Source organism: Paucibacter sp. Y2R2-4 (genome assembly GCF_025717535.1).
In the GTDB taxonomy this organism is placed as follows: Bacteria; Pseudomonadota; Gammaproteobacteria; order Burkholderiales; family Burkholderiaceae_C; genus Paucibacter_A.
The window spans coordinates 168,372-225,729 of sequence record NZ_JAJIRO010000006.1 but is presented as its reverse complement, the minus strand read 5'-3'; the positions used below and the strand labels follow the sequence as shown (position 1 = coordinate 225,729).

Annotated in this window: 48 protein-coding genes and 1 riboswitch (2 of these 49 only partly in view); of the genes, 21 read left to right on the top strand and 27 right to left on the bottom strand. The window is 63.8% G+C overall.

Going from position 1 to position 57,358, the window contains the following annotated elements:
- The 11 genes from LNV06_RS21985 to LNV06_RS21935 all read right to left on the bottom strand — a co-directional run.
- A protein-coding gene (locus tag LNV06_RS21985) for a hydroxymethylglutaryl-CoA lyase (protein ID WP_263540453.1) crosses the window boundary here: on the bottom strand, positions 1-66 show its 5' end (the start). Its footprint begins 849 nt before the window's first position; 66 of the gene's 915 nt are visible here — the first part of the coding sequence; the start codon lies at positions 64-66; its stop codon lies beyond the left edge, outside the window.
- A gap of 25 nt (positions 67-91) precedes the next feature.
- Complete coding sequence (locus LNV06_RS21980) at positions 92-2,092, bottom strand: acetyl/propionyl/methylcrotonyl-CoA carboxylase subunit alpha (RefSeq protein ID WP_263540452.1); 2,001 nt, start codon at positions 2,090-2,092, stop codon at positions 92-94.
- A 404-nt stretch (positions 2,093-2,496) separates the two neighbouring features.
- Complete coding sequence (locus LNV06_RS21975) at positions 2,497-2,880, bottom strand: hypothetical protein (RefSeq protein ID WP_263540451.1); 384 nt, start codon at positions 2,878-2,880, stop codon at positions 2,497-2,499.
- Positions 2,881-3,428: 548 nt separating this feature from the next.
- Positions 3,429-4,505: a biotin synthase BioB gene (gene bioB / locus LNV06_RS21970; protein WP_263540450.1), complete on the bottom strand. Its 1,077-nt coding sequence runs from the start codon at positions 4,503-4,505 to the stop codon at positions 3,429-3,431.
- 44 nt (positions 4,506-4,549) lie between these two features.
- The gene (gene bioD, locus LNV06_RS21965; protein WP_263540449.1) at positions 4,550-5,236 is read right to left on the bottom strand and encodes a dethiobiotin synthase; all 687 of its coding nucleotides are present in this window, start codon (positions 5,234-5,236) and stop codon (positions 4,550-4,552) included.
- Entirely contained in the window at positions 5,233-6,471 is a 1,239-nt protein-coding gene (bioF, locus tag LNV06_RS21960) for an 8-amino-7-oxononanoate synthase (RefSeq protein ID WP_263540448.1), read from the bottom strand. The genes bioD and bioF overlap by 4 nt, the downstream gene beginning before the upstream one ends.
- The gene (gene bioA, locus LNV06_RS21955; RefSeq protein WP_263540447.1) at positions 6,461-7,831 is read right to left on the bottom strand and encodes an adenosylmethionine--8-amino-7-oxononanoate transaminase; all 1,371 of its coding nucleotides are present in this window, start codon (positions 7,829-7,831) and stop codon (positions 6,461-6,463) included. The genes bioF and bioA overlap by 11 nt, the downstream gene beginning before the upstream one ends.
- 22 nt (positions 7,832-7,853) lie before the next feature.
- Positions 7,854-8,642, bottom strand: a complete 789-nt coding sequence (locus LNV06_RS21950; protein WP_263540446.1) for an enoyl-CoA hydratase/isomerase family protein — start codon at positions 8,640-8,642, stop codon at positions 7,854-7,856.
- 9 nt (positions 8,643-8,651) lie between these two features.
- On the bottom strand, positions 8,652-9,530 hold the full coding sequence (locus LNV06_RS21945; RefSeq protein WP_263540445.1) for a dienelactone hydrolase family protein: 879 nt from the start codon (positions 9,528-9,530) through the stop codon (positions 8,652-8,654).
- A complete protein-coding gene (locus LNV06_RS21940; RefSeq protein WP_263540444.1) occupies positions 9,527-10,075 on the bottom strand; it encodes a GNAT family N-acetyltransferase in 549 nt (182 codons plus the stop codon). The genes LNV06_RS21945 and LNV06_RS21940 overlap by 4 nt, the downstream gene beginning before the upstream one ends.
- Before the next feature lie 16 nt (positions 10,076-10,091).
- On the bottom strand, positions 10,092-11,699 hold the full coding sequence (locus LNV06_RS21935; RefSeq protein WP_263540443.1) for a carboxyl transferase domain-containing protein: 1,608 nt from the start codon (positions 11,697-11,699) through the stop codon (positions 10,092-10,094).
- Positions 11,700-11,895: 196 nt separating this feature from the next.
- Here LNV06_RS21935 and LNV06_RS21930 point away from each other — a divergent pair, with 196 nt between their 5' ends.
- Positions 11,896-12,585 carry a TetR/AcrR family transcriptional regulator gene (locus tag LNV06_RS21930; RefSeq protein ID WP_263540550.1) on the top strand — a complete coding sequence of 230 codons (690 nt, stop codon included), beginning with the start codon at positions 11,896-11,898 and terminating at the stop codon, positions 12,583-12,585.
- 30 nt (positions 12,586-12,615) lie between these two features.
- On the opposite strand, the gene LNV06_RS21925 is transcribed toward LNV06_RS21930, so the two are convergent.
- A complete protein-coding gene (locus tag LNV06_RS21925; RefSeq protein ID WP_263540442.1) occupies positions 12,616-12,900 on the bottom strand; it encodes a hypothetical protein in 285 nt (94 codons plus the stop codon).
- Positions 12,901-13,054: 154 nt separating this feature from the next.
- On the opposite strand from LNV06_RS21925, the gene LNV06_RS21920 reads away from it, so the two are divergent.
- Positions 13,055-14,743, top strand: coding sequence for a DUF8189 domain-containing protein (locus LNV06_RS21920; RefSeq protein ID WP_263540441.1), 1,689 nt, complete (start codon positions 13,055-13,057; stop codon positions 14,741-14,743).
- An 18-nt stretch (positions 14,744-14,761) separates the two neighbouring features.
- Entirely contained in the window at positions 14,762-15,040 is a 279-nt protein-coding gene (locus LNV06_RS21915; RefSeq protein ID WP_263540440.1) for a protease inhibitor I42 family protein, read from the top strand.
- A 15-nt stretch (positions 15,041-15,055) separates the two neighbouring features.
- Here the strand turns inward: LNV06_RS21915 and LNV06_RS21910 are convergent, their stop codons facing one another.
- Together LNV06_RS21910 and LNV06_RS21905 are read right to left on the bottom strand one after the other, a co-directional pair.
- Positions 15,056-17,353 carry an ATP-dependent DNA helicase gene (locus LNV06_RS21910; protein ID WP_263540439.1) on the bottom strand — a complete coding sequence of 766 codons (2,298 nt, stop codon included), beginning with the start codon at positions 17,351-17,353 and terminating at the stop codon, positions 15,056-15,058.
- Entirely contained in the window at positions 17,350-18,249 is a 900-nt protein-coding gene (locus tag LNV06_RS21905) for a hypothetical protein (protein WP_263540438.1), read from the bottom strand. Before LNV06_RS21905 ends, LNV06_RS21910 begins: the two co-directional genes overlap by 4 nt.
- A gap of 117 nt (positions 18,250-18,366) precedes the next feature.
- Here LNV06_RS21905 and LNV06_RS21900 point away from each other — a divergent pair, with 117 nt between their 5' ends.
- The 3 genes from LNV06_RS21900 (at position 18,367) to LNV06_RS21890 (ending at position 25,667) form a co-directional block, all read left to right on the top strand.
- A complete protein-coding gene (locus LNV06_RS21900; RefSeq protein ID WP_263540437.1) occupies positions 18,367-21,276 on the top strand; it encodes a DUF349 domain-containing protein in 2,910 nt (969 codons plus the stop codon).
- Positions 21,277-21,570: 294 nt separating this feature from the next.
- Positions 21,571-24,654 (top strand): TonB-dependent receptor, encoded by a 3,084-nt coding sequence (locus tag LNV06_RS21895; protein WP_263540436.1) that lies wholly within the window; start codon positions 21,571-21,573, stop codon positions 24,652-24,654.
- Positions 24,655-25,145: 491 nt separating this feature from the next.
- On the top strand, positions 25,146-25,667 hold the full coding sequence (locus LNV06_RS21890; protein ID WP_263540435.1) for a hypothetical protein: 522 nt from the start codon (positions 25,146-25,148) through the stop codon (positions 25,665-25,667).
- 328 nt (positions 25,668-25,995) lie between these two features.
- On the opposite strand, the gene LNV06_RS21885 is transcribed toward LNV06_RS21890, so the two are convergent.
- From LNV06_RS21885 to LNV06_RS21875, 3 genes are all read right to left on the bottom strand, one after another.
- Positions 25,996-27,246, bottom strand: coding sequence for an MFS transporter (locus LNV06_RS21885; protein WP_263540434.1), 1,251 nt, complete (start codon positions 27,244-27,246; stop codon positions 25,996-25,998).
- Positions 27,247-27,399: 153 nt separating this feature from the next.
- Complete coding sequence (locus LNV06_RS21880) at positions 27,400-28,242, bottom strand: LytR/AlgR family response regulator transcription factor (RefSeq protein WP_263540433.1); 843 nt, start codon at positions 28,240-28,242, stop codon at positions 27,400-27,402.
- Complete coding sequence (locus LNV06_RS21875; RefSeq protein ID WP_263540432.1) at positions 28,211-29,407, bottom strand: sensor histidine kinase; 1,197 nt, start codon at positions 29,405-29,407, stop codon at positions 28,211-28,213. Before LNV06_RS21875 ends, LNV06_RS21880 begins: the two co-directional genes overlap by 32 nt.
- 231 nt (positions 29,408-29,638) lie before the next feature.
- On the opposite strand from LNV06_RS21875, the gene LNV06_RS21870 reads away from it, so the two are divergent.
- From LNV06_RS21870 to LNV06_RS21860, 3 genes are all read left to right on the top strand, one after another.
- Complete coding sequence (locus tag LNV06_RS21870) at positions 29,639-30,214, top strand: nuclear transport factor 2 family protein (RefSeq protein ID WP_263540431.1); 576 nt, start codon at positions 29,639-29,641, stop codon at positions 30,212-30,214.
- Between the two features lie 108 nt (positions 30,215-30,322).
- A complete protein-coding gene (locus LNV06_RS21865) occupies positions 30,323-30,790 on the top strand; it encodes a (2Fe-2S)-binding protein (protein ID WP_263540430.1) in 468 nt (155 codons plus the stop codon).
- Positions 30,791-30,792: 2 nt separating this feature from the next.
- Positions 30,793-32,943: a xanthine dehydrogenase family protein molybdopterin-binding subunit gene (locus tag LNV06_RS21860; protein ID WP_263540429.1), complete on the top strand. Its 2,151-nt coding sequence runs from the start codon at positions 30,793-30,795 to the stop codon at positions 32,941-32,943.
- A 4-nt stretch (positions 32,944-32,947) separates the two neighbouring features.
- Here the strand turns inward: LNV06_RS21860 and LNV06_RS21855 are convergent, their stop codons facing one another.
- Positions 32,948-33,139, bottom strand: a complete 192-nt coding sequence (locus LNV06_RS21855) for a heavy-metal-associated domain-containing protein (protein WP_263540428.1) — start codon at positions 33,137-33,139, stop codon at positions 32,948-32,950.
- A gap of 199 nt (positions 33,140-33,338) precedes the next feature.
- On the opposite strand from LNV06_RS21855, the gene LNV06_RS21850 reads away from it, so the two are divergent.
- The 4 genes from LNV06_RS21850 (at position 33,339) to LNV06_RS21835 (ending at position 40,930) form a co-directional block, all read left to right on the top strand.
- Positions 33,339-35,786, top strand: a complete 2,448-nt coding sequence (locus tag LNV06_RS21850) for a heavy metal translocating P-type ATPase (RefSeq protein ID WP_318013549.1) — start codon at positions 33,339-33,341, stop codon at positions 35,784-35,786.
- A complete protein-coding gene (cueR, locus tag LNV06_RS21845; RefSeq protein WP_263540427.1) occupies positions 35,783-36,217 on the top strand; it encodes a Cu(I)-responsive transcriptional regulator in 435 nt (144 codons plus the stop codon). The genes LNV06_RS21850 and cueR overlap by 4 nt, the downstream gene beginning before the upstream one ends.
- A gap of 203 nt (positions 36,218-36,420) precedes the next feature.
- Positions 36,421-39,237, top strand: coding sequence for a methyl-accepting chemotaxis protein (locus LNV06_RS21840; RefSeq protein WP_263540426.1), 2,817 nt, complete (start codon positions 36,421-36,423; stop codon positions 39,235-39,237).
- 52 nt (positions 39,238-39,289) lie between these two features.
- A complete protein-coding gene (locus tag LNV06_RS21835; protein WP_263540425.1) occupies positions 39,290-40,930 on the top strand; it encodes a chemotaxis protein CheW in 1,641 nt (546 codons plus the stop codon).
- A gap of 30 nt (positions 40,931-40,960) precedes the next feature.
- Here LNV06_RS21835 and LNV06_RS21830 read toward each other — a convergent pair whose 3' ends face one another.
- From LNV06_RS21830 to LNV06_RS21815, 4 genes are all read right to left on the bottom strand, one after another.
- Entirely contained in the window at positions 40,961-41,668 is a 708-nt protein-coding gene (locus LNV06_RS21830; RefSeq protein ID WP_263540424.1) for a substrate-binding periplasmic protein, read from the bottom strand.
- A 204-nt stretch (positions 41,669-41,872) separates the two neighbouring features.
- Positions 41,873-42,739, bottom strand: coding sequence for a pirin family protein (locus LNV06_RS21825; RefSeq protein ID WP_263540423.1), 867 nt, complete (start codon positions 42,737-42,739; stop codon positions 41,873-41,875).
- 20 nt (positions 42,740-42,759) lie between these two features.
- Positions 42,760-43,149, bottom strand: coding sequence for a DoxX family protein (locus LNV06_RS21820; protein ID WP_263540422.1), 390 nt, complete (start codon positions 43,147-43,149; stop codon positions 42,760-42,762).
- A 41-nt stretch (positions 43,150-43,190) separates the two neighbouring features.
- Complete coding sequence (locus LNV06_RS21815; RefSeq protein WP_263540421.1) at positions 43,191-43,817, bottom strand: FMN-dependent NADH-azoreductase; 627 nt, start codon at positions 43,815-43,817, stop codon at positions 43,191-43,193.
- 140 nt (positions 43,818-43,957) lie between these two features.
- Between LNV06_RS21815 and LNV06_RS21810 the strand changes: the two genes are divergently transcribed.
- Both LNV06_RS21810 and LNV06_RS21805 read left to right on the top strand, forming a co-directional pair.
- The gene (locus LNV06_RS21810) at positions 43,958-44,884 is read left to right on the top strand and encodes a LysR family transcriptional regulator (RefSeq protein ID WP_263540420.1); all 927 of its coding nucleotides are present in this window, start codon (positions 43,958-43,960) and stop codon (positions 44,882-44,884) included.
- A gap of 166 nt (positions 44,885-45,050) precedes the next feature.
- A complete protein-coding gene (locus tag LNV06_RS21805) occupies positions 45,051-45,707 on the top strand; it encodes a PEP-CTERM sorting domain-containing protein (RefSeq protein ID WP_263540419.1) in 657 nt (218 codons plus the stop codon).
- A 19-nt stretch (positions 45,708-45,726) separates the two neighbouring features.
- Here the strand turns inward: LNV06_RS21805 and LNV06_RS21800 are convergent, their stop codons facing one another.
- The 3 genes from LNV06_RS21800 to LNV06_RS21790 all read right to left on the bottom strand — a co-directional run bounded on the left by LNV06_RS21800 (position 45,727) and on the right by LNV06_RS21790 (position 47,429).
- On the bottom strand, positions 45,727-45,975 hold the full coding sequence (locus tag LNV06_RS21800) for a hypothetical protein (RefSeq protein ID WP_263540418.1): 249 nt from the start codon (positions 45,973-45,975) through the stop codon (positions 45,727-45,729).
- 154 nt (positions 45,976-46,129) lie between these two features.
- Positions 46,130-46,468, bottom strand: coding sequence for an ArsR/SmtB family transcription factor (locus LNV06_RS21795; RefSeq protein WP_263540417.1), 339 nt, complete (start codon positions 46,466-46,468; stop codon positions 46,130-46,132).
- Positions 46,469-46,661: 193 nt separating this feature from the next.
- The gene (locus tag LNV06_RS21790) at positions 46,662-47,429 is read right to left on the bottom strand and encodes a TonB family protein (protein ID WP_263540416.1); all 768 of its coding nucleotides are present in this window, start codon (positions 47,427-47,429) and stop codon (positions 46,662-46,664) included.
- Between the two features lie 152 nt (positions 47,430-47,581).
- Positions 47,582-47,724: riboswitch (TPP riboswitch) on the top strand.
- 237 nt (positions 47,725-47,961) lie between these two features.
- On the opposite strand from LNV06_RS21790, the gene thiC reads away from it, so the two are divergent.
- Genes thiC through LNV06_RS21765 form a run of 5 tightly spaced genes read left to right on the top strand, consistent with a single transcriptional unit; the run spans position 47,962 to position 53,537 of the window.
- The gene (thiC, locus tag LNV06_RS21785; protein ID WP_318013548.1) at positions 47,962-49,845 is read left to right on the top strand and encodes a phosphomethylpyrimidine synthase ThiC; all 1,884 of its coding nucleotides are present in this window, start codon (positions 47,962-47,964) and stop codon (positions 49,843-49,845) included.
- A 5-nt stretch (positions 49,846-49,850) separates the two neighbouring features.
- Positions 49,851-50,897: an FAD-dependent oxidoreductase gene (locus LNV06_RS21780; RefSeq protein WP_263540415.1), complete on the top strand. Its 1,047-nt coding sequence runs from the start codon at positions 49,851-49,853 to the stop codon at positions 50,895-50,897.
- A gap of 10 nt (positions 50,898-50,907) precedes the next feature.
- Positions 50,908-51,132 (top strand): sulfur carrier protein ThiS, encoded by a 225-nt coding sequence (gene thiS, locus LNV06_RS21775; RefSeq protein WP_263540414.1) that lies wholly within the window; start codon positions 50,908-50,910, stop codon positions 51,130-51,132.
- 6 nt (positions 51,133-51,138) lie between these two features.
- The gene (locus LNV06_RS21770) at positions 51,139-51,951 is read left to right on the top strand and encodes a thiazole synthase (protein WP_263540413.1); all 813 of its coding nucleotides are present in this window, start codon (positions 51,139-51,141) and stop codon (positions 51,949-51,951) included.
- On the top strand, positions 51,948-53,537 hold the full coding sequence (locus tag LNV06_RS21765) for a bifunctional hydroxymethylpyrimidine kinase/phosphomethylpyrimidine kinase (RefSeq protein ID WP_263540412.1): 1,590 nt from the start codon (positions 51,948-51,950) through the stop codon (positions 53,535-53,537). Before LNV06_RS21770 ends, LNV06_RS21765 begins: the two co-directional genes overlap by 4 nt.
- Here the strand turns inward: LNV06_RS21765 and LNV06_RS21760 are convergent.
- The gene (locus LNV06_RS21760; protein ID WP_263540411.1) at positions 53,534-54,811 is read right to left on the bottom strand and encodes a sensor histidine kinase; all 1,278 of its coding nucleotides are present in this window, start codon (positions 54,809-54,811) and stop codon (positions 53,534-53,536) included. The genes LNV06_RS21765 and LNV06_RS21760 overlap by 4 nt on opposite strands.
- Entirely contained in the window at positions 54,801-56,159 is a 1,359-nt protein-coding gene (locus tag LNV06_RS21755; protein ID WP_263540410.1) for a sigma-54-dependent transcriptional regulator, read from the bottom strand. Before LNV06_RS21755 ends, LNV06_RS21760 begins: the two co-directional genes overlap by 11 nt.
- A gap of 189 nt (positions 56,160-56,348) precedes the next feature.
- On the opposite strand from LNV06_RS21755, the gene LNV06_RS21750 reads away from it, so the two are divergent.
- Positions 56,349-57,358, top strand: partial view of an efflux RND transporter periplasmic adaptor subunit gene (locus LNV06_RS21750; protein WP_263540409.1) — the 5' portion only. 280 nt of this gene lie beyond the right edge of the window; only the first 1,010 of its 1,290 coding nucleotides appear in the window; its start codon is at positions 56,349-56,351; the stop codon falls past the right edge of the window.

Below are 57,358 nucleotides of genomic sequence, written 5' to 3'. Positions count from 1 at the left end.
CTCGTTTTGCAGGCCGTCACGCGGGCCTACATCGACCAGAGTGACACGGCTGGGCAAGTGATTCATCGGGGGTCTCCTTGTTTCGGCCTGATCAAGCCGCAGCTTGCAAACGCAACAGCTCCGCGCCATCGGCGATTTGGTCGCCCACGGCAAACAACAACTCGGCCACCACACCATCACGCGGCGCGCTGATGGTGTGCTCCATCTTCATGGCCTCCATCACCGCAAGCGGCTGGCCCTTGGTGACCGTATCGCCCACCTGCGCCAAAAAGCTGACCAGCTTGCCCGGCATGGGCGCGGTCAAACGGCCACCTTCAGCGGGGCCGTCACCCGCGCGGGCGATCACATCAATCTCGGTCACCAAGCTGCTGCCCTGGGCGCTGAACACCGCGACCACCTCGCCATCGGCATAAGTGCTAACGGTGACGCGCTGCTGCGCCAGGCCTTCGCACAAGAGCAACTCATGCGACTCCAAGCTGCGCGAGTTGACGGCAAAAGCGATAGGCTCACCCGCCACCGTGATCTGCATGCCGCCTTGGTGGTGGCGCGAGAGCAAGACCTCGTGGTGCACGCCCGCAATCTCCAGATCGAAGCGACGCGCCGAGGCGCCATACATGCGCCAGCCGTCGCGGCGGCTCCAGGGATCATTGCTCTGCAGCGTGGCCTCAGCCGCCAGCGTGTGCGCCACCACGGCGGCGGCGCTGATGGTCAAAGGCAGACCGGGCTGCTCGAACAGCGCAGCACGCTCGCGCTCGATCAGGGCCGTGTCCAGATCGGCATTGGCAAAAGAGGCCGTAGCCGCGCATCGGCGCAAGAAGGCCACATTGGTTTGCAGGCCGACGATGTGGGTGTCGCGCAGCGCTGCATCCAAGCGCGCCAGGGCCTGAGCCCGGTCTTCACCCCAAACAATCAGCTTGGCCACCATCGAATCGTAGAAGGGGCTGATGGCATCGCCCTCGCCCACGCCCGCGTCGATGCGCACCGCGCCCCGCTCAAACTGCACATGCTCAGGCCAGCGCGCCACATTCAGCGCGCCGGTGGCGGGCAGGAAGCCGGCGTCCGGGTTCTCGGCGCAGATACGCGCCTCGATGGCATGGCCATGCATGCGCAGTTCATCCTGCTTCAAGGGCAAGGGCTCGCCCGATGCCACGCGCAACTGCCACTCGACCAGGTCTTGCCCAGTGATGGCCTCGGTGACCGGATGCTCCACCTGCAAGCGGGTGTTCATCTCCATGAAGTAGAAACGCCCGTCCTGCTCACAAATGAACTCGACGGTACCGGCGCCGCTGTAGCCCACCGCCTTGGCTGCCGCCACCGCCGCGCCGCCCATCTGGGCACGGCGCTCTTCCGTCATGCCGGGGGCCGGCGCTTCTTCCAACACCTTTTGGTGGCGGCGTTGCACCGAGCAATCGCGCTCGAACAGGTACACGCAATCACCAAAATTGTCGCCAAAGACTTGGATTTCGATATGGCGCGGGCGCTGCACATAACGCTCGATCAGCACTGCATCATCACCAAAGCTATTGATGGCCTCGCGCTTGCAAGAAGCCAGCGCCGCATCAAATTCCTCGGCGGCAAACACCGCCCGCATGCCCTTGCCGCCGCCGCCAGCGCTGGCCTTGATCAACACCGGGTAACCGATGCGATCGGCCTCAGCGCGCAAGAGCGCCGGATCTTGGTCCGCGCCGTGATAGCCTGGCACCAGCGGCACACCGGCCGCTTCCATCAGGCGCTTGGACTCGGCCTTCAAGCCCATGGCCTGAATCGCGCTGGCCGGCGGGCCGATGAAGACCAAGCCGTTGGCCGCGCAAGCCTGTGCAAATTCTTCGTTCTCGCTCAAGAAGCCATAACCCGGGTGCACCGCTTCGGCGCCGGTCGCCTTGGCCGCATCGATGATGCGCTGCCATTGCAAGTAAGAGTCACGTGGCGCTGAGCCACCGATCAAGACCGCCTCATCGCAAGCCTGCACATGCTTGGCTTTGGCGTCGGCTTCGGAATAGACGGCGACGGTTTTGACGCCGATGCGTTTTGCCGTTGCGGCAACGCGGCAGGCGATTTCGCCGCGGTTGGCGATGAGGATTTTCTTGAACATTCTGTTTGTCTCCTACTTCACTCGGATATCGATCCGGGTTGATCTTCATTCATGCCCTGGATAGCGCCGGGGCTTCGCTGACACATCGCCAACCATCAAAGACCGTGCCGGGATTTGCCTTCGGCGAAACCTCCGGTTTTCGCCCCGGCGGGCGACCTTCTTTCTTGGTCGGCCAAGAAAGAAGGTAAAGAAACCGACCCTGCCGCATGGCCCTTCGGGTCCGCTGTGGTGCTCAAGTTCGCAGGGCCGCGCCCAACTCACTGCGCTACGCTGCGTTCAAACAAGGGGCGCGAAGCCAGTGCTTGAAGGCGCTTCGCGCCGCCCGCCAAACCCTGCGCTCCTCACCCAGGCACCACGGAAAACGCAAGACACAAACACACCCCACTTCGAATCAAGCTAAGCAACTAAGCATCAGTGGTATACGGGCCAATAACCGCCGAGAAACGACTCTCGATTACAGCCTTTTCATGCGAGGTCACATGAACAAAATCAGGTTGGGTTTCGCCATTTTGAACGCCATCCCAGCGCATAAAGAACGCCTGCCTAAATCGCTTATCGGCTATTGGATCGACGTACTCGATACCAAGGAGGACAAAGTGCGGGGGAGCTTCTCGTGGCAAAACAAGGGAATCGTTGTACCAGGGCGTTGGGCTATTCGCCGGGATTGGATTGGCTACCGAAAACCGATGATCCAACAATGGCGCCGCGGTAGCATCCACCGGGGTCATGTATATCCGGCCTTCAAGTTGCATTGCTGGGCGCACACCCGCATTACTCAAGGGCAGCATGACCCGAAATGGTGGAGACTGAGGGAGCGGCTTTATGCCTGGCGCTTCGAGAAGAAAATAGGGGCGCTGCCCCTCCCGGGACTCTCGAAAAGTCAATCTAGACTGCCAAACTACAGCTAGTGCGCCAAAGGCAGAGACGGCTCCGCCTATCGCAGAAACTGCCGCCCAAAGGTTCGGGTTTTCTAGAAAACTAGGCATACAGATAGCTGTTAAGGGTGCAGGCAAAGGCAGAAGCCCACCCCCACTACTCAAGAAAGCCGGTATTCCGGGATTCCCCTTCTGCATGGGCGAGGAACGCAGGTTTTGACGGGCGTCGCGAAGCGACTTCAAGGACTGACTTCGTGCCCCTTGTCTGAACGGAGCGTAGCGAAGTGAGTTGGGCGCGGCCCGTCAAAACCGAGTACCGCAGCAAACCCCGAAGGGGCCATGCAGTAGGGGCGGCTTCTTTGCCTACTTTCTTGGGCGCCCAAGAAAGTAGGTCGCCCGCGGGGGCGAAATCCCCGCTGGGCCTTTGCAAAGTAAGCACACCCACGAATCAAATCCTAAGCTCAGTGCGAGTGGCAACTTACCTTGCCGCAACCATCCTCAGCCGCTGCCTGCGGCACCAAATTCGCCTCACTCGCACAACGCATGCCCAGCCGCTCCAACAGCGCCCGGTCCTTCTCCGCCTGCGGATTCGTCGTCGTCAGCAGCTTGTCGCCATAGAACATCGAGTTCGCGCCGGCCAGGAAGCACAAGGCTTGCATGCTTTCGGGCATCTCTTCGCGGCCGGCCGACAAACGCACCATCGCGCGCGGCATGGTGATACGCGCCACGGCGATCGAGCGGATGAACTCAAACGGGTCCAAGGCCTCGGTGTTTTTGTCGGCCAAGGGCGTGCCCTCCACCTTCACCAAGTTGTTGATCGGCACGGACTCGGGGTAAGGGTTCAGATTGGCCAATTGCACGATCAAGCCGGCGCGCTGGCCACGGCTTTCGCCCATGCCGACGATGCCGCCGGAGCAAACCTTCAGGCCGACATTGCGCACGCGGTCCAGCGTATCCAAGCGGTCTTGGTAGGTGCGGGTGGTGATGATCTGGCCGTAGAACTCGGGCGAGGTGTCGAGGTTGTGGTTGTAATAGTCGAGCCCGGCTTCGGCCAGTTGCTCGGCCTGGCCGTCACCCAACATGCCGGCGGTCAAGCAGGTTTCCAGGCCCATGGCCTTGACCTCTTTGACCATCTCGCCAATCGCTTCCAAGTGGCGCTCTTTCGGCGAGCGCCAGGCGGCGCCCATGCAAAAGCGCGTGGCGCCATTGGCCTTGGCGGCGCGGGCGGCTTCCAGCACTTCTTGCAGCGGGATCAGCTTCTCGGCCTTCAGTCCCGTGTCAAAGTGAGCCGACTGCGGGCAGTAAGCGCAATCCTCTTCGCAGCCGCCGGTCTTGATGGACAAGAGCGTGGACAGCTGCACCGCATTGGCATCGAAGTTCTCGCGGTGCACCTGCTGGGCGCGGAAGATCAAATCGTTGAAAGGCAGGTTGTACAGGGCCACCACTTCGGCCACCGTCCAGGTCTTGCTGTTGCGGCGCTCCGCGTCGGTGGTGGGCGTCAGCGATTGGATTTGGTTGACGGTTTGCGAGTGGCTCATAGCGATTCCAAAAAGCGATTCGAAAAGAAAAGAGGAGGCGAGGTTTAGACCAGCTGCGCAAGCAACTGCTCCCGATTCAAACAGGCGGCCACGGCCGCTGCGCTGGGTACGGGCAGCCGAGGCACATGGCCCCAGCAAGGCGCGCCCAGGCCGGCCTCCAGCGCCCCCAGATTGTCCTTCACATGCGGCATGTCGGCGTCCACCTGGTTGGCCACCCAGCCCACCAGCTGCAGGCCCCGGGCACGGATGGCCTCGGCGCTCAGCAACGCATGGTTGATGCAGCCCAGGCGCAAGCCCACGACCAAGACCACCGGCAGGGCCAGATCCACAGCCAAATCAGCTGTGTCATAGCCCGGATTCAAGGGCACGCGAAAACCGCCCACACCTTCCACCAGCGCCAGCTCGCCCAAGGCGGCACTGGCGCGGATGGCGGCCAGCAACGGATCGCGCTCAATGGTCTTGCCCTCCAGCGCTGCAGCGATATGCGGCGCGCAAGCGGCGCGAAACTGCAGCGGACCGACCTGCTCCGGGCTCATGCCAATGCTTTGCGCCGCATGCAGCTGCTGCACATCTTCATTGACCCAGAGGCCATTAACGAAGTCTTGTCCGGCCGCCAGCGGCTTGATCGGCGCCGCCCGCAGGCCCAGGGCCGTGAAGGCATGGGTCAGGCCGGCGGTGACGCAGGTCTTGCCGATCTCGGTGTCGGTGCCGGTGATGAAAAAGCCCTTCATGCTTTTGCGCTTTCTTTCTGGTCCATCTCAGCTGCTGCCGCGCTCAAGGCGGCCAGCAGCTGGGCCACATCGGCCTCGGTGTGCGTGGCGCACAAGGTGATGCGCAGTCGCGCTTCGCCCTTGGGCACGGTGGGCGGGCGGATGCCGGGCACGCGAATGCCTTCGGACTCCAGCCTTGCGGCCAGCGCCATGACCTCGGCATTGCCGCCAATGATGAGCGGCTGCACCGGCGTGTCGGACGGCGGCAAACGCCAGCCCAGGCTTGGATGCCGCTGCAGAAGCACTTCAACGCCTGCGCGCAGCTGGGCTTGCAAGCGGCGCAGATTGGCGCGGCGCGCCTGTCCCAGCTCCCCTTCGATCAAGGCAAAGCTGCTCAGCAGCGCATGCTCAACGGCGGGCGGCGAGGCGGTGGAGAAGATGTAATTGCGCGCGGCCTGCAGCAGGTACTGGGTGACGGTGGCATGGGCCACCACAAAGGCCCCGGCCAGACCGGCGGCCTTGCCCAGGGTGCCGACCAAAATCAGGCGCTCGCTGCGCAGACCGAAATGCTCCAGCGAACCGCGACCCTTCTCGCCCAAGACGCCAAAGCCGTGCGCATCGTCAACGATCAACCAAGCATCGAATTCTTCGGCCAGCGCCAGCAGAGCCGGCAGCGGCGCCAGATCGCCGTCCATGCTGAAGACCGCATCGGTGACGATCAGTTTGATCTTGGCCGTGCTGGCCGAAAGCAGCTCTCGCAGGCCTGCCACATCGGCGTGGGCATAACGCTTCACCTCAGCGCGAGCCAGGCGAGCGCCGTCGATCAGCGAGGCATGGTTCCAGGCTTCTGAGAAGATTTCCGCGCCCTCGTCGCCCAAGGCGGTGACCACGGCCAGATTGGCCATATAGCCGGTGCAAAAACCCAGCGCCCGCGCCTCGGGGATGTGCGGCGCCAACCAGGCCGCCAAGGTTTCGGTCACCTGCTCATGCGCGCGGCTATGGCCGCTGACCAAGGGCGAGGCGCCGGAGCCGCCGCCGTAAATCATCGCGCCTTCGATCAAGGCCTCGGTGATCTTGGGCTCGGCGGCCAGGCCCAGGTAGTCGTTCGAGCAGAACATCAGCAGCTCGCGGCTGCGTCCGTCGGCGCCCCGCACTTGCTGACGCGGCGCGGTCGGGCTCTCGGCCTGACGCAAAAAGCGGGTCAGGCTTTGCGCCTCGATGGCGCGCAACTTTTCGTTCAAGTGATCAAGCAACATGGGGTTGATCCTTGCTGCTTGAATCCGGCGCTTGCGCCAGCACCTCGTCGAGCGTGCGGGTGACGGCTTGCGACAAGAACGCCGCCGACTCGGCATCGATCACATAGGGCGGCATCAGGTAGACCGTGTTGCCGATGGGGCGGATCAGCAGCTCATGCGCGCGCGCCGCCAGATGGAAACGCTCGGCAAAGCGCAAGCCGGGCTCCATCACATCAAAGGCCAAGACCATACCGAGTTGACGCAGATGCGCCACGCGGGGGTGCGCGGCCAGGGGTGCAAAAGCAGCCTTCAACAATTCGGCTTGGCCTGCATTGGCTTGCAGCTGGCCCGCGTCAAATCGGTCCAACACCGCATTCGCCGCCGCGCAGGCCAGGGCATTGCCGGTGTAGGAATGCGAATGCAAAAAGCCGCGAGTGACGTCTTCGCTCCAGAAGGCTAGATAGACCGCCTCGGTCGTCAGCACCAGGGACAGCGGCATGGTGCCGCCGGTGATGCCCTTGGACAGGGTGATGAAGTCCGGCCATTCCGACTTCGTCTTGGGCGCGGCATGTTCCCAGGCGAAAAAGGTGCCGGTACGGCCACAACCCATGGCGATCTCATCAACGATCAGATGCACTTCGAACTCGTTGCACAAGGCACGCAGGCCGCGCAAGTAGTCAGCGCCGTACATCACCATGCCGGCGGCGCCTTGCACCAGCGGCTCGATGATGACGGCGGCGATCTGGCTGGCGCGCGAGCTCAGCAGCGCGCGCATCGCCGCCAGGGCCTGAACCTCATTGCCTAGGCGGGCGTCGGGCGACTCGACGATGTGCGCCTGCATCAAGAGCGGGTCATAGGCATCGCGGAAGACCTTGACGTCGGTGACGGCCAAGGCGCCGATGGTCTCGCCGTGATAACCGTTCTTCAGGCAGACGAACTCGCGCTTCTCGGCGCGGCCAAGGTTGCGCCAGCTATGGAAGCTCTGCTTCAGCGCGATCTCGACCGCGCTGGCGCCGTCGCTGCCGAAAAACACATGACCCAAAGCATGGCCATCCACACCACCGGTGCGCGCACTCAGGCGCTCGGCCAGTCGCACCGCAGGCGCATGGGTGCAGCCAGCCAGCATCACATGCGGCAAGGTGTCGAGCTGCTGCTTGATGGCGGCATTGATGCCAGCATCGGCGTGGCCAAACAGATTGACCCACCAGGAGCTGTTGGCATCGAAGTAGCGGCGGCCTTCATAGTCATAGAGCCAAGGGCCGGCGCCCCGCGCGATCGGCAGCGGCGGCACGACTTCGGCGCGTGCCATCTGGGTGCAAGGGTGCCAAACGGCGGCGCGGCTGCGGCGCTGCCAATCGGCTTGGGTACTGCTGGAATTCATCGACAAGGACCGAATCAAAACTTCAAGCCAACCAGGACGGCCGACTCTTGTTCAAAAAGCTCTGCACACCTTCGCGGCCCTCTTCGCTGGCACGGATGTCAGCAATGCGGCGCGCGGTGTCATCTCGCAGCGAAGGCGTGATTGTCGCGTGTGCCACATCCTGCACCAGGCGCTTGCAGGCGCGCACCGCCGCCGGGCCGTTGGCGCAGAGGGCCTCCACCAGCGCCGCCACCTTGCCGTCCAGGGTCTCGGCCGTAGCCAACTCATGCACCAAGCCCAGGCGATGCGCCTCGTTGGCACTGAATCGCTCAGCGGTGACGAAGTAGCGGCGCGAGGCCTGCTCGCCCAGCGCGCGCACCACATAAGGCCCGATGGTGGCGGGCAGCAAGCCCAGCTTGGCCTCCGACAGGCAAAAGCCCGCCGCATCCACCGCCACCACCACATCGCAGACCGACACCAGGCCCACGCCACCGGCGTAGACATCGCCCTGCACCCGCGCGATCACCGGCACCGGGCAGCTGTAGATCGTCCACAGCATCTCGGCCAGGCGCGAGGCGTCGGCATGGTTCTCATCCCATGAATAGCCGGCCATGGCTTTCATCCAGTTGAGATCGGCGCCAGCGCAAAAAGCCTTGCCTTCAGCGGCCAGCACGATGGAGCGCAAGCTGGGGTCTTGCCCCAATGTTTTGAAAGCCTCGGTCAACTCGGCAATCACCGACTCATTGAAGGCGTTGCGCACTTCAGGGCGATTGAGGGTGACGGTGGCGACAAAGCCCGCGCGTTCAATCTTCAAGCTGCTGTTTTGCACCATCACGTCCTCTCAATCCTTGAAATCGGTAAAGCCCTGGCGGCGCAAGAAGTCGGCCACCACCGGCTGCCATACCGCCGGAAAGCGGCTGAACAGCAAATGACCGTCTTCGCCATGCGGGCCGAACTGTTTGAATTCCACACGGCCGCCAGCAGCCGCGAAGCCCTCGGCCCATTGCCGGGGATAGCGCGGGCCAAAGAACTGGTCGTTCTCGGTATAGACCCAGAGCATGGGCACTCGTGCCGTTTGGCCATAGGCGGACAAGACACGGCTGAGCAGCACCGGCGAGCAAGGCTCTTGCGCATGGGTCTTGGGATTGCCTCCACCGCCGCCGGCGAAATTGATGGCCGCCACCACACCCTCAGGGTTGCGTGCGGCCACGGCGATCGAGGTGGCGCCACCGAAAGACTGCCCCATCACCACGCTGCGGTCCTTCAAGGTGTCGGGCTGGGTTTGCATCCAAGCCAGCGTGGCCTGCACCTGTTCGGCCGCGGCGTCAAAAGTGGGGCGGTAGTTTTTGCGACTGCAGTCGCCACTGTCTTCCACGTCTTCACCGCCGCTGACGCCGTAACCGACGCGTGTCGGCAGCGCCACCGCAAAACCTCGGGCCGCAAACCAGCGCGAAGCCTCGACAAAACGAGCTCGCCCCAGCGCGGCGCGAGCCTCGGCTTCGGTGGCACGGCCATGGTTCAAGACCAATATCGGCCGCGGCTGCGGCGTGCTGTCATCGACGAACACCGTCAAACGAATGGTCTGCTCGATCACTTTGCCAAAGCGGTCACTGACGCGAACCGGCAGGTCTTGCTCCTGCTCGCGCAACTTCGCGGCAGCCGTGAGACTCAGACCCGCCAAGACCCACGCAATACAGCCCAAACGCAAGCCGCGACTCATCGATCAGCCCCTTCCAGCAAGGCTGCAGTGGGGCTGAGGTCTTTCACCATCAGAACGCTGGAATAAGTCTTGCCGTCCCATTGCACCTCGCCCACTGGGTTGTAGCCGCGCTTGGCGTAGCGGGCCTGCAAATGGACGGCGGGCTTGGCGGTGTCCAGGGCGATGTGAGCAAAGCCCTGCTTCGAAGCCCAGGCTTCGGCCGCATCCATCAAACGCTCGCCCAGACCTTGGCCTTGGCAATCGGGATGCACCGCGAACTGCGACAAGATGGCGGTGTCAGCCCGCAAGTACCAAGGCGTGTTCAGCGCCCAGGCATCGCGCTCCGGCCGATAGCAAGGCCGCACCATCACCGTGCCCACCAGGCGTCCACCCTCCTCGGCGACGATGCAGTTGCCACTGCTGACCCGCTTGGCGGTCAATTCCACCGGTTGGTCCACCGCAGTGAAGTTCCAGCCTTGCACGCCGAGGCTGGCATACGCCGCGTGCAGCAAATCGGTCAGTTCCTCGAGCGAATCCTCGGGACGCAGGGCGCGCAGTTCGGTCATCAGATTCGACCCAGACTCACATCCGGAAGACACCAAACTTGGTGTCCGGAATCGGCGCATTCAAGGCGGCCGACAGGCCCAGGGCCAAGACGCGGCGGGTGTCAGCGGGGTCGATCACGCCGTCATCCCACAGCCGTGCGCTGGCGTAGTAGGGGTGACCTTGGTCTTCGTACTGCTGGCGGATCGGCGCCTTGAAGGCTTCTTCTTCCTCGGCACTCCAGGCGCCGCCCTTGCCTTCGATACCGTCACGCTTGACGGTGGCCAGCACGCTGGCCGCTTGCTCGCCGCCCATCACCGAGATGCGCGCATTCGGCCACATCCACAAGAAGCGCGGGCTGAAGGCGCGACCGCACATGCCGTAGTTGCCGGCGCCAAAACTGCCTCCGATGATGATGGTGAACTTGGGCACCTGGGCACAGGCCACGGCCGTCACCATCTTGGCGCCGGCGCGGGCAATGCCCTCGTTCTCGTACTTGCGGCCCACCATGAAACCGGTGATGTTCTGCAAGAAGACCAAGGGGATCTTGCGCTGGCAGCACAGCTCGATGAAGTGCGCGCCCTTGTTGGCACTCTCGGCGAACAAGATGCCGTTGTTGGCGACGATGCCGACGGGCATGCCTTCGATGTGCGCGAAACCGCAGACCAGGGTGGCGCCGTAGCGGGCCTTGAATTCTTCGAACTCGGAGCCGTCCACCACGCGGGCGATGACCTCGCGCACATCGAAAGGCTTGCGGGTATCGGTGGGGATCACGCCGTGCAATTCGCTCGCGTCGAACAAAGGCTCGCGCGGCGCTTGCAGCAGCAACTGCGAGTCCTTGCGCCAGTTCAAGCCGGCCACCGATTGGCGGGCAATCGCCAGCGCATGGGTGTCATTGTTCGCCAAATGGTCGGCCACGCCAGAAAGCCGCGTGTGCACATCGCCGCCGCCCAGGTCTTCCGCCGTCACCACCTCGCCGGTGGCGGCCTTCACCAAGGGCGGGCCGCCCAGGAAGATGGTGCCTTGGTTCTTGACGATGATGGTCTCGTCGCTCATGGCCGGCACATAGGCACCGCCTGCGGTGCAAGAGCCCATCACCACCGCGATTTGCGGGATGCCGGCAGCGGACAGATTGGCTTGGTTGAAGAAGATGCGGCCGAAGTGATCGCGGTCCGGGAACACATCGTCTTGATTGGGCAGATTGGCGCCGCCCGAGTCCACCAAGTACACACAGGGCAGGCGGTTTTGCTGAGCGATCTCTTGCGCGCGCAGATGCTTTTTGACGGTGATGGGGTAGTAGGTGCCGCCCTTCACCGTGGCGTCATTGCAGACGATCATGCAGTCCACGCCGGAGACGCGGCCAATGCCCGCGATCATGCCGCCGCCAGGCGCAGCGTTGTCATACAAATTCAAGCCCGCCAGCGGTGCCAACTCCAAAAACGGCGTGCCGGGGTCCAGCAGCATCTCGACCCGATCACGTGGCAGTAGCTTGCCGCGCGCGGTGTGCTTGGCGCGTGCCGCCTCGCCGCCGCCCTGGGCAATTTTTTCCAAGCGGCTATTCAAGTCATCCAGCAGGCCGCGCATGGCCTCTGCGTTGGCCTTGAAATCGGCGGAACGGGCATTCAGTTTGCTGCTGAGGGCGGGCATGGTGTCTCCAAAAATCGCTGCACCGGATTTTGCATGAGTGCGGCTCACATATTGATCGACGCACTCAATTTATCGGCTTCTGTCTTCGCGCGAAGGCCGAAGAATAGGCCAGCAGCGACAATGTTGCAAGCCAGACTTGAGCTTTACTCAATTTTTGCGCAAAATCCACCCGGTGACACCGCCCAAGCCGCCATCCCTGCCGTCCTCCCCCGCCACTCAACGCCGCGCGCCCGCCGGCGCCAAGGCGGAGCAGCGGGTGCGCGACATCTTGCGGGTGAGCCGCGAGGTCTTTGCCCAGCGCGGCTATGAACACGCCACCACCACCGAGATCGCCAAGCAACTAGGCATCTCCGAAGCCACCGTCTTCACCTACTTTCGCGGCAAGCGCGAGCTGTGCATGCGGGTCATTGGCGACTGGTACGACGAGATCATCGAAGCCATCGAAGCCGGCCTGCCGCGCGAGGCGCCGGTGCGGGTGCAGCTGGAGTTCATGGTTCACACCCATTTGCGCCTGTTCTTGATCCAAGGCACCGGCTTGTGCGCCCTGGTCTTGTCCGAGGGCCGCACCAAAGGGCAGGAGTTTGGCGACGCCTTTGTCGAACTGCAGCGCCGCTACACCGCGCCGCTGATGGACTTGCTGGCGCGCGGCCAAGCCAGCGGCGAGGTGCGCAGCGACATCCCGCTGCGCCTTTTGCGCTCCCTGGTCTTCGGGCCGATGGAGCACATGCTGTGGGAGGTCATCATCGCCGGCCGGCAGATCGAGATCGACACCGCCGCACGCGACTTGGTCGCCCTGCTTTGGCCGGCCCTGCAAGCACCGGAGCAAGAGCTGCTGAAGTTGCGCCGGCTGCGTGATGAGCTGAGCGAGGCCATGGCCCGGCTTTGAGCCGCAGTCAAACGAATCGAGCCACCCAGCTCAGCGCCGCATCAGCCGGTGCACCAGCGCATGCTCGCAGAGCTTGAACAAAAGATAGGCGGCCATCGCCAGCGTGGCGCTGAGCACTAACTCTAAAAACTGACGTACTCCGCCCTCCACCACCGCAGCCCATCCATGCGCAAGCAAGAAAGATGCATTGGCGCCAAACAAACGGATCAGGTCCAGCGACAAAGCACCGAACACGATGAAGCTGAGCATCAGCAGCGCGAAGCAAGCGACCGCGTGCCGGCTCAACCATAGGTAGAAAGAACTATTGGCATCCATAGGGACTCCGAAACATGGGGCCAAGCTAGGGGGGCGGCATATCAATCCCTGCCGGCAGCGCCTAGTGTGAACGAGTCGGAGCCCGTGCGGTAGACCTCGAAGCAAGGCATGCGCGTTCGCTCCGACCCCTCATCGTCAACACGGGAGTCATGCAATGCCCAACCTCGATATCAGCGCCCTCAGCCAAGACTTGAGCCGAGCCAAGGCTCGCTGGACGGCCCGACAAACCCCGCAATCTCTGCTCACAGACAGCCAGAAGATGGCCCTGCTCGGCGTGATCTTCACCAAGGAGTACATCGATGCCGCCGCAGCGCCTGCGGTGCAGAGCAAGGCCGCCCCGGCCTTCGCGCCGGCCGTCGATTGGCGCAACCGCAATGGCAATCACGTCACCTCGGTGAAGGATCAAAAGAACTGCGGCTCATGCGTCTCCTTTTGCTGCACCGCCTTGGTGGAGTCCATGGCCTCGATCGAGAAAGGGCAGTTGCTGAATCTCTCGGAGGCCGATGCCCATTTTGGCTCTTCGCACGGCGCCAGTTGCAGTGGCTGGAATGCCAATGACTGCCTGGAACAGATCAAGGTGCGTGGCGTGGTGCCAGATGCGCTTTTCCCTTATATGGCCGCCTTTGAGAATCCGCCGCAAAGCAGCCCGGCCGAGCCGCACTATTGGATACCGCATGCCGGCACCATCCCGAACCGCGCAGCCTCGGCCATCAAGATCAACTCGCACGGCCTGCTGAGCAGCATCGTTGACCGCAAAAACTACCTCAGCAATGTCGGCCCCTGCTCGGCCTCCTTTGATGTCTACGACGACTTCTTTTCCTATGGCAGCGGGGTCTATCACCATGTCTCGGGCGTCTATCGGGGCGGCCACTGCGTCGAAGTGATTGGTTATTCCGAAGCCGAGCAATGCTGGATCTGCAAAAACTCCTGGTCCGAGAGTTTTGGCATGGCCGGCTATTTCAAGATTGGCTACGGCGAATGCAAATTCGACGCCTACCCCTTTGCCACCGCTCAAGGCGTGGTCTTGCCGCCACCTCAAGTGGGTTGGCATGGCTATGAGAACCTCGGCGGCATCATCACCTCGCGGCCCAGCGCCACCTCCTGGGCAGCAAATCGCATCGATGTGGTGGCACGCGGCACCGATTCGGCGGTTCACCACCGCTGGTGGGACGGCAGCAGCTGGCAGGGCTGGGAGAACTTGGGCGGCGGCATTCAGGGTGCACCGGCAATCTGCTCCTGGGGCAATGGCCGGCTCGACATCTTCGCCGTGGGCCTGGATCACCGCATGTATCACAAGTGGTTCCAGGGCGGCTGGAGCGCGTGGGAGTCGCTGGGCGGCCAGTTCTCCTCCGAGCCTTGCGCGGTTTCATGGGGCCCGAATCGCATCGACATCTTCGGCCGAGGGCTTGACTCCGCGATGTATCACATGTGGTGGGACGGCGCTCACTGGGGCGGCTGGGAGAACCTCGGCGGCGTCTTGGCCTCGGGTCCGGCAGTATCCAGCTGGGCCGCCAACCGGCTCGATTGCTTCGTCAAAGGCACCGACAGCAAGCTGTATCACAAGTGGTGGAACGGTGCCTGGAGCGGCTGGGAGAGCCTGGGCGGCTACGTCTCTGCCGAGCCGGCTGCGGAGTCCTGGGGGCCCAACCGCATCGATGTGTTCTACGCCGGCGCCACCTCGCACATGATGCACAAATGGTGGGACGGCAGCAGTTGGAGCGGCGAAGAAGACCTGGGCGGCATCCTGAGCTCAGGCGTCGGCGTCAGTTCCTGGGCCGCTGGCCGGCTGGACTGCTTTGTCGAGGGCACCGACTCGGCCATGTATCACAAGTGGTATGCCTGAACGCTTTGCCCGCCCGCTATGCGCCTGAAGTTTGAAGCCGGAAAGCCCTTCGAGTTGAAGCTGGGCTCCGCGCCCAGCACCGGCTATCTTTGGGAACCGCTGACCGCGCCGGCGGGCCTGCGGCTGACCGAACTCGCCATGGAACAAGCCGCCGACCCCAGCCCCGGGGACGGCGGCCAGCAAGTTTTTCAAGTCCAGGCCAAGCAGGCTGGCCGTTATGTTTTGGAGTTTCAATACAAGCGACGCTGGGAGCGCGAGCCCATCGAAACCCGCCGCATTGAGATTGATCTGTATTGAGCGCGTCGCGCCAGTTCAACTCGGACGCTCTATTCGCCACCAACGCGGCAGCAAGGCCTGGATCTCGGGCTGCGCATAGCGGTCGTCCATCAAGACCACCACGCCAGCGTCGCTGACAGTGCGAATCACCCGACCTGCGGCCTGCACCACTTTTTGCAGGCCCGGATACAGGTAGGCGTAGTCATAGCCTTGACCTAATAATTGATCCAAGCGCATCCGAATCTGCTCATTGACCGGGTTCAGCTGCGGCAGCCCCAAGGTGGCAATGAAGGCGCCGATCAAACGCTTGCCCGGCAGGTCCACGCCTTCCGAGAAAGAACCGCCCAGCACCACAAAGCCAATGCCCTGGCTGCTCTCGGTCAGGCGAGCCAAAAACTCGGCCTGGGCCGATTCGGCCATGCGCCGCTGCTGGCGCCAGATCGTGATGGCTGGGAACTCGCGCTCGAACAAATCCGCCGCTTCGTTCAAATAGTCGTGACTGCTGAAGAAAGCCAGATAGTTGCCCGGGGCCTGCTGAAACTGCTGCCCCATCAAAGCCACCAAGGCCGGCAAGGAGGCGCGGCGATGCTGATAGCGGGTGGACACCTGCTGCGCCACCCGCACCTGCAGTTGTTCGGCACTGAAGGGCGCCTCCACTTCCAGCCAGGCGCTGCGCTCGGGCAGGCCCAAGAGGTCGGCGAAGTAGGCAAAAGGCTGCAGCGTGGCCGAGAACAAGACGGCGGTGTGCGCGGCTTGCAGGCGCGGCTTCAGGAACTCGGCCGGCAGCACATTGCGGATGCACAGGGTGGACGAAGTCTTGGCCAAGCCCTGGCTGCTGAGCTGCCAGTCGCACAGCGAATGCGGGCCAAACAGCTCGGCCAAGCGGGTGAAGTGCAGGGCTTCGAAATAGAAGTCTTGCAGGGCCACATCCCTTTCGGTGGGGTGCTCGCTCATGTACTCGGTGATGGCGGCACTGGCCAGTTGCAGCGCCGTCAGCAGTTTGGCCGGCAAGGCTTCCAAAACCGCGTACTCGCGCTGCGCCTCGCCCGCTTCTTTGTTCAAGGCTGCCCATGTGCGCTGCAGCTTGTCGAGTGGTTTTTTCAGAACGGCCGGCGCATCCAGCTTCAAGGCGCGCAGCTTGGCTTGCTGCAGCTCGGCGCTGTACATCTTGCGGCCGCGCTCCACCAGGTTGTGCGCCTCATCCACCAAAAGCGCCACACGCCAGCCTGCCTCTTGGCTCATGCCGTGCAACATGGCACTGAGGTCAAAAAAGTAGTTGTAGTCGCCCACCACCACATCGGCCCAGCGCACCAGCTCCTGGCTCAGGTAATAGGGGCAGACCTGATGCTGCAAGGCCAGCGCGCGCAGCGCGGCTTTGTCCAGCAGCGTGCCCGATGGCTGCGACACCGCCGCCAAACGAGCCGCCGGCAATCGCTCATAAAAGCCCTGAGCCAGCGGGCAGGATTCGCCGTGGCAGGCTTTGTCGGGGTGTTCGCAAGCCTTGTCACGCGCCACCAACTCCAGCACCCGCAGCGGCGGCGCCTCGGGTGCGGCTCGAGAGATTTTGTTCAAGGCCTCCAAGGCCATGGCCCGCCCCGAGGTCTTGGCCGCCAGGAAAAACACCTTGTCCAGGCGCTGGCCCGGGCTGGCCTTCAGCAGCGGAAAAATCGTGCCCACGGTTTTGCCAATGCCGGTGGGAGCTTGCGCCAAGAGACATCGGCCAGAAACCGCCGCCTTGTAAACCGACTCCGCCAAGGGCCGCTGGCCCTGACGAAAGTCGGCATGCGGAAAACGCAGCGTATTCAAGGCTTGGTCGCGTGCCGCCCGGTGATCCAGCTCACGCTCGGCCCAGCCCTGGAAGCGCTCACACAGCTGCTCAAAAAACATTTGCAGCTCCGCCGCGCTGTGCCGCTCGCAAAGCACCGTTTCTTGCTCACTGACGACATCAAAGTACACCAGCGCCAAGTCCAGTTCAGTCAAGCCCTCGCTGGCGCACAGTAGCGCGCCGTAGACCTTCAGCTGCGCCCAATGCAGGGCGCGGTGATTGGCCGGCATGCGGGCGAGCGCGACGCGATGGGTTTTGACTTCCTCCAAGCGCTTGCGGCCGGGGTCGTAGCCATCGGCTCGCCCCCGCACCAAGAGCCCTTGGTATTGGCCGCTCAAGCTCAGCTCGGCGCGATAGTCGGCGCCGCGCCGGCTCGCCACCAGCGCATGGCCGGCGATGCCTTCTTGGCTGCTGGGCGCCGGTGTGAAGCGCAGGTCCAGATCGCCCGACTTGGCGGCGAACTCGCACAGCGCCCGCACCGCGACTGTGTACTGCGGCTTGGCGTTCACAGTGGCTCGGGCAGATCAGGCAAATCAGGCACATCAGGCAAAAGCATTTCCGCCTCGCCGCCCAGCTGCGCTTGCGCCGACTCCTCCGGGCCTGGCGCCGGATGCGCTTTGGCCAAGGCCATCCAGACCGCAAACGGCAGCTCGCAAGACCGATGCCGGGCCGGGCGCAGCAGTTCCAGCCGGCCGTCCGCGACGTCACCGTGCAAGACCCAAATGCCAAAGTCCTCGGGAATCTCTTGCGGCTCGGCGATGCCGACCGGGAACACATAAAAGCACTCGCTGCACAGCCACTGATATGACTCGCGCTTGGCCACATGGCGCAGGTCCGACAAGAGATCGGCCCGGCTGACCTTGACCTCATGCACCACCGGTTGCAGATAGGCCTGCACCGAGGTATTGCGCACCGAGAACACATCCGGCCGCGCCATGCGCCAGACCGCTTTAGCGCCGCTGGCTTGAGGCGCAGGCGTGGGATCGGGCGCAGCGGAGGCTTCAGCCAAGAAGCCCGGCAACTCCGGCGGCGCGAGCCCATCAGAGGCAAGCCCGGCAGCGGTGGTGTCCCCTGCTGCTGGTGAGACTTGAGCCCGCAGCGACAACTCACGCCAGACCACCCGCCCGTTCTGCTGCAGGCTGCGCACCACCCGCTCCGCCAATTGATCATGGGCGCTGGCCGCGCGCAGATTGCGGCGCCGGGCCGCAGCCAAAACTTGAATGCCGCTGGTGCTCAGTCTTAAGCTGTGCAGGCCACTCGTGGCAGCCGACACAGGCTCCACCCAACCGGCGGCGATCAAATCCAGCTCCAAACCGTCATGACAGGGCCAGCCCGCAGAGCGCCAGATCTTCATCAGGCGCGAGAGCTGGGCCCGTGTGGGGCTGAGGGTTTGAGACGAGTCCATACCTGTATAAGTTTACAGTGATGGGTGGCCGCCTACACTGCGGGCGGCGCCGCGCGACGCAAGCGCCTTGCCAAGTCGAACAACCCCCAACCGAATCGCGGCCCAGGCCGCACGCCCATGCTGAGCTGGATCTTCAAGAAATTTGGACGCAAGAGCGCGTCCGCTGCCCCGTCTGCACACGCTGCCGCCCAAGAGCAAAAAGCCAAGGCTGCCGAGCTCGCGCAAGAAACGCAAGCTCAAAAGTCCGCGCAAAAAGCGCGCGAAGTGGAGGATGCCAAGTCGCAATGGGCGCCACGTCTGCAAGCCGCACTCGGCGACGAAGCGGCGCTGCTGGCCCTGGCCCAGGCCACGCCCCTCTTGGACATCAAGCTGGCCGCGATTGAGGCCCTGAGCAGCGAAGAAAGCCTCAAGCAGGCCGAACGCGAGTTCCGCAAACACGACCGCCGGGTGCAGCGTCTAGCCAAGCAAAAGCTGGAAGCGGCCGTGGCAAGGCGAGTGGCCCGCAGCCAGGCGCAGGCCCTGATCGCAAGCGCCCAGGCCTTGCAGGCGGACGCCGAGCTGCCGGTCAATCGCCTGATCAGTCTGGACCGCGAATGGCAAGCGCTGGACGCTGCACTGCTCGCGCCTGAACAGATTGAGACCTTCAGCCGCTTGAGCGCCGCGCTGAACCAAAGCCTGCGCGAGCGCAGCGAGCAAGAGCAAGCCCTGCAGCGCTGGAGCCAAGACGCCGAACAGGCCCTGAGCGACTGGCAAGCCCGCTGCATGATCGCAGCGAGCGAAGCCCAAGTTGAAGCCCTGGACGGCTTGATCCCCGCCCTGCAGGCGCTGCAGACAGCCCAGCCCCAGCTGCCCCAAAGCCAAGCGCTCGCCCAGCGCATCGATGCGGCCTTGGGCCAGACCGAGTCGCTCTTGGCCAAGCTGAGTTTGCTGGCACATTGCCGCGCCTTGCCGGCTGTGCCCGCAGCGCCCGCTCAGACCGCCGCCGCACCGACCGAATCTGAAGCCGCGGCCGAAGCCACTGAAGCTACGCCGCCTGAAGTGAACGCTGCCCGCCAGGCTTTCGAGCAAGCGGTTCAGCAATGGCAGGCGCTGCCCGCCTTGGCCCAGGCCGCCTGGGAGCAAGCGCTGCAACTGCAATTTGCAGCATGGAAGCGTACCCAAGCAGGCCAAGCCAAGCAGGATGCCGCTGAAGCCGCAACCCCCAAGGCTGAGAAGAAGAAAAGCAAGCCCGAGGAAAAGCGCCGGCCCAGCCTGCCCGATGCCAGCGCAGAGCAGTTGCAGCAACTCGAAGTCTTGCTGCAAGCCGCCGAAGCCGCCGCCAGCGAAGGCCTGAGCAGCGAGATGCTGCGCCAGCTGCAAGCCGTTGACACGCTGACGGAGAGCTTCGCCGCCAAGAGCTTGAGCGATGCCCTGCGCGGCCGCCTGCAGCCGCTGCACGCCGAGCGCATGCGCCTGCGCGACTGGGAACACTGGGGCGGCGCCCGCGCGCTTGATGCCCTGGTCGCCGAGGCCGAGCAACTAGCCCAAGCCACACCGCAGCCTGCTGAAGCAGTAGCAGTTGCGGAAGCGCCCAAGGCCGAGACTGAAGCCGCGCAAACCAGTAGCCCAAGCAACCCGACGGACAACGTCGCCGAAGCAACACCCGCTGCCCCGGCAGCCCCCAAGCTGAACCTGAAAGCCCACCGCGAAGCCATCCAATCGCTGCGCCAACGCTGGAAAGAGGTCGAGCGCCTCAGCGGCGGCGCCGGTCAGGCCCTGTGGGCGCGCTTCGACGCAGCGCTGCAAATCGCCCATCGCCCCATCGCAGCCCAAGTGGCCGAGATGCGCGCCGCACGCGAGAGCAATTTGGCCGCCCGCGAAGTCTTGCTCAGCGAACTGCAAAACGCAGCGGTGCTTAGTGGCGAAGCCACAGCTGCCTTGGCCGCTGAAGAAGCCAGCGCCCATTGGAAAGAGCAGCTGCGCCTCTTGAGCCAGTTCCAAACGGCCTGGCGCCAGCTCGGCCCGGTGGAGCACACGGTGCCGCATGCAGCGCAAAGCGACTTGCTGCAGCGCCAGCGCAGCTTGCTGGAGCGCATCGAGCAGCCCTTGCAGCAAGCCCGCGCCCGCGCCGAAGCGCAACGCGAGCAACTGATTGCCGCCGCCGAGACTCTGGCCCGCGACATCGCGGCGCAGCCGCAGCAGCGCGACGCCACCCAACGGGTGCGCGACTTGCAAGCCCAGTGGCAAGCGCAAGCACGCAGCCTGCCGCTGGCCCGCGCCGCAGAAAACAGCTTGTGGGCCCGCTTCAAGACGGCTACCGACGCCGTCTTTGCTCAACGCGAAGCCGCCTTCAATGCCCGCGACGAAGCCATCTCGGCCAGCGTGGCCGGCTATGAAGCACTGTTGGCGCAGCTGACCGCGCTGACCCTGGAAACCCCTGACGCCGAAATTCGACGCACCCTGGCCGAGGTGGATCGCGGCTGGCGCCAAGGCGGTGAACTGCCACGCGCCACCGAGGCCGCACTGAACACGCGCTTGCAGGCCGCCCATCAAGCAGCGCTGCAGATCCTCCAAGGCCGCAGCCAGCTGCAATGGCAGGCGCAGTGCGAGACCTTGGCCAAGAAGTGGTCGCTGTGCCTGTCGCGCGAGCAAAACCCTGCTGCCCTGGATGAGGCCAGCTTCGCCACGCAGTGGGCACAAGCCGGCGCCCTGCCCGCTGCTTGGGAGCAGGCCTTGAACCAACGCCAATCCGGCCCGGCCGACGCGGCCTTTGATGAAGTCTTGCTGCAACTCGAAGCCGCATTGGACCTGGACAGCTCGCCCGAACTGATGGCCGCGCGCCGCCAGCTCAAGCTCAAGGCGCTGAAGGATGCAATGGAAGGCCGAGGCAGCAGCGAGCAAGGCCCCGCCCAGCAAGCCGCTTGGTTCGTTGCCGCCTTGCGCCAAGGCCAGCTCAGCGCCGAGCAGCACGCGCGCTTGCAAGCCCTGATCAACGCCCTGCGCGAAGCACCAGCCGGCGCCCTCGGCACCGCGCTCGCCAAGGTCTGAGTACAGCTCAGTCGCCGGAGGCCACGGGTCCTGCGACTGTCCTGGGCTTCGCGCCCAGAGATCGCCAGCACAGCGGGGTTTCATCCCAGGCCAGACCGTTCTAGGTGGGCCTCAGGGGTGCATTCACCCCTGAATTTCGGCGCCTGTTCCCAGCTGCAACAGCCCCGCCCGCTCGGTGTCGGCGACCCCGGTTTTCGTCCCCTGAGCAGGCCGCTGCACACCGCTCATTTCTAGAGTCAGTCATCCGCCCCATCGTCCCGATGGGCGTGGTTCAACCCCATCGAGGAGACTGACTTGTACAAGAAAACCGCAATTGCCCGCGCCCTGGCGCTGGCGCTCGGAGGCGCCGCTCTGAGCGTGAGTCTGAGCACCCCCGTGATGGCGCAGTCCAATGCCACCGGCACCATTTTTGGTCGGCTTGACGCTCAAGCCGCCGACAGCAGCATCTTGATTGAAAACCCGGCCACCGGTTTCAAGCGCAATCTGACGCCCGACGCACAAGGCCGCTTTCAAGCCACGTCCCTGCCGGCCGGCGTCTACCGGGTCAGCCTACTCAAGGGCGGCGTGCTGGTCAGCAGCCGCGAGGGCATCGAGGTCCAGGTCGGCAAGGGCAACGAGGTGTCTTTCCTTGACGCCAGCAAGCTCGAAACCGTCGAAGTACGCGGCCGCGCCAAGACGATTGACGTCTCCACCGCCGACAACGGCGTGAGTTTTGGCGCCAAGCAGCTGGACATCTTGCCGGTGCAAAAGTCGGTGGAAGCGGTGATGCAGCTGGCACCCAATGTGACGCGCGGCGACTCCCGCTACAACGGCGCAGCCAGCCTGGGCGGCGGCGCGGCCTCGGAGAATTCTTTCTACATCAACGGCATGGTGGTCACCAACCCGAACACCGGCCTGGGCGCTTCGTCGCTGCCCTTTGGCGCCATCGAGCAGATGCAGGTGGTGACCGGCGGCTTCGGCGCCGAGTTTGGCCGCTCCATGGGCGGCGTGGTCAACATCATCAGCAAGAGCGGCAGCAATGAGTGGGAGACCGGCGCCCTGCTCAGCTACTCGCCCAATGCGCTGCGATCGAAGGCGCGCAATATCTACTACCAAAAAACCGGCAAGCCCGGCAACGAAGGCACCGACGGCACGCTGTACCGCCTGCAGGACCAAAATACCCAAAGCCAGGTCGAGATGGGCGCCTATGTGGGCGGACCGCTGATCAAGGACCGGCTGTTCATGTTCTTGGCGGCGGACGAGAAACGCACCGACTCCAGCGTGGTGGACCTGCCCACCTCCAGCGTCTCCAGCAATAAATGGGGTTGGGCCGAGCGCGAGGACAAGACCACCCGCTACCTGGCCAAGTTCGACTGGAATCTGCACGAAGACCACCGCCTGGAATTGACCCTGATTGGCGACAACTCGACGCGCGATCGCCGGGTCAGCGGCTTTGACTACGCCACCTTGAGCCGCAAGGGCGCGCAGCCCAACACCGACTTCCGCGACCACTACAAGAATGAGTTCAACCAAACCCCGGTGGGCTCGGATGTGCAGATGCTTAAGTACACCGGCAATCTGAGCAATGACCTGACGCTGACCGCCATGGTGGGCCAGACGCGCTCGGAACATATCAACACCTTCCAATACGGCGGCACGCCGGGCGGCAGCCAGTACTTTGTGGACGCCAGCGCCAGCGGCCGCGCACCCGGCTTGGTTTACAACAACCCCCAGCCCCTGCTGAATAACCAGTTACCCGACGGTGCGGTGGACAAGACGCGTTCGATGCGCCTGGACGTGGAATACCGCCTTGGCCAGCACTCGTTGCGCGCCGGCCTGGACCGCAATGAGCTGAGCTCCATGAACAACGGCGACTATTTGCCTGGCGGCGGCATCTATCGCTACCGCAAGAACAACGACATCAACGCAGTGCCGGGTGACGCGCCCGGATCGACCAGCATTGCCAGCGGCGGCGGCCTGGGCCTGCAGGGCTATTACGGGCGTGAGTTCAATTTCTCATCGGTCACCAACGCTTACTCGGACACCTCGGCCTGGTACCTGGAAGACCGCTACCAGGTCAGCAAAAACCTGCTGATCTCGTTGGGCCTGCGCAGCGAATCCTTCACCAACAAGAACAATGAGAAGGAAGTGTTTCTGGACCAACCCAACCAGATCGCACCACGCCTGGCCGCCATTTGGGACGTCAATGGCGACGCCAGCTTGAAGCTGTACGGCAGCGCGGGCCGTTATGCGGTGCAGATGCCCACTCATTTGGCGGTGCGTGGGGCCGGCCCTTCGACCTTTATGTGGCAGTACTTCACCTACACCGGCATCAACGCCGATGGTTCACCGATTGGCCGCAAGAACATCAGCCCGCGCTACAGCCCCGATGGCGAAGACGGCTCCAAGAAAGACCGCCGCACGCTGATCATTGACGATATGAAGCCCAACAGCCAGGACGAGATTTCGCTGGGCTTTGAAAAGGCCTTGAGCAAGTCCTTCAATACCGGCGGCAAGCTGACCTACCGCCGTTTGGTTTCTACCATCGACGACTACTGCGGCGGCGCCGGCCCCATTCAAAAATGGGCGGACGATCACAAGATCGACACCAGCAATTGGATCGGCGGCCCGAACGGCACCGGCTTCTTGTGCACCCCCTTCAACCCAGGCGTGGACAACACCTTCAATGTGGACTTTGCCGGCACCGGCAAGGACTACACCAAGGTCAAGCTGAGCGCCGCCGAGCTGGGCTTTGACAAGCCGCAGCGCGACTTCCTGGCCTTTGATGTGTTCGCCGAGCACCCCTTGAGCGATGGTTGGTACGGCAAGGTCAGCTACGCCTACAGCCGCAACAAGGGCAATACCGAGGGGCAGACACAGTCCGATGTGGGCCAGACCGATATCGGCGAAACCCGCTCCTGGGACTACACCGACATGATGGAGCATGCCTACGGCCCGCTGCCCAACCAGCGCACCCACTCGATCAAGGCCTATGGCTTCTATCAGCTGAACGACCAGTGGCAGATCGGCGCCAATGCCTTGCTCGCCTCGGGACGCCCGCGCAGCTGCATCGGTTCCTACCCGACCACGCCCAACTCCGGCAATGGCTCGGCCTATCACTACTGCGACGGCAAACCCTCACCGCGCGGCTCGGTCGGCAATCTGCCCTGGGACAAGCGTCTGGACTTGAACCTGATCTACCGGCCGTCGGTGATGAAGGGTCTGGCCTTGCGCATGGATGTGTTCAACGCCTTCAACTCGCAAGTGGCGCAGAACGTGGACGAAACCTATAACGTGGGCGGCACCGGCACCAATGTGTCACCCACCTACGAGCGGGTGATCAGCTACACCGAACCCCGCTTCGTCAAGTTCAGCATCCAATACGACCACAAGTTCTGAGTCCAGACCGAAGGATGGCCCTGCGGCCATCTTGACCCCGGACGAAGGCCCGGGCGCCTGCAAGCGTCCGGGCTGAGGTCGGACCAAGGCCGCCTCTGGCGGCCTTCTTTCAGTTTGAGGCACGAGGCTTCGCGCCAAATCGCCGGCAACGACGAGAGGGTCGAAGCTATGTCTGTGGACAACGGGCCTTGCGCCCCCCTGCGCGATAGCTTCACCGCAGATGTACATCCCCCAGGCCGAAACTACACCGATGTGGGTTGCTACCAAGCCATCCAAGCAGAAATGCAGTTCAAAATATGAACCCTGGTTTTGCCTGTTATCTAATGCTGTTGTTTCACACAGAAAATGCCATACAAAGCCAAGCTGCAAGCCGCTTTATGACTCATAACGCCTAAATAGTTATGGAGAAAGGCCGCCAAGTTATCCGGCACGGATGTCTCCATATTTCCAAGCTAGGCCGCGAATTCCCATCTCACTCACGTCCTCCGCCTTTGAAAAACTTTCGCTACGACTTTTTCCCGATCTGGCGCCTTCAGTCCACCATCTGTACCGCAAGCGTCTTCCTAGTCTGGTTTGCGCTATCGTTGATCGTTGATCGGCCCATGACGAAACCACACCTGCTCTTGAGCTTGGCAATCTCAGCCTTCTGCGCCGTCATCTTAGGTATCGTGACCGCCGCGGTAAGGTTTCAAGTGCAGGCCGAAGGCATTCGCACCTTCAACACGTTTGGTCGGTGGCAAATAGTTCCTTGGGAAGGAGTTTCCAAAGTACGGCCGGCGAAGTACTACTTCCTTCCGCACCTTCGACTCACCGTCGACGGTCACAAAGTGCCGTTCTGGATTCCGCTCTTTCTGAATGACATGCGAGCATTTCGTGCAGCAGTCATCGGCCACGCAGGTGATGCTCACCCGATCTCCCGTGCACTGCCGGTTCCGCCTGCGGCCACTGAGAGAAGAGGCAGTGTGCGAAATTCGGAGGCAGGTCGTAAATCTAAGAGCAAGGCCCGGCCCTGAATTCACCAGCAGCCAGCCAACAGTTAGACGGGCCGGTCCTACTCGTTGGAATACTCGGTTGGCACCTTTACCATCGGCGCCAAGCTCGCAAGAGAGTAACTCGATGATGCCCGACCCGGCGTTCGAACCGACTCGCAGTGGCTGGCCAGTCCGGGCCCCATTTCATTCTTGGCCTTCCGGGCGCTGCCTTCGCTCGCGGCTCAGCTTCGACGTTAGAAATCCCCAGCCCTGACGCGCAAACCGTATCAACTTCCACGGCAGAAATGAGGCAGGACAACTGATGAAGCTGAGGCCTTGCTGAGGTGCAGGGGCAGCATTCACACCTCCCTCAGGCTAACTGCAGGCCTCGGCGTCGATCACTGCGGCGGCTCCAGCCCAGCAGGGCAAGGAACAGCAACACGGCTGGAACGGTCATGGCCATCTCGGTCAGCAGCGTGGCATGAGCGCCGTATTTGCTGAAAACATAGCCATACACCGCCGTTGACCAACCGATCGGCGTGTTGGACAGCGAAGCCATCAGGTTGTACTTGGTGGCAGCGGCGCCCTTGCCGATGGCCTCCAGCGTGACGGCCGAAAAGGCGGCGTAGCACAGGCCGTTGGCGAAGGCATAAAGGCTGGTCCAGAGGATGAACTGGGTCTCGGTCTGCGGCGCCAGCGCCATGGCCACGCTGATGCCGGCGGTGCCCAGACCCAGCAGGCAATAGGCCAGTTGGCGGTTCATGCGGTCGCACAGATAGCCGCCGAGCAGGCAGCCGGCCGCCGACAGCAGGCCGCTCATGGTGCCTGTGACCAGGGCGACGGTGTCGGCGCTGGCGCCCCACTTGTCCGCAAAAATTGCATACATATTGCTCATCGCGCCGGTGCCGAGCGGCAGAAACACAACCAGCATGGCCAGGGCGCCGCGGCGCGAGCGCACCACGCTCCAGAGGTCACGCCCGGTCTCGCGCAAGCGCTCACGCACGCTGCCGACGATGGCCTGGGACAGGTCCTCTCGCAGCCAGAAGATGGGCAGGCTGCACAGCGCGCAGACCGAGGCCAGCACGGCGGTACCGGCGGGCACGCTCAGGCCGCCGGAATGAATCAACCACAAGGCCAGGCCCCCGCCCAGGCCGCCGCCGCCCAGATTGCCGGCCTGAAACCAACCGGCCGCGCGGCCCTTGGCATGCTCGGGCGTTTGGTGCGCCATCAGGCAATCCACCGCCATGCCGACCACGGTGGATGCCGCGCTCAGGGTCACCACCAGCGCGATGATGCGTGGCATGGCTTCGGTGCTCATGACTTGCATGCCCAGCGCCAGCATGCTGAGCACCAGGCCAACCATGCCGATGGCAAACCAGCGCTTGCGCGTCAGCGTCAGGTCGATCACCGGGGCCCACAGGAACTTCCAGGTCTGGGGGATGTAGTTCATGGCGATCATGGTGGCAATCAACTCGGCACTGACATGCGCCTGCGCCAGCAGATAGGCCACGCAGACCGAGGTGAACCCCGTGGCCGCACCGAAGGGCGCGATCAAAAACATGAAGAAAGCCGGATGAGGTACTTTCTGCTCGGTGGGCAGCAAATGTGCGGAAGTGGTCATGGGTGCGAGGGGCCGCTGGGCGCAAACAGCAGGAAGGCGAAGCTCGCGACCATAGCACCGGAGTGCTGGAGGGCCAGGGGGTTTTCACGGGCGGAGGGCGAGCTCACCCAAGGCCATGAGCCCCTGTCGAGGTCTTCACCGCCGAGGCCGGCCTCAGGCTTTGTTGAACACCGCGCGAACCTCTTTCGCAAAGCGTTCGCTGACCGGCACCTTGTCACCTGAAGTCAGCGTGAGTTCATAGGTGCTGTCACCGGTAACTTCCATGCGGCTCATGGCCGCTGGGCGCACCAAGGCCGTGCGGTGCACCCGCATGAATTGCTGAGAGGGCAGGCGCAACTCCAAGGCGCTCAAGGTGGAGCGGTGCAAGACCACGCGCGGGTTGCTGCCCGAAGCGGTTTTCAAATGCAGCTCCACATAGTTGCCGGCGGCAGCGATCCACTCAATGTCGGCAACGGCAACCCGCTCGACCGAGCCCACCGAGCGCACCGTCAGAAAGTCCAGCGCCGGATAAGGCTGGCCGGCCGCCACCTGGCTTTGCTCTTTCAAAAAGCTACCCATGGCATCGGCATAGGTCGTGGCGTAGGCCATCGCATGGGCAGCACTTTGCTTCAGCGCCAGCACCTGCTCGGCCCGCGCCAGCATGGCCGCGAAGCGCTGGTCGTCAAAGGGCTTGAGCAGATAGTCCAGCGCGAACACATCAAAGGCGCTGAGCGCATGCTCATCAAAGGCCGTCACGAAGACGATCAAGGGCGCGGGCTTTTGCGGGGTGGCGGCCGCTTGCAGTTCAGCGGCAAAGTTCAGGCCGTTCTGGCGCGGCATTTGAATATCCAGCAAGAGCAGATCCACCTCGCGCTGCGCCAGTGCCACGCGCGCCTCGGCCGCGCCCGCACAGGCACCCACACAGCGCCAGCCGGGGTGATCGGCCAGGGCCAATTGCAGATTGCTGCGCGCCAGCGCTTCGTCGTCAACGACCAGCGCGCTCAGAGTCTTCTTCATGAACAGCATCCCGACAGGGCAGAGTCAATTCGGTTTCAAAACAAGCCGGCAGGGCCATCGCTTGGCTGCGCAGCTGAGCCTGCTGGCCATACAACATGCTCAGACGCTGCCGCGTAGCGCTCAAGCCCAGGCCATGACCCGGCTGGCGCGCGGTCTCGGCCGGCAAGGGGTTGCGAATCAAAAACACCAGTCGGCCGGGCTCGGGGCAGGACAGGCTCAACTCGATCACACCCTGGCCTTCATGCGCCTCCAGACCGTGGCGTATGGCGTTCTCGATCAAGGGCTGGAAGAGCAGCGGCGGGCAGGCGATCTCGGCCCAGGCGGGTGCGCCCGGCCCCTCTTGCAGCGTCCAGCGCACTTGCAAGCCATCGCCAAAGCGCAGGCTTTGCAAGACCAGGTAGTCGCGAACAAAGTCCAGCTCGTCTTGCACCGTGACCCAATGGCTGCGGCTGGCGCGCAGGGCATAACGCAGCAGCTCACTGACCCGGCTCAGCGCCGACAAGGCGGTGCTGCGGTCACTGCCACGCACCAGGGCCGAGATGCTGTTGAGGGCATTGAACAAAAAGTGCGGCTCCAGCTGCCCTTGCAGCAAGGTCAGGCGCAGGCGCAGGTTGTCGGTCTGCTCGCGCCGCCAATCCATCTCGCGGTCTCTTGCGGCACCCAGCGCACACAGGCCGGCCTGGACCGCAAAGGCACTGCTGGCCAGCACGAAGTCATAAAAGCGGTTGAACCAGCGCTGGCTGCTGATGTGCTGCAACCAGAGGCTGAGGGGCTTGCCGTTTTGCAACAGGTCTATGGCGCTGACATAGCCAGTCCACACGACCATGAAGACCGACATGCAGACGACAAAGTTCTTCAACAAAGACGCTGGGCTGGACCACAGCCGCGGCCAACGTTGCGCCTGCATGAACAAGCACCAGCTCAGCAAGAGAAAGGGCGGAAAGAGCGGCAGGCTGTCTTTCAGCAGCACGCCGAAACTCAGCTGGGTTCGCCCCAGCTTGGCCGCGTCATTGGTCTGCGCCAAGACCAGCAAAAGGCAAAACAGCAGCCAGACCGCCGTGCACACCCACAAGCCGCGCCAAGCGCTGCGGCGCAAGCGGGTCCTGCGGGGGCCCGCTGAATCGGCGGCCCGGTCGGCCAAAACATCAGAGAAATGAGCGCGCATGAATCAGTCGAAAGCAAGACCGACGAAAAGATCGGCCAGCCCTCTTGGCTCCGCCTTGCGGCCACTGTATGCCATGCGCCAGGCATCAACTGCTCACGGTACGAGCACTCATCCCCCCGGCCTGGCAATTCATCCCATGCGGGGCCAAGACCCGCGCTTTCCACGCCAAAGTCGCGACCGCGTTTGGGCCCAAGGGCAAAGACGCCACGCCATCATCCAAGGACCTCTTCCATGCGCCGAATCGCCTCTTACACCCCCTTATTGCTCGCCTTGAGCCTGAACCTGCTGAGCAGCAGCGCCCATGCACAGGCCACCACCACAGCCAGCGCAGCCAGCATGGGCGCCGCACCCGCCGAGCCGGCGCAGCAGTACCACGCGCTGTCGGCGCAGACCCGCGATGTAGCCGAGCGCTATTTGCAGGCCTACTTGAGCCGCGACTGGCCGCGCTTGTTCCCGCTGATGGCGGAGAACATTCACTTTGCCGACCCCACGGCGAAGATGGTTTTTGGTGACCTGAGCCAGCAGGGCAAACCGGCGCTGATGAAGTACTTCAGCGAGGTCTACCCCTATGTAGAAACCCATGCCTTCAAGCGTGAGCGCAGCACTTTTGCCGGCCAGCATGCGGTGTTCATTGGCGAGTCGGACTGGTCCTTCTCGCTGCCGGGCCATGTGCCGGTGCGCAGCAAGACCCCGCTGGTGATGACCCTGACCGTGGAGAACGGCCGGGTCACCGATCACCAAGAGATTGCCGACTTTCAAAGCTATCTGAACGGCCGCCAGCAGCTCGCAGCTGGCGACAAACCCTGATCCGGGACCGGCCCAAGACAGGCGGCGCGCCACTGTGTATGCTTGCCGGCGCTGCTGCAAACCCAGCACCGCCCTGCCCCGACTCCAGGCCTTCGCGAGGACACACCCATGATTCAATTGAACGTCAACGGCAAACCCGCTTCGGTGGACGCCGAACCCGATATGCCCCTGCTGTGGGCCTTGCGTGAAGACCTGCAGCTGACCGGCACCAAGTTCGGTTGCGGCATGGCACTGTGCGGCGCCTGCACCGTGCATTTGGATGGTCAGCCGGTGCGCTCTTGCTCCACGCCGCTGTCGGCGGCCGTTGGCAAGAAAGTCACCACCATCGAAGGCGTGGGCGCCAGCAAGACGGGCCGCGCGGTGCAGACCGCTTGGGTCAAGCTGGATGTGCCGCAGTGCGGCTACTGCCAAAGCGGCCAGGTGATGAGCGCTTGCGCGCTGCTGGCCCGCAAGAAGTCGCCCAGCGACGCCGACATCGACGCGGCCATGAGCGGCAATATCTGCCGCTGCGGCACGTATCAGCAGGTGCGCGCCGCCATTCACGACGCCTCGGCCCTCTTGAAGAAAGGCGCTTGATCATGGACAGCACCACCCTGAACAGCACCCGCCGCGGCTTCCTCAAGAGCAGCGCTGGCAGCGCCCTGATGATTTCCTTTGCCCTGCCGCTGGCGACCAAACGCGCCGAGGCACAGACCACCAACACCTTCAGCCCGAATGCCTGGCTGCGCATCACGCCGGACAACCGCGTCACCGTGATGTGCGGCTCCTCCGAGATGGGCCAGGGGGTGCTGACCGCCATTCCGATGTTGGTGGCCGAGGAGTTGGACGCCGACTGGGCCCTGGTCGGCGTGGAGCAAGCCCCCGCCGATGCGGCCTACAACAATCCGCTGTTCGGCATGCAAGGCACCGGCGGCAGCACCACGGTGCGCGCACACTGGACGCCGCTGCGCAATGCCGGCGCCGCGGCCCGGCAGATGCTGGTGGCGGCCGCGGCCGAGGCCTGGAAGATCGATGCCTCGCAACTGCGCACCGAGCGCAACCAGGTGATTGCCCCGGACGGCAAAAAACTCAGCTATGGCGCCCTGGTCGAAGCCGCCTCCAAGCAAGCGGTGCCGAGCAAGCCCACGCTCAAGGCCAACAAAGACTTCAAGATCCTGGGCCGACCGACGCGCCGCCTGGACGTGGCCGCCAAGGTCAATGGCAGCGCCCAGTTCGGCATTGACGCTCATGTGGAAGGCATGCTGACTGCAGTGATGTCGCGCGCGCCAGCGCCCGGCGTGAAGCCCAAGAGCATGGACGAAGCCGCTGCCCGCGCCGTCAAAGGCGTCAAGCATGTGATCACGCTGGAGCAAGGCGTAGCCGTCTTGGCCAGTGGCTTCTGGGCCGCCAAGAAAGGCCGCGAAGCCCTGAATGTGCAATGGGACATGGGCGCGGCTGCGGAGCTGAGCAGCGCCAAGGTCAGCAGCATGCTCGAGACCGCCGCCAGCAATGCGCAGGCGGTGGCGGTGGACAAGGGCAATCTGAAAGACGCGGCGGCCAATGCCAGCCAACAGCTGAGCGCCACCTACGAGGTGCCCTACCTGGCCCATGCCTGCATGGAGCCGCTGAACTGCACGGCCTGGGTGCGCCAGAACGAGGCCACCGTCTGGGTCGGCACTCAGGCTCAAGGGCCTACGCAGCAGGTCTTGGCGCAAGTTGCTGGCGTGCCGACCGACAAGGTCAAGGTGCACACCACTTTGCTCGGCGGTGGTTTCGGGCGTCGCTTTGCCCATGACTTCACCATCAGCGCCACGCTGCTGTCCAAGATCAGCGGCCACCCGGTCAAGCTGATCTATGAGCGCGCCGACGATATGGCTGCGGCCTTCTACCGCCCGGCCTCGGTGGTCAAGTTCGAGGGTGCGCTGGACGACAAGGGCCAGCCCAGCCTCTTGCGCGCCGACATCGGCTCGCCCTCCATCATGGCCGGCTCCGGCTTCATGAAGATCCCCGCCAGCGGCGTGGACGCGATGGCGGTGGAAGGCATTGCCGATCACCACTACGAGATTGCGAACCAACGCATCGCCTATGGCCAGGCTGAGCCGGGGCCGCAGGTCTGGTTCTGGCGCTCAGTGGGTCATTCTCAAAACGTCTTCTTCCTGGAAAGCTTTGTCGACGAAATGGCGCACGCGGCCAAGGCCGACCCGCTGCAGTTCCGCTTGAAGATGTTGAGCCAGCACCCGCGCCTGCGCGGCGTCTTGGAGCTGGCCGCGGCCAAGGCCGGCTGGGGCAAACCGGCGCCCAAGGGCATACACCGCGGCATCGCGGTGGCCGAGAGCTTTGGCAGTTATGTGGCCGAGGTGGCCGAGGTCTCGATCGGCAAGGACGGCACACCCAAGGTCCACCGGGTGGTGGCGGCGGTGGACTGCGGCCAAACCGTCAACCCTTTGACCATCACGCACCAGATGGAAAGCGCCATCTGCTACGGCTTGTCAGCAGCGCTCTACGGCAAGATCAGCCACAAAGACGGGCGCGTGGAGCAAAGCAATTTCCACGACTACCCGGTCTTGCGCCTCAGCGAGATGCCCAAGGTTGAGGTGCATCTGCTGGCCAGCTATGAGGCGCCCGGTGGCATTGGTGAACCGGGCACTCCGCCGATTGCTCCGGCGGTTTGCAATGCCATCTTTGCTGCCACTGGCGTGCGGGTGCGCAAGCTGCCGATCGAGCCGGCGGCCTTGCTGAAACCGGCCTAAGTCCTCAAGCGGGCGGATAGCCCTCTTCTGTCAAGGCCGCGACGAAAGCGTCGCGGCCTTTTTCGCTTTCGACCCGCAGAATCTTCGCTTCGCGGTCAAACAAGGGCTTGGCCTCGGCATCCACGTTCGCCACGGTCTGGGTGATGGTGGCCACGCAATGGCCGCAGCTCATATCGGGCAGTTTGAATTCGTACATACAAGGCTCTTTTCTCGTTGGATTGGGGCCGAAGCGGAGTCCATGGGAGGCCATAGGTTTCGGGGCTGACGACAGCTTAAACCTTGCCATGAGGGCAAGGTCAAGGACTCATGGTTCTTACAAGGTTCTTGCAAGGTTCTCGCGTGGGGCGAGAGAGACCGCTTGACCTTCCCATGATGGCAAGCTTTAAAGTGAAGCCATGATGAACGCAAACAAGAGCTCGGCGCCACAAGTCTTCACCCTCCCCATCGCGGGCATGACCTGCGCCTCCTGCGTCAAGCGGGTGGAGAAAGCCTTGTTGCGCGTCACGGGCGTGCAAGCCGCCGAAGTCAATTTGGCCACCGAAACCGCGACCGTCAGCGGTAGTGCCGAGATGACGCTGCCGCTGCTGCGTGAAGCCATCGAGGCCGCCGGCTACAGTCTGCCTGAGAAAACTCTGACGCTGCAGATCGTCGGCATGACTTGTGCCTCCTGCGTTGGCCGCGTCGAGCGGGCGCTGTTGAAGCTGCCTGGCGTTTTGTCGGCCGAGGTCAATCTGGCGACCGAATCGGCCAGCGTGCTGATGCTGGCCTCCGTCGAAGCGCAAACCTTGATCGCCGCCATCGCCAAGGCCGGCTACGACGCCCGGCTGCCGACTGGAGATGCCGACGCCGGCCCTACAAAACCCGATTGGCAACACAGCGGCTGGCCGGTGCTGATCGCGGCGCTGCTGTCGGCGCCGCTGGTACTGCCGATGTTGGGCATGCTCTTCGGCCATCACTGGATGCTGAACGGCTATTGGCAGCTGGCCCTGACATTGCCGGTGCAGTTCTGGCTGGGCAGCCGTTTCTACAAAGCCGGCTGGGCCGCCCTGCGCTCCGGCAGCGGCAATATGGATTTGTTGGTGGCCTTAGGAACCAGCGCGGCCTTTGGCTTGTCGGTCTATGAGCTGTGGCTGAATGGCCCGCACACGATGGCGCTGTACTTCGAGTCGGCGGCGGTCGTCATCACCCTGGTGCTGCTGGGCAAATGGCTGGAGGCGCGCGCCAAGCGGCAAACCACCGAGGCGATTCGCGCGCTCAAGAAGCTGCAGCCCGAGACCGCGCGGGTGCGTCGTAACGGTAAAGAAGAAGAGTTGCCGCTGGGTCAGCTGCGCCTTGGCGACGAGGTACTGGTGCGGCCCGGTGAGCGCATCCCGGTGGACGGCGAGATTTTGGAAGGTACGTCTCATGTGGATGAATCGCTGATCACCGGCGAGAGCCTGGCCGTCAGCAAAGCCGTCAAGGACAAGGTGGTTGGCGGCGCGGTCAATGGCGAGGGTCTGCTGCGGGTACGCGTCAGCGCACTCGGCGCCGAGTCGACCTTGTCGCGCATTGTTCGCCTGGTGGAATCGGCCCAGGCCAAGAAGGCACCGATTCAACGCATGGTCGATCAGGTCAGCGCCGTCTTTGTGCCGGTGGTGATAGGCCTCGCCCTGCTGACCTTGCTGGGCTGGGGTTTCCTGAACGGCGACTGGCAACAAGCCTTGATGAACGCCGTGGCGGTGTTGGTGATTGCCTGCCCCTGCGCCTTGGGCCTGGCCACGCCCACGGCCATCATGGCGGGCACCGGCGTCGCCGCCCAACACGGCATTCTGATCAAGGACGCCGAGGCGCTGGAGTTGGCCGCAAAGCTGGATGTGGTGGCCTTTGACAAAACCGGCACGCTGACGGTGGGCAAGCCTCAGGTCGTCGCTCTGCTGCCCGCCACCGGCACGGACGAAGCGCAGTTGCTGGCCTGGGCTGCCGCCTTGCAAGCGGGCAGCGAGCACCCACTGGCCCATGCGGTGGGCGAAGCGGCCGCCAACAAGGCGCTAGCGATTCCCCTGGCGACTGAAATGCGGGCCGTAGCCGGCCGCGGTGTGGCCGCCCGTTTGACAGTCAGCGGCGCAGCGATGGACTTGCGCCTTGGCAGCAGCCGCTTCATGCAAGAGTTAGGTGTCGCAACCACCGCCTTGCAGGCACAGGCCGATGATTTGCAGCGCCAAGGCCGCACGGTTTCGTGGTTAGCGGATATCTCTACCGCAAGCAGCACGCCACGCTTGTTGGGCCTGCTGGCCTTCGGTGACAGCATCAAGCCCAGCGCAGCAGCGGCCGTGCAGGCTCTGCACAAGATGGGCGTTCGCACCGTCATGCTCAGCGGCGACAACGCCGGCAGCGCCCATCACGTCGGCCAGCTCTTGGGCATTGACGAAGTGCGGGCCGAGGTCTTGCCCGAAGACAAAGCGCGCATCGTGAGCGAGCTGAAATTGGGTGGCCAAGGCGCCGCACATTCGGGCCCGCAACGTGTGGCCATGGTGGGCGACGGCATCAACGATGCCCCCGCTTTAGCCGCCGCCGATGTGGGCCTGGCCATGGCCACCGGCACCGATGTCGCGATGGCCGCGGCGGGCATCACCCTGATGCACGGCGACCCGGCGCTGGTGGCGCAGGCCATCGCCCTGTCGCGCCGCACCGTGGCCAAGATTCGGCAAAACCTGTTCTGGGCCTTTGCCTACAACGTGGTCGGTATTCCGCTGGCCGCCTTCGGTTATCTGAACCCGGTGATTGCGGGCGCGGCCATGGCGCTGTCCAGCGTCTCAGTGGTCAGCAATGCCTTGCTCTTGAAACGTTGGAAGGCTGCACCATGAATCAGTCCACCACCGCTGAGTTCAATATCGGCGAAGCGGCAGCGCGCTCCGGCGTATCCGCCAAAATGCTGCGTCACTACGAGTCGCTGGGCCTATTGCCCGCCATCGCCCGCAGCGAGTCGGGCTACCGCCAATACAGCGAACGCGATGTGCACACACTGCGCTTCATCCGCAGCGCGCGTGATCTGGGCTTCAAGATCACCGAGATCGCGCAGCTGCTGCAGCTCTGGCAAGACCAGGGCCGCAGCAGCGCCGACGTCAAACGCATCGCCCTCGCCCATCTGGCCGATCTGGAACGCCGCATGGCCGAGCTGGCCGCCATGCGCCAAACCCTGCAATCGCTGGTGCAGCACTGCAAAGGCGACAAGCGGCCGAACTGCCCGATTCTGCAGGGCCTGAGCGAGGCCGCAACCCCTCCGGCGAGCCCTTGATTCGTCGCCGAGCTTGCCGCCGAACTGTGGCCGCGCTGTACGCGCTTGCGCGGACAAGCCCTGCTGAATTCCCTCTTGGAAGAGCGTGAATTTAGCCACGCTTTGACTCAGCGCAGCGCTGCAAAGCCCTAGCCTCAAACGATAAAAATGATAAAAATGATCAAACAAATTCATTAACCAACGACCCACTTTGGAGCTGCGCCATGAGTGAAGAAGAAATCCGCGCCTTGTTGCTCGACAACCTGGAAGAACTGCTCCCCCGCCTGGCTCGCTCCAATCTCGTCTTGATGGAGTTTGATGCGCGCAACAAGACCTGTGTAGCCGTGAATGAGGGCGCGCAAGCCCAGCTGGGCTTTGATGCAGAGGTGCTGATCGGGCGAGACGCCAGTGAGCTGCTCAAGGTCGAGCCCCGCGAGTTTGAGCGCCTCTGGCAAAGCGCCCTGGCCGGCGAGAAAGCCAATTTCCTGTGCACACTGGACGGCGCCGATGGTTTCGGCATGGAGTTGGTGGGCACGCTCTTCAAGGGCGACCGGCCCGAGGTGGCCTACACCCTCTTGATGATGGCGCAGGCCAGCCCGGTGGGCAGCGATGAGCTGATGGCCTTGCGCAGTCGCTCCGAAGCCATCAGCCGCTCACAGGCGGTGATCGAGTTTGATCTACAGGGTCATATCGTTAGCGCGAATGACAACTTCCTGCAGCTGATGGGCTATGTGGAGTCCGAGGTCCTCGGCAAGCACCACGCCATGTTCTGCGAAGACCGCTATACCAAATCGGAGGACTACCGCGACTTCTGGGACAAGCTGCGCGCCGGCCAGTTCCATGACGGCGAGTTCAAGCGCATTGGACGCGGCGGCCGTGAGGTCTGGATTCGTGCCAGCTACAACCCGATTCTGGACGGCCGAGGCCGCCCGATTCGCATCGTCAAGTACGCAATGGATGTGAGCGCCACCAAGATGCAGGCCGCAGAGAGCGCCGGCAAGGTGAACGCGCTGGACCGCACCATGGCCCGCATCGAGTTCGATCTGGAGGGCAACATCCTCGCCGCCAATGAGAACTTTCTGAAGCTGATGGACCTGCGCGCCGAGGATGTGATCGGCCAACACCACCGCATGTTTGTGGACCACGACTACGCCCGCTCGCAGGCCTACCGCCAGTTCTGGCAAAACCTGGGCCAGGGCCAGTACGACCGCGGTGAATACAAGCGCTTTGGCCGCGAGGGCAAAGAGGTCTGGCTGCAAGCCAGCTACAACCCCATCTTCGATTTGAACGGTCAACCGATGAAGGTGGTGAAGTTCGCGCTGGATGTGACCGAGAGCAAGCAACGTGCGGCCGAGTTTGAAGGCCGGGTCAATGCCATCAACCGCTCGCAACTGGCGATCGAGTTTGACCTCGACGGCCGCGTGCTCTGGGCCAATGAGGCCTTCCTGAGCCTGACCGGCTACGCGCTCAAAGACATTGTGGGCAAGCACCACCGCATGTTCTGCGAGCCGAGCTTTGCCAACTCTGACGAGTACAGCGAGCTTTGGGCCAAGCTTAGGCGCGGCGAGTTCGAATCCGGCGAGATCAAACGCCGCGGCAAAGAGCAGCAGGAGGTCTGGCTGCAGGCTTGCTACAACCCCATCCTCGACCTGAATGGCACCCCCTGCAAGGTGGTCAAGTACGCCTATGACGTAACGCACAGCAAGCTGCGCAACGCCGAGTTTGAAGGCAAGGTCAAGGCCATCAGCCGTGCCCAAGCAGTGATCGAGTTCTCGCTCGACGGCAAGGTCCTGAATGCAAACGACAACTTCCTGCAGTTGATGGGCTACAAGTTGGAAGAAGTACGCGGCAAGCATCACCGCCTCTTCTGCGACCCCGCCACCTCCAACACTGACCAATACCTAAGTTTCTGGGAGAAGCTGGGGCGCGGCGAATTCGACAGCGGTGAATACAAGCGCCGCAACAAAGACGGCCAAGACGTCTTCATCCAAGCCACCTACAACCCCATTTTTGATCTCGATGGCCGGCCGGTGAAGATCGTCAAGTTCGCCATCGATGTGACCCAAAGCAAACAACGCAACAGCGAATTTGAAAGCCGGGTTCGGGCCGTAGATCGCGGCCAGGCGGTGATTGAATTTGACCTGGAAGGTCACGTCGTCAAGGCCAACGAAAACTTCTTGCGGGTGATGGGCTACTCCGCTCGCGAGGTGCAGGGCCAGCACCACAGCATGTTCTGCTCGGCCGACCACATCCGAAGCCAAGAATACCGAGACTTCTGGCTGGCGCTCAACAAGGGTGAGTTCCAAACCGGGCGTTATCACCGCGTCGGCAAGTTCAACCGCGACGTCTATATTCAAGCCACCTACAGCCCCATCCTGAACTTGCGCGGCGAGCCTGAGCGCATCATCAAATACGCTTATGACGTGACCGAGCAGGTGCTGCTTGAGCAGCAGATCGTGCAGAAGACGGCCGCCATGAGCCAGGTCATTCAGCAGCTGAGTGGCTCGATCGACAGCATTGCGCAGTACAGCAGCGCCGCCACCGAAATTGCGCGCGGCACACAGCGCGATGCAGAGCAGGGCTTCGAAGCCTTGCGCGGCTCGATCGAGTCAATCGAGCTGATCCAGCGCTCCTCGGTGGAGATCAGCGAGATCGTCAAGGTTATTGACGAAATCTCCAGCCAGACCAATCTGCTGGCCTTCAATGCGGCGATTGAAGCGGCGCGGGCCGGCGAGCACGGCGTGGGCTTTTCGGTGGTGGCCGGCGAAGTGCGGCGCCTGGCCGAACGCAGCTCGCAAGCAGCGCGCGAGATTGGCAAGCTCATCAACGAATCGGCGGTACGCATCACCCAGGGCAATGAGCGCTCTCAACATGCCAAGCAGGCCTTTGAAGGCATTGTCAGCAGCGTCAGCCGCACCAGCACCACCATTCACGAAATTGCCAACTCGACCGGTGCGCAGCAAAAGGTCTCGGCCCAGGTGGTGGACTTGATCAGTGACCTCAGCCAGGCGGGCCGCAACAAGCCGGCTTACGCCAGCTAAGGCACGCCTTGAGTAGGCACTTCGTCCACCCTCCATTGCGTCAGACTCCATCATGACTCCCGCCCTCTTGCCGGCTCCCGAAGGCGAAGCCCAAGCCCAAGCCCAAGCCAAGGCCATGTTCGGCCTGGTCCGCATCGCTGACGTGCACCTGGCGTTGCCCGTGGCCTGCATGCGCGAGGTCTTGCCCTGCCCCGAGCCCTTGCCGCCCTTGCCCTGCCCTGCCGAGGGGCTGTGCGGTTGTGTGGAAGTGCGCGGCGTGATGTTGCCGGTCTTAGATGTCTCGTCCTTGCTGGGCCAGGCCAGCCCCGCGACGGATGAGCGCATCATCATCGTGCTGCGTTGGCAGTCGCGCCTGCTGGGCATCTTGGCGGGTCAGGTGGAGGGCATGGCCAGCGTTAAACCGCAAGACTTGATGCGACTGCAGCGCCCTGGCGGCGCCAATGCGCGAGCCTTGGTCTCGCATTTGTTTGAGTACGAGGGCCATTCAGTCAGCGTGCTGGACCCGGCCCGAATCGCCGAGCTGCCCGATGTGCCCTGGGTGGACGAACCCCAACGCAGCCCCGAGCAGCGCCTCAGCGAGGACGCGCAGCTGAACGCCACGATGACCCTAGCCACGCATCAAAGCCAGCATCTGGAGTCGATCCTGCTGTTTCACTGCGCCGACCGGCAGTTGGGCGTCAGCGCCCTGGATGTGCACGCCACCGTGCCTCGTTGCGCCATCTTGCCCAGCCCTTTGCGCGGCGGCATCTGTCAGGGTGTGATCCGGCACCATGGACGCGAAGTGCCGGTGGTCGACACGCTGGCGCTTCTGGGCCTGGGCCGCATGCCCCAGGTCAACGAGGCCGCCTTGCTGATTCTTCGCTTTCCAGGGCAGGGCCTGTTGGGCCTGCTGCTCGATGGCGTCAGCGACATTCTGCGCATCGCGCCGAGCCAGACTTTGCGCATTCCCAGCTTGGCCGTGCCGCAAGCGGCCTTGTTCCGCTTTGCCCTGGACCTGCGCACACTCGCGACGGAGGGTAGTAGCGGCAGCAGCGGCCCGCAGGCCTTGGTGCTGGATGTGTCGGCCTTGCATCGACAAGCCAATCTGGCGGGGCTGGCAAGCTTGGCCGGTGCCAGCCAAGACAAAGCTGCCCCCGCTCGCAAAGCCGACCAAAGTCTCAGCGACTTGACGCGCCGAGACGCCGCGGGCTCGCGCCCCTATCTCTACTTTCAGTCCAGCGGCCAAGGCTTTGCCTGCCCGCTGGAGCAGATCAGCGAAATTTTGCCCTTCACCGCCGCCGACCTGGCACGCACCAGCACCGAAGCCAATGTGCTGGGCATGATGGCGCATCGAGGCGAGACGCTGACGGTGATCTGCCTCGCGGCCGTACTGGCCTGCCGGCCGCCTGAAGACGCCGGCAAGGCCCGGGTGCTGGTGATCAACACCGAGCATGAGCAGGTCGGCTTTGCGGTGGAGGGCTTGCGCGCCATTGCCCCTGGGCGCGCCCTGGCAGGCAACCAAAGCGCCACCACGAGCAGCAGCCTGCCAGCCATCGCTTATGCGAAGTCATTGGTGGAAATCGATATCGAAGGCACGCCGCACAGCGTCCCCACCATGGACCTGGCTCAGCTGGCGGCAACGCTGCTGGCGAACGCACAGCAAGCCCAACAAAGCCAACAGGCCCAAGACCCCCGAGACAGGGTCATTCACTAAAGCCAGGGCACTCGTGGCTCTGACACCCATTCAATCCGGCGAGCCCGAGAGGAACCCATCCTTTTGCATGCCCAGCAGAGCCGCATCGATTTGCGCCAGATTCAAGCCGGATTGCAGTGCTTGGGGCGAAAGCGCGCAGCGCAGCTCGGTGCTTTGCAGCACCAAGGGCGTATGCAGCGGCAAGCTGAAGGCGCCGATCTGGCGCTGGAAATCGAGATAGCTGCGGCTGACGATGGCGTGCTGGATGCGCTTGGCCTGCAAGCGACGCAACAAGGCTTGTGCATCCGGCCCGTCATCGCGAACAAACTGCGGGCCAAGCGCACGCTCCAAGCTGAGGTATTTGAAACCCGCAATGCTGCCTATCATCTGCCCGGACAGGTCTTGCAAGTGCTGCGGCGCCGGCACATCCGCGCGCGTCACCACCAGATCGACATGCTGAGCAAAAGGCCGGCTCCACAGCAGCGGGCCGCTGAGCCAGGCCTGCGCGTAACCGCAAACCAGATCGGCCTCGCCCGCCAGCAGCGCCTGCCCCAAACGCTTGCGTGCCACCGGCACGAACTGCGCGTCCCGCCCCAGGCGGCGCGCCAATTCCACACCCAAGGCGTGGCTCAGGCCGGAGCGCAATTCGCCGGCCTCAAACTTGGCATAGGGCATCGAGGCACTGGTGTCGACCAAAACCCGCAAACTGGCCGCCTCGGCGCGCCAAAAAGACGCGCTCCCCAGGACCAAGACTGCCATCCACCGCATCACCCGCTTTGCCCTCATCGCCTCTGGTCAACACCCAAAGCCTGCAGGATAACGCCTCAAAATCGGCGATTCGCTGACAGGATGCAGCGATGGCTGCAATAGCGCACAGCTCTTCAAAGCAAAGCATCGCCGGTGCGCTGTGCGCGCGCCGACGATGCCATTGGGTCCGGCCGCAAGATCAATGCGGCTTCGGCATCAAGCCAGAACGCCGGCCTGAAAATCCCTGACCGCCTGAATCAGCTCGGCCTGGGTATTCATCACAAAAGGCCCATGCTGCGCAATCGGCTCGTTCAAGGGTCGGCCCGCCACCAGAATGGCGCGCGCGCCCGACTCTCCGGCGATGAAGCTCAGACCATCGCTGCCCGGCGTGTTGGCCATCAGCGCCATGCGCTGCTGCGGCACCAGCACGCCCGCATCGAACTGCAACTCGCCACGGTACACATAAACGAAGGCGTTATGGATTTCAGGCAAGGCCTGGCTGAAGCGTGCACCGGGGGCCAAATGCAAATCCAGATACAACGGCTCGGTGTGATCGCGCTGCACCGCGCCAGCGACGCCGTGGCTCTCGCCCGCAATGACCCGCACCTTGACGCCGTCCTGCTCAAACTCCGGGATCTGCGCGCTAGGAATGTCGCGGTACCAAGGCGCGCGCATCTTGTCGAAGCTGGGCAGGTTCAGCCAGAGCTGAAAGCCTTCCATGCGGCCCTCTTCCTGCTCGGGCAGCTCGCTGTGGATCACGCCGCGCCCGGCGGTCATCCACTGCACACCGCCATTGCCCAGCAGGCCTTCGTTGCCAGCTGAATCGCGGTGGCGCATGCGGCCTTCCAGCATGTAAGTGATGGTCTCGAAGCCGCGGTGCGGATGGTCGGGAAAGCCGGCAATGTAGTCGTCCGCCTTGTCCGAGCCAAAGGCATCCAACATCAAAAAGGGGTCGAGGCGGCGCTGCAGGTTTTGCGTCAAGACGCGGGTCAGTTTGACGCCGGCGCCGTCACTGGTGGCCTGGCCTGCGATCAGACGCTCCACCGCGCGCGGTTGCCTCAGGGTTTGATTCGTGGCGGTCATGAACTGCCTCTCTTTCTTCTTTATTGCAAGCAAACAGAAAACGCTGATTGTGTGTGCTCAGGGCTGCGCCGAGCAAAAGCCAAACTCAGGCCGAGCAAGATCAAGGCGGGAATGCCTTGGCTCAGCGGCGTGTACAAAGCATGGAAGCCCAAGGCCCCCAACATCACCACCGCAATGCCAGACGCCGCCCAGGCCCGCAAGGGCCGGAAAAACAAGCCAATGGCTCCGGCCACCTCAGCCGCACCGATGAAATAGCCAAACCAGGCGGGCAGGCCCATCAGCGCAAAGCTGACATGCAGCTGCGGCACGCCGGCCAACTTGGCCGAGCCGGCCGCCAGCAAAGGCAGGGCCAACAAGAGCAGCGCGGCGCGGCGCAGCCAGGTCTTGGTCTTGCGATCGGTCTTGTTCATCCCAGGGCTCCGTTTCCTTCTAACGATTGGCTTCGCCGGATTCAAGCGCTCAGCGCGGCGATCTGTTCGCGCGCCGCTACCAGGCCGCGGGCTTCAGACTCCGGCCCCATGGCCAAGCCTTCGGCATAGATGAATTCCACATCACCCATGCCCATGAAACCCAGCACGGTGCGCAGATAAGGCACCATGGTGTCGGCCGCTTGGTCGCGGTAGATGCCACCGCGGGTCAGCACCACAAAGACCTTTTTACCGGTCACCAAGCCCTCGGGGCCGTTGGCGGTGTAGCGGAAGGTGACGCCGGCCTTGGCCACCGCATCGATCCAGTTCTTCAGCTGCGCCGGCACGCCGAAGTTGATCATGGGCACCGCCAGCACCAGCACATCGGCGGCGCGCAGCTGTTCCACCAAGGCCATGTCCAAGGCCACCCGCTCGGCTTGAGCCGCGCTGCGGTTTTCGGCCGGGGTGAACATCGCTTGCAACGCGGCTTCGTCCAGCACCGGATGCGGCTGCACGGCCAGATCCAAGACTTCAAATTCGGCAGACTGGGCCTGCGCCTGGGCTTGGCTCAGCAGATTCGCCACCAGCTCATTGGCCAGGCGGGTGGAGTTGGAGCCTTGGCCGTCTTCTTGCAGGCGGCGGGCGCTGGAGTTGATTTGCAGAATCTTCATGGCTTGGGTCCTTCTTTGTTTCGCTCAGTGGGCGTCTTGTGTTGACGATGGCCTCACTGTATTGATGTTCTATTTGCACCAGAAGCCATTCAATTGGATAACATCGTTCCACCAATGCACCAATCAAAGCCAAACAAACCATGAGCCTCGACGCTGACGACCTTTTGCTCTTTGCCCGTGTCGTGGAGGCCGGCAGCTTCAGCCGCGCGGCCGAGCGGGTACATCTACCCAAATCCACGGTCTCGCGCCGGGTCGCGGCGCTGGAGCTGCGCTTGGGTGAAAAGCTCTTGCAGCGCAGCACTCGCAGCCTGACCCTGACCGAGTTCGGCACCGGCGTTTTGGAGCACGCCCGCGCCCTGGCCGGCGAGGTGGATGGCGCCCTGGCCCTGGCTCTGCACCGCCAGCAGCGGCCGAGTGGCCGGCTGCGCGTTTCGATGCCCGGCGATCTGGCCAATCTGGCTTTGAGCCGCATGCTCAGCCGCTTTGTGCTGGACTACCCCGAGGTGATGCTGTCCCTGGACCTCTCACCCCGACGGGTGGACCTGATTGCCGAAGGCTTCGACCTGGCGGTGCGCATGGGCCCCTTGCCCGAAGACAGCCAGCTGGCCGCGCGCCGCCTGGCCTTGTTCAGCAACGGCCTGTATGCCTCGCCGGCCTATCTGCAAGCCCATGGCGAACCTTTGCTGCCCGAAGCCTTGCAAGACGCCCACGGCCTGATGATTCTGAGTCGCTCCGGCGAGCCCATGGCTTGGGACTTGCGCAAAAGCCAAGGCGATGGCGAAGCCGATCTGCGCTGGCAAGGCCTGCCGGGCCGCCGCACTCTGGTGAACGCCCCCGATCTGCTGCTGAGAATGGCCTGTGCGGATGTGGGCATCACCGCCGTCGGCGAACATTTCGCCCAGGACTACGTGGCCCGCGGCGAGCTGGTGCGCATCTTGCCGGACTGGTGTCTGGCCCCGGTGCCCTGCTGGGCCGTATTCCCAGAGCGCCGCTTGATGCCGCTGCGCACCCGGGTCTTTTTGGAGGCTTTGGCAGGGGCACTGTCGAGTTGCCCGGGGCAGGGCTGATTCAAGCCAGCAGAAGCGAGATACTACCGCCCCCCTAGCTTGACCGAACACCAAGGGATTTACCCAGACCCACCTCGAAGCTACCCTGGGCCTCGCTTGCATCGTTGCGAAAGCCGATCCGAAGCAAAGCCCCAGCAACACCTTGCCAACGTCAGAGGTACCCGCCATGTTGAACACGCAAAAACTGCTGCCCATCGCTGCCCTGCTTCTGAGCTCGATCAACGCAGAAGCGACGATCCTGACCTTCAGTTCAAGCTTCGGCAGCGGAGGTTTGGCAAGCTATGGTGACCGTATCGTGAGCACAGAACAAAACGGTGCCAGTTACATCGAGGGCGCTGGTTGGACACCCAATATTGAACTTGGTTTCACCACCCTCAACAATGCCGGCCTTGCTTCCATTTGGTCCAGCGGCTATGCCTCCTTGCTGGGCGCTTTGGGTCATGGGGCCTTCAACGTGCCCTACCAAATTGATTTGGTACCCGATGCCGGCTGGAGCCTCCAACTGCAAAGCTTTGAGATTGCCACCTGGTCCAGCGGCTCCTACAGCACCGACATCCGCATCTGGGACGATCAAGGCAGCTTCGACACGCCCAATCTGCTGTCCTTCTCGGCAACGCTGAACCCTCAAACGGTCTATCAGCCAATGAGCAGCGCGCTGACCGGCAGCGGCACCGTCCACTTCTACCTGAACAATCTAGGCTCCACCGGTCTGGACAACATCCACTTCACCCAAGCACCCGTCCCGGAGCCTGGCACGCTGTTGCTGACGAGCCTGGGTATCGCAGCGCTGTTGCTGCGGCGCAAGTCCCATATCAGCCAGTGAGAGCGAAATAAGCGGCGCCTCAGTTGACGAGCGCGAAGGTCACAAAGCCGCCACCCGCATCGGCCAGGCTCTTGAGTCCCACCGTACTGGCACTGATGGCGATGAACTTCACCTGGCGCTCAGTCTCCTTCGCATGCTTTGCGATCGCCAAGGCCGAGGCCATCCGGTCGCTGGCATGCGGAGCCAAATCGTTGTAGCTCAGCTCGAGATTCGCTCCCGCGGTCAAGAGTGAGTTCAGGTACGCGGGCTGCAGCGAGTTGTTGTGCATGAGAGGTCTCCGTTGGCTCAGGACAGCATAGTCCTGATGGAGTCCGCCGAGACTAGCGCTTACGCTGAGTTGCCTTGGGCTGCTGCAAGCCAACAGCTGTTTCTGGCCCCGGGTGTGGATACTGCGAACCCAACTGCATACAACAGCCCAAGCCTTAACGCACCGACTTGAACACCGCCCTTTGCTGAGCCTCCAGCTCGCCGCGCCTGGCGATGCTGCCACAGACCAGGTCGCACAAGTCATAGACGGAAGGGTCGGCAATGCGGTAGAAGGCGCTGGTGCCACGACTCTCGCGCTCAACAAAGCCGTGCTGCTGCAGCACGCTCAAATGACGCGATACGTTGGCGGCACTGAAATTGCACAACTCAGCCAGCTCGCCGACCTTGCGCTCTTGCTGACGTAAGAGATTCAGGATCTGCAGGCGCGTGGGCTCCGACAAGACCTGAAAATAGGCGGCCACTTGAACGAGCGCGCTTGAGGGTAAATCTTGCATGGATTTGACGTTAAGCCTGGCGCCGACATTGACAAGCACCCGCCCAAAGTTTGGATCGGGGCATCCGTCCTAGCAGATGGATGGTCGAATTCTAGTGAGATTCGACTTTCATTGCGTGATTGATTATTTGCAACCAAACGCAAACATGACGAAGCAGTGTTTGCCTATCCGATCGGCAAGCCTAGGATCGGCGCTACTCGACTTGAAAGCCGATCTCCACCGAGGCCACGCGTGGTGCATCGATCGGCGCAAAGCGCCATTGTGAAAGCGCCGCCACTGCGGCCGACGCCAGGCGCTTGTTGCTGGCGTTGACAGCTTCGGCTTGCTCGACCGAGCCATCGGCCATGACGGTGAAGCGCAGCAAGACCGTGCCCCCGCGGAAGTCGCGCTGCAACTGACGCGGCACTTCGGGATCCACCTTGTGCAGCAGTTTCAATGGCGCAGGTTCAGGCTCTGGCGCGGGTTTGGCGGCCGGCTCCGGCAAGGCCTGGATAGGATTGGCCGGGCTCGCCAGGCTGGCTGCGGCCAAGACCGTGGCCTGAACCGGCGCGCTGGCGGCGGCGTCGATCGCGGCGGACCTCGCCTCTTGCTGTTGCGGCAAAGCTGAGGCCGCTATCGCTGAGCCCACGGCCGAACTCGCTGTGATCGGGGCATTGGCAGGAGCTGGTGCTGGCTTGCCCGCCGGCTTGGCCACCGCCTTGGCTTGCGCGCTGGCATTGTTAGCGGGCGACGGCTCAGCGGCGGGCGCATTGCGCTTGGTCTGCGGCTTCTCGGCGTGCAAGCGAATCCAAGTAAAAACTTTGTCGGCCTGCTGCTGGGCCCGCTCTTCAGCACTGGCTGCAGCGGGGCTGGGAGCATTGCCCGTCGACGCGGGGATTTGCGCCTGAGTTTGCGTCTGCAGAGCAAGCGCCAAAAAAATGCCCAGGACCGTCATCACCGCCGGGCGCAAGCGTCGAAACATGAAGAGACACTCCAACACAAAGCCAATCACATCAGAGGGCGCAATACGGCGACGCCAGAGGCCGGCAGTGTAGGCACAGGCCCCACCTGTTTGAGTGTCGGGTTTTCACTGAAGTGCTCGCTCAAGCATGAACAAATGCGCATCTATACTGCGCGCTTGCTCCGGGGTGCCCTGCTGCATGTTGTTTTGTTCAAACGAACATTGACGAGATGCCGGGCTGAGATGTGGTGGAAGCCATAGACCCGCTGAACTTGATCCGGTTGATACCGGCGTAAGAAGAGCCCGTCCCCCTGCTCAGGGGTTGCGGGCCCTGGAGAAGCTCCGGGGCCGGCCGCTGTCGCAACAAGTCCTTTTTCAGGCTTGCGGCAGCCGCCTCCACCCCGTTTCTGCATCTCCAAGGCCCCTGCCCCTGGCCAGCAGCCAAACCTGCCATGGGTTCGCGGCTTGGGGCCAGCCCCTTCCGGCGCCAAGGTCCACACACCGGCCCGAAATCAGCCCTCGTAGCAGCCCCAAGCCAACGAGGACGCTGACCATGAACACCGTGACCGACCCCGGCCTGAACACCATCAAGGCCCTGAACTCCAGCCTGGAACTGACGCGCACCCCGCTGCCCGGCTCCAGCAAGATCTACATCGCTGGCGAGCGCCACCCCGAGCTGCGCGTGCCGATGCGAGCCATCAGTTTGAGCAACGGCGAGGTGGTCAGCGTCTATGACACCTCCGGCCCCTACACCGATGTTTCAGCGGCTATCGACGTCAAGACCGGCCTGCCCGCAACCCGCGCCCCTTGGGTGGAAGCGCGCGGCGACACCGAGGTCTACGAGGGCCGACCCATCCAACTGATCGACGACGGCCTGCGCGAAGCCAGCCAGCAAGAGCAGCTGATGCAGATGAGCGCCGGCCTGCGCCGCCAGCCGCGCCGAGCCGTCCAAGGCGCCAACGTCACCCAGATGCACTATGCGCGTCGCGGCATCGTCACACCCGAGATGGAGTACATCGCCATCCGCGAGAACCAAATGCTCGAGTGGATGCGCGAGTACCAGCAAGACGCCGAGCGCGAAGCCCGACTGCGCGGCAACTCTTTTGGCGCCAGCATCCCTGAGCTGATCACACCCGAGTTTGTGCGCGACGAGGTGGCGCGAGGCCGCGCGGTGATCCCGGCCAATATCAACCACACGGAGCTGGAGCCGATGATCATCGGCCGCAACTTCCTGGTAAAGGTGAACGCCAATATCGGCAACTCGGCCGTCACCTCGTCCATCGAGGAAGAAGTGGAGAAGCTGGTCTGGTCGACCCGCTGGGGCGCCGACACGGTGATGGACCTGTCCACCGGCCGCAACATCCACACCACCCGCGACTGGATCATCCGCAACAGCCCCGTGCCCATCGGCACCGTGCCGATTTATCAAGCACTGGAGAAGGTCGGCGGCGTGGCCGAAGACCTGACTTGGGCGCTGTTCCGCGACACCCTGATCGAGCAAGCCGAGCAAGGCGTGGACTACTTCACCATCCACGCCGGCCTGCGCCTGCCCTTTATTCCGATGACGGTGAAACGCCGCACCGGCATCGTCTCGCGCGGCGGCTCCATCCTCGCCAAGTGGTGCATCTCGCATCACAAGGAGAACTTCCTGTACACGCACTTCGAAGAGATCTGCGAAATCATGAAGGCCTATGACGTGACCTTCTCGCTGGGTGATGGCCTGCGGCCCGGCTCCTTGGCCGACGCCAATGACGAGGCGCAATTTGCCGAACTGCGCACGCTGGGCGAGTTGACGAAGATCGCTTGGAAGCACGAGGTGCAAACGCTGATCGAAGGCCCAGGACACGTGCCCATGCACCTGATCCAGACCAATATGACCGAGCAGCTCAAGCACTGCGACGAAGCGCCCTTCTACACGCTCGGCCCCTTGACCACCGACATCGCGCCCGGCTACGACCACATCACCAGCGGCATTGGCGCGGCCATGATCGGCTGGTTCGGCTGCGCCATGCTTTGCTACGTCACGCCCAAGGAACACCTGGGCTTGCCCAACCGCGATGACGTCAAGGCCGGCCTGATGGCCTACAAAATCGCCGCTCACGCGGCCGATGTAGCCAAGGGACACCCGGGGGCACGGGCGCGTGACGATGCTTTGTCGAAAGCGCGCTTTGACTTCCGCTGGACCGACCAGTTCAACCTCGGCCTGGACCCCGAAACCGCACGCGACTTCCACGACGAAACCCTGCCCAAGGACAGCGCCAAGGTGGCGCATTTCTGCTCCATGTGTGGCCCTAAGTTCTGCTCGATGAAGATCACCCAGGATGTCCGCGAGTACAGCGAGGGCATGGCGCAAAAGAGTGCGGAGTTCAAAGCGCAGGGCGGCGAGATCTACATCCCGATCGCCGTGGACAGCAGCGGCAACGACAACAAGGCTTGAACGAAGTGGCCACGATAGGAATCGCCGGCGCGGGCCTGGTCGGGCGCCTGGCGGCCTGGGCCTTGAGCCGAGCCGGCCATGCGGTCGAGGTCTTCGACCCGGCACCCGACGCGCATCCCCGCTTCGACGGCCAAGGTGCGGCCGCCTTCACGGCCGCCGGCATGCTCAGCCCTATGGCGGAGCTGGAAGCGGCCTCGCCCGAGATCGCCGCGCTGGGATTTGCTTCGCTGCAGCTCTGGCCTGGCATTGCCGAGGCCTTGGGGGTCAGGTCTTGCCTGACGCTGGAGGGCAGCCTCCTACTCTCGCACCGGCAAGACCTGGGCGCGGCCGAGCGGGTGCTGAGCCGGCTGCGCGCCAGCGGCTTGGCGCAAGCCCAGCCCTTGAGTGCGGCTCAGCTGGCAAATCTTGAGCCTGCGCTGCTGCCAGGCCTGCAGGCCTGGTCGCTGGCGGGTGAGGGCTTGATCCACCCGGTCGAGCTGATGGCGGCCTTGCACGCGCGTACCGAGGCGCGCTGGCATTGGGAGCAAACAGTCAGCAGCGTCGAGGTCGGCCGGTTGCAACTCAGCATTGGCGAAACCCGTCGCTTTGAATGGGTTCTCGACGCCCGCGGCCTCGGCGCCAAGCCGCAGCTGCCGCAGCTACGCGGGGTGCGTGGCGAAGTCATCACGCTGGACCTGCCCGACCACGGGCTAGTCCGTCCGCTGCGCCTGCTGCACCCGCGCCACCGCATCTACCTGGTGCCGCGCAGCCGCGATCAGCTGGTGCTGGGCGCCAGTGAAATCGAAAGCGAAGACCGCAGCCCGGTCAGTCTCAAAACCGCCGTCGAACTGATGGCGGCGGCGCACAGCGTGATGCCCGCGCTGGCCGAGGCCCGCATCACCAGGCTGGACCGCAATCTGCGCCCCGCCCTGCCCGACAACCATCCCCACAGCCACTGCGAGCCCGGCCTGCTGCGCCTGAACGGCCTGTACCGCCACGGCTGGCTGCTGGCGCCGGCCCTGCTACAGCGCTTGCTGGCGCAAAGCGAGCTGGCCGATCTGAGCATCGAATGAAGAGGTCCCCATGAATACCGCACCATCCCCTTGCATCACGATTTTTCTGGACGACGAGCGCTTGCAACTGCCCGCGCCCAGCGCCATCAGCGATCTGCTCACTCATCTGCAGCGCGCGCCCGAGAGCGTGGCCACCGCCTTGAACGGGCGCTTTGTGGCCCGCGAGGCGCGTGAACAAACACGCTTGCAAGACGGCGACCAGGTGCTGCTCTTCAAAGCCATTGTGGGAGGCTGAAGCACCATGACGAACACCCATGACAGCTGGAAGATCGGCGACATCACGCTGAACAGCCGCTTTCTGCTGGGCAGCGCCGGTTATCCCAGCCCGCAGACGCTGGTGCATGCGATCAAGCTCTCGGGCACGCAGATCTTGACCGTCGGCCTCAAGCGCACGCTGCAAGCCGAGGGCGACAACGGCTTCGTCGCCCTGGCCCTGCAAGCCGCCCAAGCCCAAGGCGCGCACCTGCTGCCCAACACGGCCGGCTGCCGCAGCGCTCGCGAAGCGGTGCAACTCGCCTGCATGGCGCGCGAGCTCTACGGCACCGCCTGGGTCAAGCTGGAGGTCATTGGTGACGAGCACACCTTGCAGCCCGAGCCCTTCGAGTTGCTGAAGGCCGCTGAGGAACTGGCCAAGCTGGGCTTCACCGTGCTGCCCTATTGCACCGACGATTTGGTTTTGTGCCGCCGTCTGCTGGACGCCGGCTGCCCGGTACTCATGCCCTGGGGCGCACCCATCGGCTCTGGCCAAGGGCTCTTGAATCCCTATGCGCTTCGAGTGCTGCGCGAGCGTCTACCGGACGCGACGCTGATCATCGACGCCGGCATCGGCGCGCCCTCGCATGCGGCCCTGGCCATGGAAATGGGCTTCGATGCGGTGCTACTGAACTCGGCGGTGTCACAAGCCACCGACCCGGTCAGCATGGCCGAAGCCTTCCGCGATGCGATTCGCGCCGGCCGAAAGGCTTACCGCGCCGGTTTGATGTCGGCGCAAGACTTCGCCGTCCCTTCCACCCCGGTCAGCGGCCATGCCTTCTTGCTCGGGGACGCCCCATGAGCTGGGCGCAAGACCTGGCCCCACCCATCATCTGGTCCATCGCTGGCAATGACAGCGGCGGCGGCGCCGGGCTCTCGGCCGACGCGCGCATGGCCGCCGCCTTCGGCGTGCATCTGTGCCCGGTCGTGGCCACGCTGACGGCGCAGAACTCGCTGGGCGTGCAAGGTCTGTGGCCGGTGCCCATCGACCAGCTGCGCGCCCAGTTGCAGGCCCTGGCCAGCGATCTGCGGCCGCGCGCCATCAAGACCGGCCTGCTGGGTTCGGCCGCGCAAGTTGAATTGATTTGCGAATTTGTCGACCATTTGCGCGCGCAGGGGCCGGTGGCCCTGCTGGTGGACCCGGTCTTGAGCGCCAGCGCCGGCGGCGCCGACTTCGGTCACGAGGCCTTGCTGCGAGCCTACCGCGAGCACTTGCTGCCGCGCACCGACCTGCTCACCCCAAACCGGCGCGAGGCCGAACGGCTGCTGGGTCTCGCCGCCGGCAGCGGCGAGCCGCAGGCCATGGCGGCGAGACTGCAAGCGCTAGGCGCTGTCAGCGTCTGCATCACCGGCGGCGATGATGCGAGCACCGCACACGAGCTGGCCATCGACTGGCTCAGCAGCCCCTTGGCCAGCGGCCATCTGGCGCTGCCACGCTTGCCCTCCACCCACCACCACGGAACCGGCTGCAGCTTCACCAGCGCCGCAGCTGCGGCCAGCGCGCGCGGTTTTGCCATGCCCGACGCGGTGCTGTTGGCCAAGATGGCGACCTGGTGCGCGGTACGTGACGGTTATGCGGCCGGTGCCTGGGCCGGCCCGGTGCGAGCCTTGGACGACTTTGTGAGTGAGCCGCGCGCCATGCCAGTGATGAGCTTCGGCGCCGAAGCGCTGGACGCCGCCACGCTAGCGCGCTGGACCGAAGTCTTGCAGCGTGAGCCCAAGCCCCACTCGCCGCTGGGCTTGTATGCCATCACCGAGCGCCCGGCCCGGGTGGCAGAGCTGGCGGCGGCAGGCCTGCCGCAGATCCAGCTGCGCCTCAAGCGCGAGCAGGTGCGCGACGAACAAGAGCTGCGAGATGCCATCGACGCTGCCTTGCAAGCCGTGGCCGGCAGCCCGAGTCGCCTATGGATCAATGACCACTGGCAGATCGCCCTGGCGGCAGGCGCCCAGGCCCTGCATCTGGGTCAGGAAGACTGGGGTGCATTGAGCCCTGATGAGCGCGCAAGACTCCTGAGCAGCGGCGCCCTCTTGGGCCTGTCCAGCCACAGCCTGTGGGAGCTGGCGCGGGCACGCAGCCTGGCGCCGCATTACATCGCCTGCGGCCCAGTCTGGCCCACCAGCACCAAGACCATGCCCTGGCAGGCCCAAGGCATGGACAACCTGGCCTGGTGGGTGCGCATGGCCGGCTGCCCGGTGGTGGCGATTGGCGGCATTCTGGCGCCGGAGCAGGTGAAAGCCTGCGCCGAGCAGGGCGCGGCCGCCGTCTGTCTGGTGCGGGCGCTGGAGCAGAAGCCAAGCCGGCTAGCGCAGTTCCAAGCGGCTTTCGAGCAGGGGCGCAGCAGGCCAGCCATGGGAGCGATTCAGCCTCCTCATCCTGCGCTGATTTAGAACGTCAGCACAAAGCAAGCCCCGCCGCTGACCGGCTTGACGTAGCGCACGCTGCCGCCCATGCCGTGGACCAGATTGCGCACCACGGCCAGGCCAATGCCCTGGCCGCCAGCGGCCTTGTCTTGCAGCGATGAAGGCTTGGTGCTGACAAAGGGCAGGAAGATGTCGTTCTCCATGCCAGTGGGCACGCCGGGGCCGTTGTCACGCACCTCCAGGCTGAGACGCGCGCCTCGCACCAAGCGGGCGCGCACTGTCAGCCGGGGCTTGTCTTGCTCGGCGCAGGCTTGGGCGGCGTTCTTGATCAGGTTCAGCAGGGCCTGCTCGAGCTGTCCCGCGTCGGCCATAAGGCTCAGGCTTGGGGACTCCAGCTCGAACTTGGCCTCGCCGCCGCGTGCGCGCCAGTCCGCGGCCACCATCTGCTCCAGGCGCGCAAAAAGTTCGCTCAGCAGAATCGGCTCCAGCTTGGGCTCCGGCCACTCGCTGACACGCCGGTAGTTGCCTACAAAAGTGGCCAAGGCATCGGCGCGGCGGGCAATGGTGTCCATCGCCAGGGTCAGGTCTTGCCGGTCCGCTTCGGGCAGCGGCGCCTCACGCAGCAAGTCTTGCGCGGTGCGCGACAGCGACGCAATCGGGGTCAGCGAATTCATGATCTCGTGCGTCAAGACATGCACCAGCTGGCGCCAGGCCTTCAAGGTCTCAGCCTCCAGCTCCGACTCGACCGGCATCAGCGCCAAGAGCCGCACCGATTGCTGCTGCATCACCAAAGCTCGGCTGGCCAAGAGGCAGCGCTCGGTGCCTCGCTCGCTTTCATAGCTGAAGACGCTGTGCTCGCTGGAGCCTTGTATCTCGGCCTTTGCATACTCAGCAATGCGCGCCAGCAAGTCCGCGCGATCGCGAGCGCCGCCGGGCGCCAGCATGCGACGGGCCGCATTGTTGAGCGCCTGCACAGGCCCCTGACCCTGCAATTGCCACAGGGCCACCGGCGCGTGCTCCAGCCTGGATTCGAGCGCCAAGTTTTGCTGCCGCGTCAGTTGATCGACCGAGCCTTGAAAGCTGAGCCCCGCTTGTTCCCGAGACTGCGCGTCCAAATCCATTTGCGCCAACACACGCTGGCCCCAGCGCCAGGCGAGCAGCAAGCCGGCCACGGCCGGCAGCAGCGCCAAGACCGCCAGCCGAGGCGACTCATGCTGCCAGCCGGCCAAGCCTGCGCCCACCAGCATCAAGACCAGGCCCAGCACGGCGGGCCAGGGTCGCAGGCGGCGTCTAGAGTCCATATTTCTCCAGGCGACGGTAAAGCGCCGCGCGGCTCAAGCCCAGCAGGCGCGCGGCCTGGCTGATATTGCCCTGGGCTGCCTGCATGGCCTCTTCCAGCGCGGCGCGCTCGCGCTCGCTGAGCGGCAGCATGGCCGGGCTGGCCTCTTCTGAATCACCGAAGACCGGCGACGCAACTGGCGAAGCAACTGAAGCTTGGGGCGCCCGCTGCAAGGCGAAGTCCGCTAATTCGAACTGCTCACCTGGCGCCAAGATCACGGCGCGCTCACAGGCATGGCGCAGCGCGCGCACATTGCCGTGCCAGTCGTGTGCCATCAAGCCAGCCAGGGCCTGCGACGAAAGCGACCGATCGGGCTTTTGATACTGCGCCGCGTAATGGGCCAGGTAATGCTGGGCCAGCAAGGGGATGTCTTCGCGTCGCTCGCGCAGCGGCGGCAGGCGCAGCACGATGGTGTTCAGGCGGTAGAGTAAATCGGGGCGAAAGCGCTGCGCATCAAAGAGCGCGGCCTCGTCCAGATTGGTGGCGCTGACGATGCGCACATCAATCGGCACCGCCGCATCGGCGCCCAGCGGAGTCACCTCGCGGCGCTCCAACACGGTCAGCAACTTGGCCTGCGCGGCCAGCGGCATATTCGCCACCTCATCCAAGAACAGCGTGCCGCCCTGCGCGGCCTGGAAGCGCCCCAGGCGCTCGCTGCGCGCATCGGTGAAGCTGCCGCGCTTGTGACCGAAGAGCTCGCTCTCCAGCGTGCTGTCGCTCAAGGCGCCCAGGTCCACCGACAAAAAGGTCTGGCCGGCCCGCTTGGACAAAGCATGAATCTCGCGTGCCACCAACTCCTTGCCCGAGCCCATCTCGCCCAGCACCAACACATTGGCCTCGGTCGGCGCCACGCTGCGAATCAGCGAGCGCAACTCATGCATCACCCGCGACTCGCCCAACAAGGCCGAAGCCGCCGCCACCACCACCGCTTTAGGCTGACGGCTGGCCAGCGCCGCTGCCACGGTGGCGAGCAGCTTGTCGTTGTTCCAGGGCTTGGTGATGAAGTCAAAGGCGCCGGCCTTCAGGCTGGCCACGGCCAGGTTCACTTCCGCATAAGCCGTCATCACAATCACGGCGGGCGGCTGCGCGCGCCGCATCACCTCGGCCAGCACCGCCTGGCCCTGTGCACCGTCGATGCGGCCGGGTAGGAAATTCATGTCCAAGAGCAGCAGTTCGACCGGCTCAGCGTCCAGCGCCGCGCTCAAATCGGCGGGCTGCTGCAAGAGGCGCACCGGGCCAAAGCGCCGCTGCAAAAGCAGCTTGGCCGCGATGCCGACATCGGGGTCGTCGTCAAGAATCAGGATGGACATGGGCGAGACGATAGCAGCCCACATCCTCGTTTTGAGGACCATAAGCACCGAGGCCTGCAGACAAAAGTTGAACTGTCCGATTCCGGACAGTCAGAAGCCTGACACCCTGTCCGGAATCGGACAGATACATAGGCACGTGGCGCTGAAATGGGCCAAGGCGCTTGGCACGGCTCTTGCGCTAGTGAGGGCATGAACGCGAATCTGCATCGATTGCCTCCCGTCTCTGGCGCCGCCATGGACCGCGCCTTGCCCAAGAACAAATACGCCAAGCCGCTGCGCTGGGCGGGCGGGGTGCTGGCCGCCCTGGTGCTGGGCGGCTTGCTCTACACCAGCGTGCCGCGCGGACTCAGCGTGCCGCTGAGTGAGTTGAGCTTGGCCACGGTCAGCGAAGGCGAATTCCGCGACGAGCTGGTCTTGCGCGCCCAGGTCGTGCCGGCGCATCAGGTGTTGCTGGATGCGACCGAGAGCGGCCGGGTCGATGCGGTGTTAGTCCGCGATGGCGACATGCTCAAGGAAGGCGCCCTGCTCTACCGCTTGTCGAATCCGCAGCGCGAGCAAGAAGTCTTGCAGCGCTCGGCCGAGGTGGCGCAGCAGCAGGCCAATCTGGCCATGCAGCGCACCGCGCTGGCGAATGCCCAGGCCATGCAGCGCCGCGACCTCAGTACTTTGCAACATGAGCTGACCAAGGCCGAAAACGATCTGAGCCGTCAACAAGGCTTGGCAGCTCAAGGCTTTGTCTCGGCCTCGGTGCTGGAGGACGCGAAACTGCGTCGCGAACAACAGCAACGCCTGCTGAACCAGGCCCGCGAGGACGGCACGGCCGAGTTGCGCACCCGCGAGCAAGCGGTGGCCGAGATGGAGCGCGCCGTCAAAGGTCTGAGCGAAGGGCTGTCGGTGGTGCGCAAGGCGGCCAGCGGCTTGTCGGCCCGCGCCCCGCGCGACGGCCAGCTGAGCGGCTTCACCCTGCAGGTGGGCAGCTCGGTCAAGCCGGGCGACCGGCTCGGCCGCATCGATGACATCAACGGCTTCAAGCTCAGCGGCAATGTCGATGAGTTCTACCTCAGCCGCGTGCAAACGGGCCTGAAGGCCAGCTTGGAAGCCGCGGGCAAGACCTGGCCCCTGACGGTGTCGCAGCGCCTGCCGCAGGTGAAAGACGGCCGCTTCGGCGTTGAGCTGGAATTTGCCAAGGACATACCACC

Bases quoted from the DNA above. Each gene is read 5' to 3' on its own strand.
- LNV06_RS21840 (WP_263540426.1), top strand. From the start codon at position 36,421: ATGAGTGAAGAAGAAATCCGCGCCTTGTTGCTCGACAACCTGGAAGAA.
- LNV06_RS21865 (WP_263540430.1), top strand. From the start codon at position 30,323: ATGATTCAATTGAACGTCAACGGCAAACCCGCTTCGGTGGACGCCGAA.
- LNV06_RS21815 (WP_263540421.1), bottom strand. From the start codon at position 43,817: ATGAAGATTCTGCAAATCAACTCCAGCGCCCGCCGCCTGCAAGAAGAC.
- cueR (WP_263540427.1), top strand. From the start codon at position 35,783: ATGAATCAGTCCACCACCGCTGAGTTCAATATCGGCGAAGCGGCAGCG.
- LNV06_RS21790 (WP_263540416.1), bottom strand. From the start codon at position 47,429: ATGTTTCGACGCTTGCGCCCGGCGGTGATGACGGTCCTGGGCATTTTT.
- LNV06_RS21870 (WP_263540431.1), top strand. From the start codon at position 29,639: ATGCGCCGAATCGCCTCTTACACCCCCTTATTGCTCGCCTTGAGCCTG.
- bioD (WP_263540449.1), bottom strand. From the start codon at position 5,236: ATGAAGGGCTTTTTCATCACCGGCACCGACACCGAGATCGGCAAGACC.
- LNV06_RS21755 (WP_263540410.1), bottom strand. From the start codon at position 56,159: ATGTCCATCCTGATTCTTGACGACGACCCCGATGTCGGCATCGCGGCC.
- LNV06_RS21820 (WP_263540422.1), bottom strand. From the start codon at position 43,149: ATGAACAAGACCGATCGCAAGACCAAGACCTGGCTGCGCCGCGCCGCG.
- LNV06_RS21850 (WP_318013549.1), top strand. From the start codon at position 33,339: ATGATGAACGCAAACAAGAGCTCGGCGCCACAAGTCTTCACCCTCCCC.
- LNV06_RS21920 (WP_263540441.1), top strand. From the start codon at position 13,055: ATGCCCAACCTCGATATCAGCGCCCTCAGCCAAGACTTGAGCCGAGCC.
- LNV06_RS21760 (WP_263540411.1), bottom strand. From the start codon at position 54,811: ATGGACTCTAGACGCCGCCTGCGACCCTGGCCCGCCGTGCTGGGCCTG.
- LNV06_RS21980 (WP_263540452.1), bottom strand. From the start codon at position 2,092: ATGTTCAAGAAAATCCTCATCGCCAACCGCGGCGAAATCGCCTGCCGC.
- LNV06_RS21925 (WP_263540442.1), bottom strand. From the start codon at position 12,900: ATGGATGCCAATAGTTCTTTCTACCTATGGTTGAGCCGGCACGCGGTC.
- LNV06_RS21905 (WP_263540438.1), bottom strand. From the start codon at position 18,249: ATGGACTCGTCTCAAACCCTCAGCCCCACACGGGCCCAGCTCTCGCGC.
- LNV06_RS21770 (WP_263540413.1), top strand. From the start codon at position 51,139: ATGACGAACACCCATGACAGCTGGAAGATCGGCGACATCACGCTGAAC.
- thiS (WP_263540414.1), top strand. From the start codon at position 50,908: ATGAATACCGCACCATCCCCTTGCATCACGATTTTTCTGGACGACGAG.
- LNV06_RS21900 (WP_263540437.1), top strand. From the start codon at position 18,367: ATGCTGAGCTGGATCTTCAAGAAATTTGGACGCAAGAGCGCGTCCGCT.
- LNV06_RS21830 (WP_263540424.1), bottom strand. From the start codon at position 41,668: ATGGCAGTCTTGGTCCTGGGGAGCGCGTCTTTTTGGCGCGCCGAGGCG.
- LNV06_RS21935 (WP_263540443.1), bottom strand. From the start codon at position 11,699: ATGCCCGCCCTCAGCAGCAAACTGAATGCCCGTTCCGCCGATTTCAAG.
- bioB (WP_263540450.1), bottom strand. From the start codon at position 4,505: ATGAGCCACTCGCAAACCGTCAACCAAATCCAATCGCTGACGCCCACC.
- LNV06_RS21885 (WP_263540434.1), bottom strand. From the start codon at position 27,246: ATGACCACTTCCGCACATTTGCTGCCCACCGAGCAGAAAGTACCTCAT.
- LNV06_RS21915 (WP_263540440.1), top strand. From the start codon at position 14,762: ATGCGCCTGAAGTTTGAAGCCGGAAAGCCCTTCGAGTTGAAGCTGGGC.
- LNV06_RS21800 (WP_263540418.1), bottom strand. From the start codon at position 45,975: ATGCACAACAACTCGCTGCAGCCCGCGTACCTGAACTCACTCTTGACC.
- LNV06_RS21945 (WP_263540445.1), bottom strand. From the start codon at position 9,530: ATGAGTCGCGGCTTGCGTTTGGGCTGTATTGCGTGGGTCTTGGCGGGT.
- LNV06_RS21975 (WP_263540451.1), bottom strand. From the start codon at position 2,880: ATGCTGCCCTTGAGTAATGCGGGTGTGCGCCCAGCAATGCAACTTGAA.
- LNV06_RS21825 (WP_263540423.1), bottom strand. From the start codon at position 42,739: ATGACCGCCACGAATCAAACCCTGAGGCAACCGCGCGCGGTGGAGCGT.
- LNV06_RS21940 (WP_263540444.1), bottom strand. From the start codon at position 10,075: ATGACCGAACTGCGCGCCCTGCGTCCCGAGGATTCGCTCGAGGAACTG.
- LNV06_RS21950 (WP_263540446.1), bottom strand. From the start codon at position 8,642: ATGGTGCAAAACAGCAGCTTGAAGATTGAACGCGCGGGCTTTGTCGCC.
- LNV06_RS21875 (WP_263540432.1), bottom strand. From the start codon at position 29,407: ATGCGCGCTCATTTCTCTGATGTTTTGGCCGACCGGGCCGCCGATTCA.
- bioA (WP_263540447.1), bottom strand. From the start codon at position 7,831: ATGAATTCCAGCAGTACCCAAGCCGATTGGCAGCGCCGCAGCCGCGCC.
- bioF (WP_263540448.1), bottom strand. From the start codon at position 6,471: ATGTTGCTTGATCACTTGAACGAAAAGTTGCGCGCCATCGAGGCGCAA.
- thiC (WP_318013548.1), top strand. From the start codon at position 47,962: ATGAACACCGTGACCGACCCCGGCCTGAACACCATCAAGGCCCTGAAC.
- LNV06_RS21810 (WP_263540420.1), top strand. From the start codon at position 43,958: ATGAGCCTCGACGCTGACGACCTTTTGCTCTTTGCCCGTGTCGTGGAG.
- LNV06_RS21795 (WP_263540417.1), bottom strand. From the start codon at position 46,468: ATGCAAGATTTACCCTCAAGCGCGCTCGTTCAAGTGGCCGCCTATTTT.
- LNV06_RS21835 (WP_263540425.1), top strand. From the start codon at position 39,290: ATGACTCCCGCCCTCTTGCCGGCTCCCGAAGGCGAAGCCCAAGCCCAA.
- LNV06_RS21855 (WP_263540428.1), bottom strand. From the start codon at position 33,139: ATGTACGAATTCAAACTGCCCGATATGAGCTGCGGCCATTGCGTGGCC.
- LNV06_RS21765 (WP_263540412.1), top strand. From the start codon at position 51,948: ATGAGCTGGGCGCAAGACCTGGCCCCACCCATCATCTGGTCCATCGCT.
- LNV06_RS21860 (WP_263540429.1), top strand. From the start codon at position 30,793: ATGGACAGCACCACCCTGAACAGCACCCGCCGCGGCTTCCTCAAGAGC.
- LNV06_RS21880 (WP_263540433.1), bottom strand. From the start codon at position 28,242: ATGAAGAAGACTCTGAGCGCGCTGGTCGTTGACGACGAAGCGCTGGCG.
- LNV06_RS21805 (WP_263540419.1), top strand. From the start codon at position 45,051: ATGTTGAACACGCAAAAACTGCTGCCCATCGCTGCCCTGCTTCTGAGC.